This window comes from Fibrobacter sp. UWH1 (assembly GCF_002210365.1).
Taxonomy (GTDB): Bacteria; Fibrobacterota; Fibrobacteria; order Fibrobacterales; family Fibrobacteraceae; genus Fibrobacter.
Genome location: NZ_MWQG01000002.1, coordinates 57672 through 115342 on the forward strand (window position 1 = coordinate 57672; position 57671 = coordinate 115342).

The following is a 57671-nucleotide window of genomic DNA, read 5'->3' on the forward strand; positions in this document are numbered from 1 at the left end:
GCTGGCGTTCCTATCAAGGCTCCGGTTGCTGGTATCGCAATGGGCCTCATCTCCGAAAAGGGTTCCGTGAAGGAAGGCGGCAAGATCGAAATCTTGTCCGACATTACCGGCACTGAAGACCACCTCGGCGATATGGACTTCAAGGTGACTGGTACCGCTGAAGGTATCACTGCCTTCCAGATGGATATCAAGATCCGTGGTATCACTCCGGAACTGATGCGTCAGGCATTGGAACAGGCCAAGCAGGGCCGTCTCCACATCCTCGGCCGCATGGCTGAACTTGGCCTCGCCGCACCTCGTCCGAAGGTTTCCGAAAAGGCTCCTACCATGATCAAGATGAAGGTGCCCACCAACAAGATCCGTGACGTTATCGGCTCTGGTGGCTCCGTCATTAAGGGCATGCAGGCTCAGACTGGCTGCACCATCAACATCGACGACAACGGTAACGTTGACATCGCTGCTCCGACTGGTAAGGCTGCTGCAGTTTGCCGCCGCATGATCGAAGAACTCACTGCAGAACCGGAACCGGGCCGCAAGTACAAGGGCAAGGTTAAGACGATCCAGCCGTTCGGCGCATTCGTCGAAATCCTCCCGGGTCGCGATGGCCTCGTGCACATCTCCGAACTTGCTGACCACCGCGTCGACAAGGTTGAAGACGTCGTTCACGTCGGTGACGAAGTTGAAGTTCTCTGCCTCGGTGTTGACCCGAAGGGTAAGGTGAAGCTTTCCATGAAGGCTCTGCTCCCCCCGAAGGCTGAAGCCCCGGCCGCTGAAGCTGCTCCCGCAGCCGCTCCTGAAGCACCCGCTAGCGCTGCTGCAGAAGCGACCGCAACCGAAGCCTAATCGAAGTACTTCGACAGAGTTCCTAGAACTTTAAAAAGCCTGGCTGCGAAAGCAGTCGGGCTTTTTTTGGTTAGCGGTAATTGTTTGCTAAATCACATATTGCAAGTTTTTTGTATGCGTTTGGGGCCCCTTTGGGGGTCTTTGTTTGCGATTAGTTCTAAAGTTGATTATCTTTAAGAGAGACCGCCTGGCCAATTGTAGGGTTTTTGTGTATGATTATTACGTGTTTGTTGGTTTTGTGTATTATTGCCGCCTTGAATGTGGTGGCGATTTGGCATCTGAATCCAAAGTTTAGTGGCAATTATTCGTTCATTAGCTTTTTGGTATTGGTGTCCTGCATGGGGCACTTGATGCTTGGCTTGTCTACCAACGTGGATGAAGCCATTGTGGCCAACAAGTTCAACTATGCGGGTTCCGTATTTCTGCCCCTGTTCATGTTCTATGCCGTCGCCGATGTCTGCCGGGTTAAAATCCACAAGTTCGTGCGCACGATCCTGAATGCCTATACGATGTTAATATTCGGCCTGTCGTGTACGGTAGGTTTCAGCGATATTTATTACACCTCCATTGAGTATGTCCAGACATTCGAAGGGGTGGGTAACTATGTGGCGACTTATGGCTTTGGCCATGATTTGTTCAACCTGATGATTTTTGGGTTCCTGATCGCCAACGTAAGCATTCTTATCTATGCCTTTGCCAAGAAGAAGAACGTTTCCTTTAAGTGCCTTGTGGCCATGTCCCTTATCGATATTGTTACGATTTTGGCGTTCTTCTCTTCGCGCCTTTGGGAAATCGATACCTTGATCATGCCTGCGGTCTATGTGTTTGACCAGCTGGCGCTGATATACATTTGCTTCCGTGTAAAGAGTTATGACATCGGGCATAGCGTTCTATCTGTTCTTGAAAAAAACAATACGGATGGGTATATTCTGGTGTCTTCGTCATACCGTTTTTTGGGATGCAACGAGATTGCCTACGAGATCATTCCTGCCTTAAAAAATTGCCGCGTAGACCACTTGCTGCCTTCGGGTTCTGCTGCCATCGATTTCCTGAGATTGTGGGTGAGGGAAGTGCGGGACGGGGATTATCTGGATACCAAGGAATACCTGTCTAGCGTTCGTCATTATCGCTGTTATGTTCGCAAGGTCAACGTGTTCCGTGATCGTTATGTGAACCTGTTCAAGATTGTGGACGATACGGATTTGCACAACTATGTGCAGATGCTTGGCGACAGCAATACCCGATTGAAGACTGTGGTGAAGAGTAACGCCAACCAGTTGAAGTCTATCCAGGAACAGATGATTGTGGGCATGGCCAACATGGTTGAAAGCCGTGATAGCAATACGGGCGGTCATATCAAGCGTACCAGCAAGGTGGTGTCTATCCTTGTTGATGAACTGCGTAAGGATCGACAGCGCAAGTATGAAGATACCTTCTACGACGCTCTGGTCAGTGCCGCACCTATGCACGACTTGGGCAAGATTGCCATTAACGATGAAATTCTGAGAAAACCTGGAAAGTTCACTCCCGAGGAATTCGAGGAGATGAAAACTCACCCTGAAAAGGGTGCTGCCATTGTCGAGAATCTCCTTTCACAGATCGAGGTTCCTGCTTTCGTGAACATCGCCAGGAACGTGGCCTGTTTCCATCACGAACGTTATGACGGAAGGGGCTACCCCAGGGGCCTGAGTGGCGAGAATATCCCGTTTGAAGCCCGTGTGATGGCTGTGGCCGATGTATACGACGCCCTGGTCAGTAAGCGTTGCTATAAGGAAAAATTCTCTTTCGAGGATGCCTTTGATATTATCGCCAAGGGCATGGGTTCCCAGTTCGATCCGTCGCTGTGGAAGTGCTTCTATAACTGTCGTGAAAAGCTGGAAGAGTACTACAAATCTTCTACATAAGTAATTTGGAATGTGCCGATAATTGCTGATTTTCCTAAATGGCGCTTTAACAAGCGCATTTAGTGCTTCTCGGTTATGTCAAAAGCGAAAACGCTTTTGCCGCGACGCTCGACTTTTCCTAAATTGCTTATATATGACAAAGTTTTCTGAATTTCCGTATGTTGCTGACCGCTTTAACGCAGTCCGTAGAGAAACTGTACAGGTTCGTGTTGGTGATGCATTGATTGGGGGCGGTGCCCCCATTTTAGTTCAGTCCATGACTACCACCAAGCCCAAGGACGTTGAAAAGACCGTCCAGGAAACCTTGGATCTTGCCAAGGTTGGCTGTGGCCTGGTTCGTATTACCGCTCCCACTCTGGCCGATGCCCAGGGTCTGGAAGAAGTCATGAAGCGCATTCGTGCTGCTGGTTGCAAGGTGCCGGTTTCTGCCGACATCCACTTCCAGCCCAAGGCTGCTTTCGAAGCTCTCAAGTGGGTTGAAAAGGTCCGTATCAATCCGGGTAATTTCGTTGATACCGGCATCCTGACTTTGGAAAATCAGACTGACGCCATGTTCGAAGAAGGCAAGGAGAAGGTGGCTGAACAGTTCACTCCCTTCGTCCAGGAAGCAAAGCGTCTGGGCCGCGTGATCCGCATTGGCGTGAACCACGGTTCCCTTTCTGCCCGTATGATTTACCGCTATGGCGACACCGTGGAAGGCATGGTGGAATCCGTCATGGAATACCTGGCTGTTTGCGAAGCCGAACATTTTGACCAGGTGGTCCTGAGCCTGAAGTCCAGCAATCCTCGCGTGGCTATTTCTGCCTACCGTATGCTGGCTGCCCGTATCAAGCAGGAAAACTACAAGCCGTACCCCTTCCATGTGGGCGTTACCGAAGCTGGCGCCGGTGCCGATGGCCGCATGAAGTCTGCCGCAGGTATTGGAGCCCTCTTGATGGACGGTCTTGCCGATACCATCCGCGTCTCCCTGACAGAAGATCCTGTGGCCGAAGTCCCCGTTGCCCAGGAACTGATCAAGGCTTGCGCCTTGCCCGCAGTTCCGGTAAGCTACGATGTGCCTATTCTCGAAAAGGATCCGTACCACTACGCTCGTCGCGAAACCAAGCCCGTTGTTCTTAACGGTGTGGAAATCGGTGGCGCTCAGCCGGTCAAGGTCGGTGTTCGTTCCGATGCTGCCAGCCTGACTTCTGAAGGTCGCGGTCCTGAATTTGCCGTGGCCAGCCTGGCCGACAAGCCTGTTGTGGCTTTTGACGATCCCATGGATATTGCTGGCTTTGCCGCCAATCCTATTTCTGTTCCGGAAGGTTCCGTGTTCTGCTATACTGGCGATAACATGGTTTCTGGTGTTCGCGCCCTGGTTTCTGCAATGGAAGCCGCTGGCCGCAAGGATCCCATCTTGCTCTATGCCAACATCGGTAGCTCCGAGAAGGATATGCTCCGTGCTTCTGCCGACATCGGTAGCCTGGTCACTGATGGTATCGGTGACGCTGTTGTTATCGAAGGTTTCAAGAGCCCCAAGGAATCTGTGGAACTGGCTTTCGATATTTTGCAGGCTGCCTACTGCCGTCGCAGCAAGACCAACTTCATTAGCTGCCCCAGCTGTGGCCGTACTTTGTACAACATCCAGGAAGTGATGGGTAAGATAAAGGCCCGCTTTGGTCATCTGAAGGATCTGTCTATCGGCATTATGGGCTGTATCGTGAATGGCCCGGGTGAAATGGCAGACGCTGACTTTGGTTACGTGGGTGGCGGTCCTGGCCGTATCACCCTGTTCGAAGGAAAGACCGCAGTCAAGAAGAACATTCCCGAAGAAGATGCCATCGAAGAATTGGTAGCTCTCATCAAGGAACGTGGCCGCTGGGTAGAACCATAGGTATGGGCGGTGAGGTCGTCTTTCTTCGAAAGACTTTGAGGACGGGCCTACGGCCCTTGAGCAAAATAAAGGCGGCAAATCCGCGAAACTCAAGCCTCAGAGCGCGAAGCGCGACCTCGCACCTCAAAGCACCATAGGTGCGACCTCGAGAATTTTTAACATAAACTACAAGGAATAAATCATGGCAACTATTAAGACTATGAACAACATCTCCAAGAAGGGCCTCAGCCTGTTTGGAGCTTACTATCAGGTTTCTGATACCGTCGAAAATCCGGACGCAATTCTTGTCCGTTCTGCTCAGGTTGATACTGATCAGTTTGACGGCCTCCTGGCTGTGGCTCGTGCCGGTGCTGGTGTTAACAACATCACTATCGACAAGGCTTCCGCTAAGGGTGTCTGCGTGTTCAATACTCCGGGTGCAAATGCAAACGCTGTTGCTGAACTCGTGATGACCGTTCTCGGTATGGCTGTTCGTAATGTTGCACAGGCTGCAAACTGGGTCAAGGCTCTGGACATCAATGATCCGGATATGGCCAAGACTGTTGAAAGCGGCAAGAAGAAGTTCGCTGGTTCTGAACTGGCTGGCAAGACCCTCGGTGTTATCGGCCTCGGTAAGATCGGCGTTCTCGTTGCTAACTATGCTCGTTGGAAGAACATGCGCGTGATCGCATACGAACCGTATCCCAACGCACTGAACATGCACGAACTTTCCAACAAGGTTGAAATTGCCGATCTCGACACCGTGATCGCAAATTCTGACTTCCTCACCGTTCACGTTCCGTTCATCAAGGGCGTTACCGAAAACCTCCTGAACCGCAAGAACCTGGCTAACTTCAAGGGTACTCATATCCTGAACTTCGCCCGTAACGGTCTGGTTGAAATGGACCCCATCTACGAAATGCTGGACAACGGTACTCTCCAGGGTTACCTCAGCGACTTCCCGGATGCAAAGCAGATTCAGCACGACAAGATCCAGTGCTTCCCGCACCTGGGCGCTTCTACCGAAGAAGCTGAAGAAAACTGCGCAGTCATGGCTGTTGAAGAACTGAAGGACTACATCGAATTCGGTTGCGTCCGTAACTCCGTTAACTTCCCGGCTCTCATGGACAAGCCCCACATGGGCATCAAGACCCGCGTTGTGGTGATTAACGAAGACGTTCCCAACATGATCGCTGAAATCACCAAGGTTGTGGGTGCTGAAGGCATCAACATTGCCTCCTTCTCCAACAAGAGCAACGGCAAGATCGGTTACAACCTGATCGACATCGAAAGCTCCATTGATGATTCCATCAAGGACAAACTGGCTCAGCTGCCCAAGGTCATCAAGGTTCGCGTGATCCATTTCTAATAGGCAAAGAGGTCGGTCGGCTTCGCCTTCCTTTGAGGTATGAGGTCGACCTTGCAAAAAAGGCCAGGTGAAAACCTGGCTTTTTTTAGTTATGAGATATGAGTTGTGAGTTATGAGATATCTAGTTCAAAGGAGCCGAAGGCTCCGCCCTCGTACCTGTCGCCTGAAGCCTGTCGCCTCATACCTCTACTTAAACTGTATGGTTGCCTTTTTGTCGGTGACCTTTATAGAAACCTTTGCTCCCAGGTATAGCGGCCAGTTGGCGGTGTCGTGGCCAGAGCTGATGCCGTAAAGCTTGCATGGCGTCTGCGCGTTCGTCCAGAGTTCCCGAGTAGCGTCCTTCCTCTGCGCTTGAATACAGGTTGCTGGCCTCGATTACCGTTAAGCCCCAGCTCTTAAGTGTTGTACTCGTTTGTGATGTACTCGTTGGTAACGTATTCGTTATTTGTAATATTTAGATATGAGTTATGTGCTTTGAACTTTGAGTTAAAGTTAGGCGCCTTTCACTGTTCACTATTTATTGTTCACTAATCCAGTTAGAAGTCCCACGTCAAACGTCCAATATCTCATATCTAGTATCTAGATCCTGCTCCTTCGAACCTAGGAATTGTAAGGCAATAAATTGCTAATAATTCTATATCGACTACGGCCTTACATGCCTTCGCTCAGGATGATACCTCAAGCCTCGCGCCTCGAGTCTTTCCGCTCGCAGCACACAGCTCGCTGCTCATCGCTCTCCGCTACTTGTACATTTCTTCGATTTGTTCGCTGTACATTTCTTCGGCGGCTTTGCGACGGATCTTGAGGGTGGGAGTCAGCAAGCCTGATTCAACGGTGAGGCTGTCTCCAATGAGGGTCCACTTGCGGATTTGTTCCCAATGGTTCAGCTTCTTGTTGATGCGGGTGATGTGACGTTCCAGAGCCTCGTTGATGTGCTTGGATTCCAGAGCGCGGTTGATATCGAATTCGTCCTTGGTGCGGTTCAGGAAGCGGCGTGCGTTGATGGGGTTCAGGAAGATAAGCACAGAAGCGAACTTACGGTCGTTGGCGATGACAAGGGCTTGTTCCACCAGCGGGTGGCGGCTGATTTCAAGCTCGATGGGGTTGGGGCTTACATACTTGCCGGTGCTGGTCTTCAGCAGTTCCTTGATGCGACCGATCAAGAACAGGTAGCCGTCTTCGTCGAAGGATCCCTGGTCTCCTGTCTTGAGGTAACCGTCTTCGGTAAAGATTTCCTTGTTTACTTCGGGCATGTTGTGGTAGCCCTTGAAAACGCTGTCGCCCTTGGCCAGGACTTCGCTGTTCTCGCCGATCTTTACGTCCAGATAGGCAAGGGGGATGCCCACGCTACCGGGGCGGATGCACTTGGGAGTGTTCACCGTGAGCACGGGGGCGCATTCGGTAAGGCCGTAACCTTCGCAGATGTTGATGCCAACGTTCAGCAGGAATCGGCAGATGGACTTGTTCAGGGCGCCGCCACCGCAGACGATCAGGCGGAACTTGCCGCCGATGGCTTCGCGCATTTTCTTGTAGACCAGTTTGTCGTAAATGCGGCGGGCGATGCTGGGGCGCTTGGTGGGGTCCTCGATCTTTGCAATCTTTACGGCGCGGTTAATCAGCCAACGCTTGAAACCGTGGCACTTTTCGCCGGCGGCCGTCATGCTTTCGTAGACGCGTTCCAGAATGCGGGGGACCACCATCATGACGGTGGGCTTGACTTCCTTCATCAGGAGGGCGGTGTTCTTGGGGGTGTCGGCGAAGAATACCTTTGTGGCGTTCAGGATAAAGAAATAGGTGGTCATGCGTTCCAGCACATGGGCCACGGGCAGCACTACGAGACCTACATCGTTGTGGTTCAGGGCGACAACATCGCGCCTGATGGTCTGAATCTGCGCCAGCATGTTGCGGTGGCTCAGTTCGGCACCCTTGGGACGTCCGGTGGAACCGCTGGTGTAGATGATGCTGAACAGGTCGTCGGGGTTGATGGATTCCAGCTGACTTTGGATCCAGGCGGAGGATTCGGGCTTCTTGGCCAGTTCCTGGCCTTCGCGGATCAGGTCGTGCCAGTAGACGCCGTTGTCGGGGCAGTCGGATGCCGGATCGATGCAGATGACCACGCTAAAGCGGGGAAGGACGTCCTTGATGGCCTGGTCCAGTTCGTTTACGTTGTTCAGCAGCAGAATCTGGACGTCGGAGTCATCACACTGGAAGTTGAAATTGTCCGAGGAAATGTTGGGAAACAGGGGGACCACCTGGGCGTGATTCAGCTGGGATGCGATGTCCGTCATGATCCATTCCGGGCAGCTGTTGGCTACGATGCCGATACTCTGGTGTTCCTTGATTCCGCGGTTCTTGAACGCAAGGGCCAAGGAGCGGGTATCTCTGGCGAGTTGCTGCCTAGAGAAATAAATCCACTGTTCGTGTTTTCTGTGGTACCAGCCGGGGAAATCCTCTCTGTCGCAGGTAGCGAAGAACATGTGGGCGAGGGACTGGTGCAGCAGCGGTTCCATGGGAACTCCTTGGTTCAAATATGATTGATGCAAAAATAGATTTATGCAGACCTTGAAAAAGAAAGGGCTGGGTAGAAAGGTGCAAAATATGATGCTTTTGAATGATTTTGAGAACGTTCTTGTATTGAAAATCTTTATTTTTGTTTAAAAATCAGAATTTTTATATTGCTTTTCTAAAAAATAAACATTATATTTGAGAAAGAAAATGAGAACAATGGAATGGTGCCCGTTCTCAAGGTTTAAAAAAGGGATGTTTATGGATTGCAAATTTCTTTCTCTCTCTGCCGCAGTGCTGGGCCTTGCCGCTTCCGCCTCGGCGCTGACTGTCAATACCGCTGCCGGTTGGCTGGAATCCGCCTATGCGGAATGGCAGCCTGTTTCCGGTGCCTCCAGCTACAATGTCTATGTGGACGGAACCAAGATCGATGATCCGCTGATTCGTAGCTACGGTTCCTATATGCGTGCTGACGTGGTCGGCCTGAAGGCAGGCTCACACACCTTGAAGATTGCTCCCGTGGTGAATGGTGCCGAAGGGGCTGCCGAATCCAAGACGGTTTCTGTGAAGGCTCATGACCGCACCGGTTTTGCCTTTAGCAATGGCCGCGTTCCTGGGGCCTACAATACCGACGGTACTCTCAAGAGCGGTGCCGTGGTGGTGTATGTTTCCGAAAATTCCAAGAACAAGGTGACCGCCGACGTGGTGACCAATTCCAAGGGCACGAAGACCACTTGCAAGAGCTTCCAGGGCATTCTGAACTGCATGAAGAAGGGTTACGAAACTCGTCCTTTCGACTTCCGCTTTATCGGTAACGTGACGGACTCCGATTCCCTGGTGGCAGGCGACATGCTCATTGATTTGGGCTCTTCCGAAGATTCCTATGTGACCATTGAAGGTATTGGCGAAGATGCTACCGCAAACGGTTGGGGTATCCGCATCAAGAACGCCCAGAACGTAGAAGTCCGCAATATGGGCGTCATGAACGTGAACAGTTCCGAAGGCGACAACATCGGTCTTCAGCAGAACGACCAGTACATCTGGATCCACAACAACGATATGTTCTACGGCGATGCCGGTTCCGATGCGGACCAGGTGAAGGGCGATGGAGCCCTGGACTGCAAGAAGTCTACTTACGTCACCTTCAGCTACAACCACTTCTGGGATAACGGCAAGTCCAACTTGCTGGGCCTTTCCGAAGGAACTACCGACGGCTACTACATTACCTATCACCATAACTGGTACGACCATTCCGATAGCCGTCATCCTCGCGTGCGTTATTACAGCGCTCACGTCTACAACAACTACTACGATGGCAATGCCAAGTACGGTGCGGGCTCTACCTTGGGTTCCTCTGTGTTCATGGAAGGTAACTACTTCCGTAACTGCAAGTTCCCCATGCTCACTTCTATGCAGGGTTCCGACCTTTATGCCGGTACTACCACCAGCACCACCGATAACGCAACCTTCAGCAAGGAAGCGGGCGGAACCATCAAGGCCTACAATAACAAGTTTGCAGAAGGCGGTACCTTCATCGCTTACGGCGCAACCACCTACCGCCTGAAGGGCGTTGACGGAACTGCCGTTGGCTCCATCAATACCAAGACCGACTTCGACGCCTACGTGGTGAGCAAGCGCGACGAACAGGTTCCTGCCACTGTTGTTTCTAAGTCTGGTGGCAACAAGTACAACAACTTCGACGTGAATACCTCGGTCATGTACAAGTATACTGCCGATGAACCGGATGACGCCAAGGCTAACGTGATGACCTATGCAGGCCGTATCAATGGCGGTGATTTCAAGTGGACCTTTACCGCCGAAGACGATGCCCTCTATGCTGTGAACCAGGCTCTGAAAAATAAGCTGGTGGCCTATACCGGTAGCGTCAAGTCTATCCAGGGTGATGGCGCGGTTGTCGTGACTCCGGCCGTTCCCAACTCCTCTTCGGGAACCGCATCCAGCCCCTCTTCCAGTGCTTCTGTTGAACCTTCCTCCAGTGCGACTGTGGCCAGTTCCAGCAGTGTCTCTGGCGGCGTTGTTCCTAACAGCTCCTCTGCCACCGTCGAAGCGCCTGCAGACGATCCCGTTGATGAAAGTTCCGACTTGAAGTCTATTTCTGCAGACCTGGTGCATAACTTTACCGAAGAAGGAGCCAGCAGCGACTACTTCGAATTCCTCGGAAACCTTTCTGCCAGCAAGGGAACCGTGTCTTACAACGGTGCCGAATTGACCCGCTGCCTCAAGATTGAATCGGCTACATCTGTTGAATTCGTGCTGGCCAAGTCTGCTGAAGTGACTCTGGTTTTCAACGGTGATTTCGCCAAGGGGATCAAGATCGATGGTGAAAAGTATACTGCCACCGCAGGCGTTGTAAAAGTCAAGCTGGCTGCCGGTAAGCATTCCATTACCAAGGGCGATTCCGCTAACCTCTTCCTGATCTCTGTTAAGATTGATGCCTCCGCCGATGAGCCGGGCTCCTCCAGCAGCGACGATCCGGCTTCCTCCAGCGAACCTGCCGAAGACGGTCCCGCCTCTTCCGGTTCCAAGGACGAACCTTCTAAGGATGAACCTTCCGAAGGTGAAGAAACTGGATTCTCTGCCACGGTTGCCGCCAACGGAAACCCCTTGATGTATAACGTCTCGGAATGCCGTCTGGATGTGTTCGCTAGCGAAATCCGCCGACTGGATGTGGTCCGTATGGATGGCCGTAAGGTGCGCCTGAACGGAATGCCCGGCGGGGTCAGCTATGACCTGAGTCATCTGCAGCCTGGCATATACCTGGTGCGCCTGGTGGCCGACGGTAAGACGTTCCAACGCAAAATCGTCAAACAGTAAAATCGCGATGCCGTAAAATTTACGCTACGACAAGTAGCCTAGGGATCGGACGACGCGTAGGGTATGTGAATCCGGTCCCGGGAAAGCGTTCTGCACAGTATGGGGTGCGGGACGCTTTTGTCTTGGCGGCCTAGGATTGGACTGAGCATAAAAAAGAGGCTCCGCCTTTGTGCGGAACCTCTAAAATTTTTTGGGGAACTGCGGGTAGGTCCCGCAAACCTTTTGATTAACCGACGAGAGCCTTATGGATCTGGACTGCAGCGTCACGGCCAGTCTTCATGGCCATCACCACGGTGAGAGGTCCGTGCTTGGCGTCGCCACCGACGAATACTCCGTCAACAGAAGTTTCGCAAGAATCTTCGGCGCGGACGATGTAGGTACCGTTGCGGTTGGTGTCGAGACCCGGAGTGGTGTCCTTGATTTCGCTGGAAACTCTGCTGCCGATTGCCAGGACCACGGTCTCGCAGTCGATGGTTTCGCTCTGGCCTTCGATCTTCACCGGACGGGGACGGCCAGCTTCATCAGGTTCGCCCAGCTGGAACAGGTCCAACTTAGCCTGCTTGACGTGACCGTTTTCGTCGGCGATAAATTCGGCGGGGTTGTGCAGTTCCATAACCACCACGCCTTCGTTCAGGATTTCGCGGAGTTCTGCCTTACAGGCGGGCATTTCGTTAAGAGTACGACGGTAGACCACGCGGACGTCTTCGGCGCCCAGACGGAATGCCATGCGGGCTGCGTCCATAGCCACGTTGCCACCACCAACGACGATAACGCGCTTGCCGGATTCAATTTCAACGCCGCGGTTGCCCTTCTTCAGGTATTCTTCGGCGGTGTAGACGCCCTTCAGGTCTTCGCCGGGAACGCCGGTCTTGAGAGCCTGGGCAGCGCCGTTACCGATGAAGATGGCGTCAAAGTCCTTCTTCAGCTGTTCGATGGTGATATCCTTACCGATGGTAACGCCGGTCTTGATTTCGATGCCCATCTTGGGGAGAATGCTGTATTCGTAGTCAACGATGTCCTTGGGCAGACGGAACTGAGGAATGCCGTAACGGAGCACGCCACCCAGCAAGTCGTAGGCTTCAAAAATGGTGACATCGTGGCCCAGGGTACGGAGGTCTACTGCTGCAGAGAAACCTGCAGGACCGGAACCGATAACGGCAACCTTCTTGCCAGTGGAGGGGGCCATGGCAGGAACCTTCTTGCCTCCCATGTGTTCGCGTTCGTAGTCCATGCAGAAACGTTCGGTTTCGCCCATATGGATACCCTTGTTCATATCCTTCAGGGTACGACCCATGGCGCAGCTGGACTGGCACTGCTTTTCGTGGGGGCAGACGCGGCTGCAGATGGAGGGCAGCAGGGAAGTGGCGCGGATCATTTCCACAGCGCCTTCGATGTTACCACCGGCCAGCAACTTCAGGTACTGGGGGATAGGCATGCTGATGGGGCAGGCTGCGGTGCAGAACGGCTTCTTACAGTCCATGCAACGGCTAGCTTCGAGACGAGCCTGTGCCAGAGACATGGTTTTGGTGCTTTCGTCCATGGTTGTGCGGTATTCGCGATGGGGAAGTTCTGCACCACGCTGGGGCGGAATGGCCATCTTGTCTTTCAGAGTCACCGTGGGGAGCGCGTTGATGCGATCCAATTCTGCCTGAGCGGCTTTATCCATTGCGGAAGAGTCCTGCATAATCACCTTCGGGTTTGATGCCTGTTTTCAAATTTTTCGCGGGCAAATATAAAAAATATATGATGCCTATAAAGGTTTTGTCAGTATCGTTATTCCAGATTTCGCTGCAGAACCTCGATCTTGGCCTTGCTCCATTCTTCGAAGTCGTCGGCTGCGATGTGGTCCTTTGCCTCTTGCATCAGGTGCAGATAGAAATGCAGGTTGTGGATGCTGGCCAGGGTAAAGCCCAAAGATTCGCCGGCGTGGTGCAGGTGGCGCAGGTAGGCGCGGCTGAAGTTGCGGCAGCAGTAGCAGTCGCAGTTTGGGTCCACCGGCTTGTCGTATTCTTCGGCGTGGCGGGCTGCCTTGTAACGCAAGACGCCTTCGCTGGTGAACAGCATTCCGTTACGGGCGTTACGGGTTGGCATGACGCAGTCGCACATGTCTACGCCGCGGCTGATCAATTCCAGCAGGTTCCAGGGGGTTCCTACGCCCATCACGTAGCGGGCATGGTCCTTAGGCAGGTAGTCGGTGCAGAAATCAGCGATTTCATACATGGTTTCGGTGGGCTCGCCTACAGAGAGGCCGCCCATGGCAAATCCGTCGGGTTCCAGTTCCGCGATGCGCTCTATTGCCTGCTTACGCAGGTGTTTATGCATGCCGCCCTGCACAATTCCGAAGAACTTCTGCTCGTAACCGTGGATTTCCGGGTTGGCCTTGAGCCAATCCATGGCCTCTTTGGTCCATTTCAGCGTGAAATTCAGACTGTGCTGAGCTTCTTTTTCGGTGCTGGGGTAGGGCGTACACTCGTCGAAGGCCATAATGATGTCGGCGCCGATCTCGCGCTGGGCCTTCATGACGGTTTCCGGGCTGAAAAAGTGCTTGGAACCGTCCAGAATGCTTCTGAATTCCACCCCTTCGGGCTTAATCTTGCGTAAATCCTTCAGACTCCATACCTGAAATCCACCGCTGTCGGTCAAAACCGGGCGATCCCAGCTCATGAACTTGTGAATGCCGCCGGCAGCGGCGATTTTCGGCGTTGTGGGGCGCAGGTAGAGGTGGTAGGTGTTGGCCAGGATAATTTCGGCCTTCAGGTCCTTCAGCTGTTGGGGCGTTACCGACTTTACGGTAGCTTCGGTGCCCACGGGCATAAAAATCGGCGTATGGATGTCGCCGTGGTCCGTGTGGAGCACTCCCAGACGTGCCTTGGACTTCTTGGAAGTCTTTATGAGTTCAAAACGGTTCATGTCTTACGATTCTTTAACTTTTTTTGTAAAGATAGCTTTTTTTTCCCGATTTCCCATAGTATGGGCGAAGCCGCGTTTCCTATAGCGCTTGTAAATATTTTGCCGTTGTCAATTTGTCCATGACAAGGTGGATTCGAATGTCCATATTCCATTATTATAGAGTATTTTGCTATAAGAATAATTCCAATGGGTGGGATATTCGTGTATGGAGTAAGTTATGAAGATGAATAAGCTCGCGACAGCGGCCCTTCTCTCTCGCAAGTTTGTGGCTGCCGCCGTTTTTGGCCTGGCCGCATCCGCAATGGCGGAAAATCCTATTTCCAGTTATCATTATCTGGCAGACCCTTCTGCCGCTTCTGATGGTGATACCTTCTACATTCTGACCGATACGGACGATATGTGTGTCAGCACTGACCCGTTCCAGTACAATATTATCGGTCTGTATGCTTTCAGTTCCAAGGATATGGTGAACTGGACCGACCATGGCATGGTTTTCCAGTCAAAGCGTGAATTTGGTACTTATCCCGGCAATACCTGGGCTTCCGGCATTGCCGTCCGTAATGGCAGACCCTTTATTGTGTATCCCGATGGCGCAAGTGGCGTGGGTATGATTACCGCTCCTAGCATTGATGGTCCCTATACAGACCCCATTATGGATGCTTATGGCAAACCTCGAATTGCCGGTGGCTCCAATAGCTTCCTCGGCAACTGCGATGACATCGACCACTGCTTTGACCCGGGTATCTTCATTGAAGAAGATGGTACCGGCTATGTGATTTTTGGTGGTGGATCGGCCAGCTCTGTGAAGCGTCCCATCGGTAATAACTTCGATATTATCAAGTTCACCGAAAGTAACGGCAAGGTGACTTTGGACAGGAACTCTCTGACTCGAGTCCAGGCAGAAAAGTCCTTTGAAGCTCCTTACATCCATAAGCATGGTGACTGGTACTATATCAGCTTCAACAATAGCGGTCAGGAAATCGGTTACGGTATGTCCAAGAATCCCCTTGGTCCTTACTCCTACAAGGGTATCGTTATCGAAGCCGTGTGGAAGATTAACGACTGTGAAACTCATAGTTGCGATGGCGGTAACAACCACCAGGGTTTTGCTGAATTCAAGGGCAAGACTTATGCTGTTTATCATGATCGTCGCCTTGTTCGCGCTAAGGAACATCCTGCTTCCCTGGGTGTTGCCGATCCGGAACCGGGTAACCATCGTAGTGTAAGTATCGATGAAATTACCTACGCGGCTGATGGCTCCATGAACAAGCTTGTGTTCACCAAGGAAGGTCCCAAGCAGGTTGGCAAGTTTGACCCGTACCAGACCTACAAGGCTCTCACCAGTTCCAAGCAGCGCAATGTCCGTAGCCGTACCGACTGGACCAAGGGCCAGGCTGTTAAGCATGTGCTGACTCCCCTTGCCACCAAGGAATCCTGGATTCGCGTGACTGGCGTGGACTTCGGCAAGGGTGCCCAGAATCTTCGCATCAAGGCTGCTAACGTGGGTAACGACAACAAGGTTGAAATCCATACTGGTTCTGTCACCGGTACTTTGGCAGGTTCCTGCGATTTGGCAAAGACTAGCGGCTGGAATGACTATGCCGATAATGATTGCGAAATGAAGGGCCTTACCGGAGAAGTTGATCAGGTGTTCTTCGTATTCAAGGGTGCAAAGGACTCTACCATGGGTATTCTTGAATGGGAATTCCAGGGAACCAAGCGCGAACCGGAACCCCAGACCGCTCATAATGAGACCCAGACTCCCTGGACTGTTCCTGGAATTGTACAGGCCGAAGACTTCGATGATCCGGGCTACGGCGCAGGCAATGATTCCTACTATGAAGATGATGCGGATAACCACTCTTGTACCGACGCAGGCAAGGAAGCTGAATGCTCCAAGTATCGCGATGGCACTGGTGTTGACATCTACAAGAAGAGCGAAAAGAAGACTGTCGTTGGCTACATCAGAAAGGGCGAATGGCTGGAATACTCTGTGAATGCTGCTGAAGCTGGCGATTACACCATGTACATTGCCGCAGCTTCTAACGGCGGTGCAAGTTTCGGTGTGTCTGTCAATGGTACTGAAGCCGGCGAAGTTGAAGTTCCTGCAGCAAGTTCCTCTGGCGAAGAAGAAAACTTCAATGATTACAACAAGATTTCCACTAATGTGGCCTTGAAGGCCGGTGTGAATATCATTCGCATTACTGCAACCGCAGACTGGTTTGATCTTGATTACTTCAACCTGGTGAAGGGCAAGAATGCCGACGATGACAATCCTCTTGGCGAAACAACCGCTATGAAGAAAATCAACTTCGTTGCAGCTTCTGGCATGAACTACGATGTGTTCGATGTTCAGGGCAACAAGGTCGGCCTGGTTAACCTGGCTGGAAAGAGTGCCGCCAAGGCTCTTAACGCTGCCGGCTATGCCAAGGGCGTATACCTGCTGAAGCAGGTGGACGGTGCCAAGAAAATGATGGTGAATACCGTTAAATAATTGATGGAAAAATCAAACGGATGAGCCTCCCGAATCTCCTCGGGAGGCTTTTCTGTCTTGTGCGCGTTTTGTTGATGTTTGACTGATTATAAAACGCGCGTTTGGGATGTGTGCGGAAGTTTGGGGGCGCGGGACGGAACCGGACGTTTTGAATATGTACAGGATGTTTTGGGGGCGTGGGATGTTTTAGGAGTGCGTGAAATCAGCGTCGGTGTTCTAAAAACGCGGAATCAGCGTCGGTGTTGAAAAAAGCGGAATCTGTGTCGGCTAAATAAAAAAATAACCCGCTTTTTCAAGCGAGTTATTTACTGCGGTCGGACAGACTTGAACTGTCATGGGATCGCTCCCACTAGCACCTCAAGCTAGCGTGTCTACCAATTCCACCACGACCGCGAGGTCCTTTTAATGGAACGGCTCAAAGATAATAACAAATTGCGTTTTTGTAAATGTTTGAACGGAAATTTTTTTGAAAAAAATGAAGAAGTTTTTGGGGGTGAAAGCGGGCGTGAAAACGTCTGACTACAAAAAAATAACCCGCTTTTTCAAGCGAGTTATTTACTGCGGTCGGACAGACTTGAACTGTCATGGGATCGCTCCCACTAGCACCTCAAGCTAGCGTGTCTACCAATTCCACCACGACCGCGAGGTCCTTTAACGGAACGGCTCAAAGTTAGTTATTTCGTTTAATCTTGTAAAGGGTTTTAACCGCTTTTTCTCAAAAAAATTAAACTTCAGAAACTAGCTTGTCAAAAACCTGGCCGCGAACTTTATAGTTCTTGAACAGACCGAAGCTTGCGCAGGCGGGGCTCATGATAACGGTACCGCCTTCACCGATATTCAGGCTGTCTGCGAAAGCTTCTTCAAGAGTGGGGAAGATAGCCGTCTTGATACCTGCTTCATCTACACCAGCCTTCTTCAGATCGTCAAGCATGCGTTCTGCAGTGGCGCCTATGAGGGCCACGCGCTTCAGGTTGGGGCGTTCCTTCACCAGGATGTTGCTGAGTTCAGTAAAGTCTGCGTTCTTTTCGGAACCGCCCAGAATCAGCGCGAAGGGGCGCTTCATGCTGCCTGTGGCTGCGATGGTGGCGTCGGGGCGGGTGGCGTAGCTATCGTTGTAGAATTCAATGCCCTTCTTTTCGCCTTTAAATTCCATGCGGAAGGGGAGGGTTTCGTAAGACTTCAAGGCTTCGAAAGCGTCGGCTACCTTGATGCCCAGGGCGGTGCAGGCGAGGGTTGCTGCCGCCATATTTTCCAGCTGATAGATGCCGCGGACCTTGCAGTCGCTAAGGAACAGCTTGTCGCTGCCGATGGTCAGCGTAGAGCCTTCGATAACGGCGTTTCCGTCATTGCTTCCGTTTTCGCCGTCGCCGAAGCTAACAGCCAGCTTATTGCGGGCGGGGCTTTCGCTTGCGATCTTTGCGGTAGGTTCTGCATCCTTCAGGTAGACGCAAGTGCCGCTATTCTTCTGCCAGCGAACCAGATTTGCCTTGGCGTCGCGGTATTCCTCGACAGTCTTGTGCCAGTCCAGATGTTCCGTAGACACGCGCAGAACCACGCCTACGTCCGGCGACTTCGAAAGCGTCATCAGCTGGAAGCTGGAAAGTTCCAGAATGCTGATTCGGTCTGCGGAATCGTCTTCCAGCAGGTCCAGCGCCGGCACGCCGAAGTTACCGCCGATGATGTTTGCCTTGCCGCACTTGTCGAGAATGTGACTGATCATGCTGACGGTGCTGCCCTTGCCCAAGGTGCCGGTAACGCCCACCACCTTGCTGGACTTGGTCTGTTCCAGGAACAGCTGAATCTGACTAGTCATCATGCCACCGTTCATCTGGAACTTGAACAGTTCCTGACTCATGGGGTATACGCCTGCAGAACGCACTACGGTCACGCAATCCTTGAGGCCGTCCATGTAGCTTTCGCCGCTGCAAACCTTCACGTTTACGCCTGCAGGAACTTCCGGCAAGTTCACCGGATTCTTGTCCATCACGACAATGTCCTTGACGCCTTCACGGAACAGATAACGCAAGGTGCTCTGGCCTTCAACGCCAAAGCCGAGAATGCCTACAGGAGAAACCAAATTGTTGTTCATGTTAAACCTTTATCTTCAAATGTCATCCCGGCCAATGTTATCCTCGACCAGTCATTCTGGAGGACTGCAGGTCCGATAGAATCAAGGATCTAGACGGGATTTCCTTTTTAACGGGGTAAAATTTAGCAACCGTCAGTTCTTTTGTTCAGCGGATTGGCTGCGTTGTTCTGGCTAATTACTGCACTTGTAGGTGCTTTGGTCCTTGCAGAATTCTTCAACGTTAGTCATTGCTTTTTTTGAATATTTCTGGATGCAAGTCTTGTAGGCGTCTTCGTCGATGCAGTTGTTTTGTCGGTCGATATCGTAGTCTAGGCAGAAATCTCTGTCTTCTAGGCACTCACGCTCCGAATCTAATGAGCAACCGCAAATGAAGATAGCTGTCGCGAAAAAAAACTTGATCATGAATCGTCCTCCCTCGATAACCGTAGGGCTAAAATAAAAAAAATCCGCCCCCAAAGGACGGACTTCTTGCTGCGGTCGGACAGACTTGAACTGTCATGGGATCGTTTTTTTTTGCATTTAGTGATTTGCTAGCTCTTCGGCTTCTTCAAAGTCTTTGCAGAAAGGTTCTTCGGCGTCTTGGAATTTGCTTAGCCAAATATAGTTTGTTTTGGGGCTAGAAAAGATTGTGTTGATGCGGGCTGATTGTTCTGCTGGCTTTAACTCTAATTTTATTTCGTGAATTTTTGCGTTTAATCTATTGTTCTGGCTTAGTTAAGTGAAAGATAAATTTTGCGAATATGTTTTTTGCAAAACTTATTTGTACTTTTGTAACGTTGTTTGACATCTATTATGCTCTAGGAACGTCCCATGATTTATAGTCTCGTTTGTAAATCCATTTTGTTAATTACGCTGGCGGCCTCGCTTTCTTTCGCTGAGGGGTGTGTTTCTGAAAATGATTCTTCCGAAACGGACCCCATCTTTGCCAATTTCTGTTTTTACAAGGATACCAGCGTCTTTGTTGGTAAGGACAGTGGATTTGTGTTGACGGCCTACGAGATGATTGATGACATTTCTTTTACCATCGATGCTCGAAATAGAGTGACGAAAACGTATTTTGATGTAAGTCTGGTTGGTGTGAGTTCGGATAAGGCTAAGATAAACCCGTTTAGGGGAATGTCGGGGGGGACGTGTTTAGGGGCCCGCTGCAGACACTCTTTAGCTGTTTCGCCTTATGATTTGATTGATTTTTATTTTAGTGCAGCGGACTCTCTTTATGTTAAATCTCTCGCTGGATTGGTTCATCCGCTGAAATGGAAATACGAGCTGGATTTTGGAAGACAGAAACAGTCCGTTTCTGGAGAAAACTATATCTATGTATCAGGTTTTTGTAATCAAATGCAGTTGGAGAAAATTCGAAAACGAGGGATGCAGCCTTCTTTGAATAAGTGATTTTTTTGAAAAAAGAAAAAGGCTCAGTTTTTGAACTGAGTCTTTTTTACTGCGGTCGGACAGACTTGAACTGTCATGGGATCGCTCCCACTAGCACCTCAAGCTAGCGTGTCTACCAATTCCACCACGACCGCGAACCTTGCGCTGCAGCTCTATAGAAATCTATAGGCTTATGCGCAAAAGCTTTTTAGCCAGGTAAATTATTCTGCTGCGGGGGCTGCCGGTGCTTCTGCTGCCGGGGCGGCATCTACTGCAGCGGGTGCGCCGAAGTCAGCGGGAAGAGCCGGAATTGCCGGGGCCTGCTGAGCAGCGTTTTCGCGAGTTGCCTTCTGCATGGCGGATTCTTCGACAGCCTGATCCTGCTTGGCAGTGATGAGGCCGAGGGCGAAAACGACGATGAAGAAGATAACTGCAATGGCACGGGTCAACTTCTGGATGAAGGTCGCAGCACCTGCGGTAGAGAAGGCAGACTGAGAAGTCATGCCGCCGAGACCTGCGAGGCCGCCCATCTTGTCGTTCTGAACCAGAACGAGGAGCATGAGGAACAAGCAGAGGAACACGTGGAGGACGATAAGAATCCAGAAGAGAGTTGCCATAATAGTTATTTACCTTGGTTTTAAATTGTTGTGCTAAAAGCTTTAATTACTTAGCTTCTGCAGCAGCGATGATTTCCATGAAGGTGTTAGCCTTGAGGCCTGCACCACCAATGAGACCGCCGTCGATATCCTTCTGAGCCAGGAGGCCTGCAGCGTTGGCGCCCTTCATAGAGCCACCGTACTGGATGCGCATGCCTTCAGCAACTTCAGCACCGTAGACTTCGGCAACGACGGAACGAACGTATGCCTGGGTGTCCTGAGCCTGTTCGTCGGTAGCGGTAACGCCAGTACCGATTGCCCAAACCGGTTCGTATGCGAGAACGCACTTAGCAGCGTCTTCAGCGGAAACGTCCTTGAAAGCACCCTTAACCTGAGTGGAGAGAACAGCTTCCAGCTTGCCGCCGTTACGTTCGTCGAGAGTTTCGCCGATGCAGATGATGGGCTTCAGACCGGCTTCGAGAGTCTTCTTAACCTTCAGGTTAACAGTTTCTTCGGTTTCGTGGAAGTACTGACGCTGTTCGGAGTGACCGATGATGATGTATTCTGCGCCGATTTCCTTAACCATGTCAACGGAAACCTTACCGGTGTATGCGCCCTGGTCCTTCCAGTGGATGTCCTGGATAGCGAGCTTCACGTTGGTGCCCTTAACGACGTCTGCAACCTTAGCAGCGGCGAGGTAGGTCGGAGCGATGACCACTTCGGTCTTCTTCACGTCCTTGACGGCTTCAACGATGTCCTTAGCGAGCTGAACGGATTCGCTAACGGTCTTGTTCATCTTCCAGTTACCAGCAATGATATACTGACGCATAATTAACTCCTTGAGAGGTTTAAAATTTAACGCGGGTAAATTTAGTAAAAAAGGACTGCCTGTGGTAGACCGAATAAAAAAATAGCCTCAAGTTGTGGGCTTGAGGCTGAAAAATACCGATTAGTAGTTGCTAGAATGCTTGGAAACCGGTGCCGGAGAGCCACCATAACGGTCGCCTTCGATCTTGTCCAGGATCCATTCGCCTTCGTAACCCTTCAGACGGGCCTGGTCGGGGTGCTTCCAGATAAGGCGAGTAATCAGCTTACCTTCGCGGGTGTAGTATTCCCAAACGCTGCTGGAAGAAGTTTCCTTTTCGTGGTCGGGAGGGCCCCACAGGAGGTTGACCATGTCGTTGGTCATGCCTTCTTCGATATAGCCCTGCTTGAACACGTCCTTCAGGCGCTTGTCGATACCCATACTTTCCTTAATGGCAAAGTATTCACGTTCATATTCCTTGCGACCTTCGCCACGTTCGATAAGAATGGGGGAAGAGTAACGGCTGGCGCAGGCCCAGAACATCAGGGCGCTAACACCGAGCAGGCAAATATGAGAGAGCTTCATAATTTCTCCTCTAATTTTATCTATAAAGTCAGCTTTTTAATCGTCTGATTTTATCATTTCGTTTTGTTGACCACAAAATAAGAACTTTATTAGGCAAAAGATGAAAATATTTTTAATTTTACACTGAAATGAACGGTTTTGGAAAGAAATTTGGCGCTGTAGCCACTCTGTGTGCTCTGTTTGCGGTCGCAAACCCCGTTGATGCCTATGCTGATGGCTATAACGAGAGCTCTCAGACAGCCTTTCGATATGGTCCCAACCTGGCTTATGGCTTGAGTGGCAATATTCCCTTTGTTTTGGGGCAGTGGTTGCCTCAGCTGTTCGGGACGCTCCATTATACTTGGCTGGAACCTCTGGACATGTTGCCCTACGGCGAACGACTGGGACGTAATCCCAGCTACCTTCGCATGGATGGCGGGCTGGAATTGACTCCCTTCTATGGAGGTTACTCCGCAGGTCTTGGACTGCGCCCTTTCAAGATCAATCCGTCCTTTGAACTGAATTTCAATTATGAAAGCTACCTGTACTTCAAGTCTAACCTGGAAATGGTGACTTCTGATGTGACAGGCAGTGGAAGGATTGCGGAAACATGGAACGCCGATTACGTTCTCGATAACGTGGGCGGCGAAGATGCTGAATTTGACTATGCCCAGTTGTTTGACTTCTGTCTAACGATGAACTATGAATTCCGTGGTGGTTCCGATTTAGGATTCACCTTGCATTACATTCTTTCGGATGTAAGCACGGATTTCGATGGCAAGAGTTACGATTACAAGCGTAACATTCCTGTGTTCAGTCGTGACTTCCTGATTGTTGTAGAAACGTTCGGGCGTATTCCCCTGGACGAAAATTTTGCATTGCTGTTTGAAAATAACTTCTACAGAACAGGTTACCTGCGCAGCCACAATACCGTAGAAAAAGAGGCTTTGAGCTATGTCAAGTCTATGGCTGGCGTTCATTTTTCATGGAATGAGGGACTCCAGAACCTGACCTTGGAAGTGGGTGGCTGGAACCGCATCAGGAAATCCTTCTACGATGGATCACTCGCGCAACAGTTCTTGATTCAGCTTGAGTATCAGGGGTATTTTTCTTTCCCCTTTCATTGGAATTTTGCGGAATAGCTCAGGCTGCTGAGGCTGTGCTTTCTTGGCGACGTTCTTCTTGAGCGGGTCGGATTGCAGTGCCTGGATAGGATAGGCGGAACGGATCCAGATTTCTCCGTTGTATTGTTCGCTTTCTAGTTTGACCAGAGTGGGCAGTGTGGATCCCGAATAATTTCTCCACTGACGGATGGTGAATGTTCTGGTTTCCTTGCGGGCTCCTCGCATGGTTACACTCTGCGGAGTGGGGAGCGTGTCTGCAGTAAGACTCCACCAAGTCATAGACAGGGCGGTAGAAAAAACGTTCGACTTCTGTTCTGTGGGATTCTTGCACAGGAACTGCCCGTTGGCCAGCAATTCCATGTCGTCTAACTTTAGCGGAGTGTCGCCAATAGTTTCTTTTAGATGGTGGGTGCCCAGCTGGCGCTTTATCTTGGCGTCGGGAAATTCCATATAGCGGTAACTTCCTGCAGTAATGAAGTTGAACTGCGGACGGTTAGATGCATTGACGAAAAACGTGTCTAGACTTTCGGGGTGGTGACGCCATTCCACATCAATGCTTTCGCGGGAATTCTTTACGTTAATAAAATGGCCTTCGATGTTTACGACCATGGGCGCTTCTAGAATAAAGTGTGGGCAGGATGTCTGGGCTGACGCTGCTGTCAGTGCCATCGATATTGCCAAAGTCCACAAGCGCTTATTCATAAACCGTAAGATAGTTAAAATTCAAAAAAAAATTGGACGTTGCTTCCTCTAAAAAAGTAAACTCCGGCCCATCCCAATGGCTAAAGGATCGGTCGGAGTTTTGCTTTAGGAAGAAATTTTTGAAAGTCTACGAATTAGGCTTCGTCGGTGATTTCCAGAGTTTCGTCGTCTGCGGCCAGAGCGTCACCGTCGTTCAGCTTGAAGAGTTCTACATCCTTCATGCTTTCGCGGATCTTCTGTTCGATCTCGTTGCAGAGTTCTGCGTTGTCCTTCAGGAACAGGCGGGTGTTTTCGCGACCCTGGCCAATACGTTCGTTATTGTAGCTGAACCAGGAACCGCTCTTCTGGATGATATCCAGTTCGGTAGCCAGATCCAGGATGGAGGCTTCGCGAGAAATGCCGCAACCGTAGAGAATGTCGAATTCGCACTGGGTGAAGGGTGCTGCAACCTTGTTCTTTACAACCTTCACGCGGGTACGGTTACCGATGACATCTTCGCCGTCCTTGATGGCTGCGATGCGGCGGATGTCGATACGCTGGGTGGCGTAGAACTTAAGGGCGTTACCGCCGGTGGTGGTTTCGGGGTTGCCGAACATGACGCCAATCTTCATACGCAGCTGGTTGATGAACAGCATGCAGGTGTTAGACTTGGAGAGAATGCCGGTAAGCTTACGCAGGGCCTGGCTCATGAGGCGGGCCTGCAGACCCACGTGATTGTCGCCCATTTCGCCGTTGATTTCAGCCTGGGGCACGAGGGCAGCCACAGAGTCGATAACGATGATGTCGATGGCGCCGGAACGGACCAGGGTTTCTGCGATGTCGAGAGCCTGTTCACCGGTGTCGGGCTGGGAAACCAGGAGGGATTCGATATCGACACCCAGCTTGCGGGCATAAACAGCGTCGAAAGCATGTTCTGCGTCGATGAAGGCTGCCACACCGCCAAGCTTCTGAGCTTCAGCAATGGCGTGGAGGGTGAGGGTAGTCTTACCAGAGGATTCAGGTCCGTAGATTTCGATGATACGGCCACGGGGGAAACCGCCTACGCCCAGAGCCATGTCCAGCTGGATACAGCCGGTGGGGATAACGGGGATATCTTCGTTGGGCTGATCGCCCAGAGCCATGATAGAACCCTTTCCATAATTCTTTTCAATCTGTGCGATGGCAGCTTCTACTGCCTTTGCCTTATCTGCGGAAAGGTTGCCGAGAGTGTTGATACCGTTTGTGTTCGTCTTCTTAGCCATAATTGACTCCGTTTTGTTTTTTCGTTAAAAAATATAACAACTAGTGTTCACTTGTGCAAGTGCTTTTTTGAACTATTTTTTCTAGAAGTACCTGCAATGTTCTATACACGCTTTTTTCGCGGACTTGATTGCGGTTTCCCGAAAAAATTTCGCAAAAAGCTTCATTTTGCAAACTATTGGCGACACCAATCCACACTGTACCAACAGGTTTGCCTGGTTCAGCGCCGCCCGGGCCTGCGATTCCCGATGTGGAAACCGCCCATTCGCAACCAAACTTCCTGCGGGCTCCTTCAGCCATGGCCTTGACGGTTTCTGCAGAAACGGCACCAACGGTGTTGAGGATTTCTGCGGGAACGTCCAGGAGGTTTTCCTTGACTTCGTTCTGGTAGGCGACAATGCCTCCTGCCAGGATTGCGGAACTGCCCGGAATGTCGACCAGGGTGCTTGCGATAAGCCCGCCGGTGCAGGATTCTGCGGTGGCCATCATCTGGCCTTTTGCTTGCAGAGCTTCCTTGACGGCGATTGCCAACTGCTCGAGATTCATTTCGTTTGCGTTGTTCACTTTGTTGTTCCTTTTACGTGTTCAAATATACAAAACGGTTGTGTCATAAAATGTCAATTACGACGTTCCCCCCAAAAAATACAAAATAACGTTTTGCGCGACTTTGACGTTCATAGGCGTTGGCGTAAATAAAACCTTGTATAGACTTTTATATATTTGCGCTCAATGTTAATGAGTTGGTTCAAGCCTATCCGGAGTCGCTCCCTGCGGGCCGGAGTCCTGGCCCTGCTGCTGTTGGTGGCCGGGGTCTTTGCCGCTGAATCTCCTCAAGACAGTGTCAATCCCATGCAAAAGGGCGTTACCGGAATTAGGGCCATCGATACCCTCAAGGTAAATGAATGGGATATTCCTACCGAGCGGAATTCTCTTCCCTTGACCATGCTCTTAAGTATCCTGCCGGGTGGTGGTCATTATTACACGGAACATTACGTTCGTGGTGGATTCATTACCGCAATCGAACTTGCTCTTTTTTACGAAGTTGTCTACAATAAGGACTTCCAGTATCGACGAGTCCTGGAACAGGCGGAACCTTTTAGAGATTCCGTCTCCTTCTATACCCGAAAGATCATGGGTTTGCAGTCTAGGGACAGCCTTGAATATTATCAAAAAAAACGTACGGACAACATCAATCGTCTGAGAGCCTACAGCGACAAGAAAATGGAACAGGAAGACCTGCGCAAGGCTGAAACGGCCTGGCTCTATGGTCTGCAGTTGTATAGTATGTTCGACGCCTTTGGTATCTGGTATAAGAACAATTATCGAAGCAATGAATTGAGGAGTATGAAGTCTGCCGCCTTGTGGGCCATTATCCCCGGTTTTGGACAAATGTATAATGGGGAGTTTGGCAAGGCCGGCTTACTATATATGGGACTGATGGGAGCAAGCGTCAGCGTCTGGACTTCGCAGAACATGGTAGAATATTACCTCGACCGCAAGCATATGCAGGCTGGAGAAAGCACGACTAGTGAAGACTACGAACGTGTGGTAGAGCGTGTGACCTATTACCGCAAGAACCGTAACCAGTATATCTGGGCTTCGGCGCTCCTGTATCTGTATTCGATTGGCGATGCGGTGGTGGACGCCCTGTTGAGCGACTTTGACAACCCGCTGCACCTGGCTCTGTTGCCGAATTTCAACGGCGGCGCCCAGGCTCTGTTTACCTTTGATTTTTAAACGGAAAAAAGCTGGCGTTTGCCAGCTTTTGCTTTAACCGATTTTCAGCGGAACCATCTGGATTCCGTCATGAATCTTTGTGTAGGTTCCTCGATAGTGGCCTTCGGCGTTACGCTTGAATTCAAAGCGGGTGACCATGGCGTAACTGAATGCACCTTCTACGAACTGGTCGTCGGGGAGTCCGCAGGCGAAGTGCTGCAATGCGGCGATTACACCTGCGTGGCTGATCCACAGAAATTCTCCATCGTCGTCGAGGCTGTCTAGCAGGCGGCCGGCGCGCTTGTCGATGTCATAGAAACATTCGCCGTTGTTGAACCTGTAACCTCGGAGGTCGTTGGCCCATCCCAGCATTTGTTCGCGAGGAACCTGATCCATCTTCTGACCTTCCCAGTCACCGAAGTTGATCTCGATGATTTCGTCTCGCTTCTCGACTTCGAGGCCGGTCACCTTGGCGGCCTTTTCGGCTAGGCGGGTGCAGCGGAGCAACGGGCTCGAAAACAAACGGGTGGGCTTGGCTCCAGCGGCCACCAGGGCCTTCAGGGCGCCCTCGCTTTCTTCTTCGAAAGTAGGGGAAACGTCAAAGTCCAGTCTGCCGTAACAGACATCTTTGGGATTGTAAGGCTTGGTATGGCGGATGGTCCAGAGAATCATGAGAGTGAACAGTGAATAGTTAAGAGTGAATAGTTAAGAGTGAATAGTGGTGAGTTAAAACCAGGCGCCTTCGGCGCGATTATTTGGCTCAAAGGAGCCGCAGGCTCCGCCCTCATACCTCGTTCCTCTTTCTCAAAAATAAAAAAACTGCCGTTTTCCAGCAGTTTTAAAAAATCCTAGGCTACCTGAGCACATAAAAATCCGCAAGTCCGTTGCTGCTTTCGCCCTGGCGAGTTGCCCGCAAATAGTCATTGCGCAGGGCCTAGGAGCCTCAAATATAGAACAATTTTGACATTTTTCAAGAGATTAGGCCGTTTCTATGGATTATTTGACATAAGAAACCGCTTTTAGGTTTCGTTTTGTTAACGTTGTAAATTTTATTTTATTATTTTATGGGATAGGGTATAGGGTTGAATTTGCGGAGGTTTATTATGTTTTTGTATGATTTTAGAAAGATTTGGCTAGTTTTGCTAGTTCTGGGTTGCTGTAGCGCATCTTTTGCAGAGGGACTCCCTCTGGAAGTGCTCCCTTTTAAGTTTACAAAAATTGCCGGGGATTCTGCGTCTCAGACCAATGCATGGAATGACCTCATGAAGTATAAACTTTGGGGTACCGGTCTGTACGAAGGTGATGGCATTGTCGGTAACGGAAAAAATGCCGGCGATGGTATTGTCTTTGATGGTGGAAAAATCCATATTACGGATTCTTCTGGCTATGTTGGTAGTGCCACTGGCGACTTCGTCATGGTAAATGATGTGCATTCTATTGGCGGCCCCCTGGTTTTTGGAGGCTCCTTTAAGGGTGGTACCGGACTGGATTCCATCTTGATCGGACCTTCTCATTTTGGGGGTACTTTTGAGGCTTCCTTTAATGGCCGAAATAACGAATTCTTTGCAGGCATGTATTGTGTAGAAAACGGCTTTGTCGTAAACAATAATTGTGACGGCGAATATTATTGCGCAACGCAGGGCCTTCGTGATACAAAGGCTACTATTGGGTGTGATGGAGCTATCCCCATTGATGAGTATCTTGATGTTCCTGTTGTTGATTACTCTTTCTTTGACGGTATGGATGCTGATCATTATCTGAAAATCGATACGGTCATTCATGCTTCTTCCACGACTCCCAACGCCTATATTGATGTGCCCCCCGGTGATATTGACGATATGTATAATATCCGTGTTGCGGGTATCAGACTGGAAAATGACAAGCCCTTGTATGTTCGCATGCAGAAGAGCGGTCGTTTGACTCGCGTCTTTTTGGATGGTGGACTTGAAATCACCAACCATAGTAATATTCGCGTAATCCAGGCTTCCGATGATAGTGAATGGGATAGGGAATCTAGAACGTGGACCACATCTGATGAAAATTTGGTTAGCAATAAGGATTATGCCGGCAACCTTTTGTTTTACACTCCCGAAGAGATTAACTGGACTGCTGGCGAAAAGCATCTTCAGGGTACATTCATTTCTGGCAAGACCATTACCATTGCGCAGCAGGCCCGTTTCGCTGGCCAGCTGATTGCCAAGGCTATTTATGTACAGTTTGACTTCAAGGCCGAAGACTTCCGCTATGTGCGCTTCAACCCGTCTGTAATTGACCCGACCTTGTTTGCTACGGTTGAATTCCCCGAAAGCGAAAGAGATACGGTTATTCCCTTGAAGCTGAACAAGAAGACACAGGTGAAGGTGACATTTGATTATTGCTTCAGTGTGTCTTCTGAAACTCCGGTTGATGGAAAGATCAGTGGCGCTCTGGCAGATGCTTCTGACTTTGTGGGGCTTACTCCTATTTGCGGAGATTCTTTGGCTTCCGCAGAAATTGACGTTGATTCTGACACTCTCGATTTGAAAAATCAGATCAAGATTCACGCAAAGCTGGATCAGTTTGTCGAAGCGTATGGCACGAACAATAAAGAAAAATTCCAGTTGAAGATTTCGAATCTTGTTGGTGCCGTTTTAAAGAATGCTTCTGGTGAATACGTTCGCGAAGGTGCCTTTGATATGTACATCATCGATCAGGATGTTGTCCCTGTGACTAGGGACACGGTTATTGACGCCGTTGAAGATTCCGTATTCACCTTTGCGGCTGATATGTTCCCCTATGAATCGCCCCTTGATCGAGAAATGGGTGGTGTCGTTATCGAAGCTGTCCCTGCAAAGGGCTCGTTGACCTATTTTGGAAAAACGTTGACTAAGAGTGATGTGGGTAAGAAGATCCCGGCTGATTCCCTTGGTCAGTTGAAGTATGTGCCCGTGGCTGATAAATATGGTGATTCGCTGTCGAATTATGAATACACGACTCTGAAATTTGCAGTCTATGATTCTCAGAATTCCGTAAGCTCCAGTGATAAAAAGGAAGGCTCCAAGACTCTAACCGTTGTTGTCACCCCGGTGAACGATGCTCCGATTACTGGCCCTGCCACTTTCACTATTTCTGGCCATGTGATTAATGGTGGCGATAAGGCAATCCTTGACGGATCCATTTCTGTGAAGGATGTTGATGACGATACATTTACCTACGCCTTTGATCCTGATGATCCGAACTTCGCCGTTGTGGATTCCCTCTTTGTTATCGATGAAAATACTGGCAAGATCCATGTGAAGGATGGCATTGAGCTGAATGAAAACGTCTCTAAGTCCAAGTACGAAATCAACGTGATTGTAAGCGACAAGAGTGCCTCTACCGGTAAGGACGAAGATATTCTTACTGCAAGTTCCAAGGTGACCATCGAAATCGACTTCAATAACAATCCGCCGACTATCGTGACGGATACGGTCCACGTGGTTGAAAATTCCAAGTCCGGAACTTCTGCAGATTCTTCGCTGAAGTCTATCGATAAGGATGCTGGCGATACCGTAAAGACTTATACCTTGGTTGGAACTTCTAATTGGTTTGAAGTTTCTAAGTCTGGCGTAATCACCGTAAAGGAAGGTGCCAAGATTGATTACGAAAAGTCTAAGAATGAGACTCTTACCATTCAGGTTTGCGATGAATACAATGGCTGCTCCGAAAAGAACGTGGTGGTTGCCATCGTGGACGTGCCCAATTCCAAGGTGAAGATTGTTGAAGGTAAAAATGAACAGGGCGAGTGGCCGAACCCCACGACCATTTATACCAACGTTCCGAACATCGAGTTGAGCTGCACCTTCGATAACAGTCCTTCAGCCGAGAAATGCAAGGAAGCTAACTTGAAGGATGGTTGCCAATACGTTACAGTTGAGTATGACAATCCGGATCTGGATGGTGCAGCCCGCGATTCCGTCAAGGTATGCTATAGCTCTGCCGCTCCGATCGTGACTGTTGGCGCCGGAGACAACGAAGTTGTGGCCGACAACATTTATACCATCGTTGAAAGTTTGGATGAAGATGATGCCAACACTTATGTGAATGCAACTAAGAACAAGATTCATGTAACGGTATCTGATCCTGTTTCCAATGTGAAGAAAGACTACTACATAGAGATTGACCTGGATACTACGGGAATTCCCAGTTCCACTCTTTCTACTATGGGAACGGTGGAAAAGGCCAATATCCTTCTTGACGAAACGAAGGTGACCGAACGTACTCCTGTGAATGGCGATGTGGTGGTTCTCTCTTACAAGGAATCTTTTGCGGGTCGCGATTCTGTAACGGTTTCTTACGAGGTGGACAAGAACGGCGACATTATTAAGGTGCCGGTCATGAATTCGAAGGGCAAGTACGACTCTGTTGAAGTTTATACGGTTTCTTACGAAACAGTCGTGAACGGCAGAACCGTAACCATTTCCTATAAGGCTGACGCAGCTACCGGTGCGGTTTTGCTGGTGGACGCCAATGGTAACCTGATGACGGAAAGTGCCGCTTCGAAGAAGGACATTGATGCAGTCCCGTATACTGTATCTTATGACTATGTGGATGCCAACGGCAACTCCGTCAATATTGCCTACGGTGTCAATCGTAAGGGCGAACTGGTTCGTAGCGATGTTGGCGATATCGGCTATTCCGTTTCTTACACCTATGTCAACGTTTATGGCAATGGGGCTACCCAGTCCGTGTTCATTGTGCTAGACCGCGTTGGTCCCAAGGTTGAAATTACCTATCCTCAGACAGGTGATATCGTCCGCGCAAACTTTGTAGAAGTAACCTGGAAGGTGAACGGCGTGGTGCAGGATACCCTGGTTCTCCAGAGTCTGGAAAAGGGTACCAATCCGATTATCCGTTTCTATAAGGATAAGGCCGGCAACATGGGTGCTGATACCGTCTGGGTTGTGATGAAGGACGCCAAGGATGTCGAGATTTCTGTTGAACAGCCTGTGGCTGTCGTGACCAAGGAAAAGGTCGAAGAATACTATACCTCTAATCCTCCCAAACCTGGTGAAACCTTTGCTGTTAGTCTTCGCAATCCCTCTACCGGCAAGGAAGCGGAAACCCTGATCGGTGGCAGCTTCAAGAACGAAAAGGGCAGCGGCAAGGTTCCCTACGAAGGCGTTGAAGAAGGAACTCACCTTGGTCCTACATTGGTCATGGACGTGAAGGTTCCTGTGGTTAGTGGCGTTGGTGGCCTGGCTACCTTGGATGACTTGATCGGTTCTGATGGCCTTGTGGCCATTGAAGGTGTGAGTGCCGCAAACAGTGTAAAGCTGACGGTTAGTGATTACGTTAATCAGTACTGCGAAGACGGATTTGATTACGTCAATGCTTCCAACGCTAACCTGTACGACATCAAGATGGATGTGAAGATCTGGGTGTACACGACCTTGGGCAACTTTGTGGATTACTATCGATTCACTCAGGAATTGAACGATCCTTCCTTTGTCAACGAGGCTGGCTTGCTTCAGATGTTCTTTGAACTGAAACCGGACAAGGATGGCTATGTGCGTGCTGAATCCGGCAAGCTGTTTGCTACGGGTGCCTATGTCTACAAGGTTGATGTTGGCATGAAGTCTGTTCTGAAGTGTACCTTGCCGCCGGTGAACGATCTTACTGCCAAGAAGAAGGGCGATATCATCAAGACTAGCGACGATATGCTGAAGTCCTTCGGCTACAAGCGTCCTGGCAACAAGAAGTAATATTTGATATGGCTATGTTCTTTCAAAGTGTAGATGTAATATAACTATCTAAAAACTTTATCTTAGATACTTGGTCTAACCTAATTTTTGTTGGGTTAGACCATTTTTTTTATTTAAAAGTATGCGGAAAAAAAATAAACGCCGCTTTGGAGCGGCGTTTATTAGCAGTAAAGCCCTAATAATTAAAGGGTGTCCTGGAACTTATGGAACTTTTCGAGGAGCTCTGCGTAAGTCTTGGTGGCTTCCAGCTGGGGGAACTGTGCGACGATGGAGTCCGGGGCGCAGAAGAAGCAACCCTTGTCTGCCTGCTTCAGCATGCCGGTGTCGTTAAAGGAGTCGCCGCTGGCGAATACCTTGAAGTTCAGGTCTTGCAGGGACTTGACCACCTTGGTCTTCTGGTCGTTCAGGCGCAGGTGGTAACCCTTGATCATGTCATTTTCTACAACAAGGTTGTGGCAGAAAATGCTGGGCATGCCCAGGTTCTTCATGATGGGGTAGGCGAATTCCTGGAAGGTGTCGCTGAGGATGATCACCTGGGCTTCGTCGCGGAGTGTGTCCATGAAATCGCGGGCGCCTTCCAGCAGGCCCAGGTTGGCGATTACATTCTGGATGTCGCTGAGCTTGATGCCTTCGCGTTCCAAAATCTTGATACGGCCCTTCATCAGAACGTCGTAGTCGGGAATGTCGCGGGTGGTCAGGCGCAGGTCGGCGATGCCGGTCTTTTCTGCAACGGCAATCCAGATTTCCGGAGCGAGAACGCCTTCAAGGTCCAGGGTGACGACACATTGTTTGGTAAACATATTAATCCTTCGGATTGACGTTAATTCTTTTTACGGCTGGCGATGATTTCGCGCAGGTCGTTCAGGGTGATCTTATACTTGTTGCGGCAGAAGTCGCAGGTGACGTCCAGGTCTTCGCCGTCTTTTTCCAGATCTTCCAGGTCATTGAGGGGGAGGGTCGCTACGGTACCCACCATGCGTTCCTGGCTGCAGGGGCAGTAGGCCTTGGGTTCAATTTCCTTGACGATGTCGATTTCGTAGGGGCCGCGGAGCTGGTCCAGCAGTTCATCCAGGTCAAAGCCTTCGGCCTTGGTCATGTCCTTGAAGGTGGGCAGGTTCTGGATGATCACTTCAATCAGGTTGATGTCCTTGTCTTCAAGATCCGGAAAGGCTTCGATGTAGAAACCGGCGGCGTAGTCCAGTTTGCTGGGGTCTTCTTTATTGAAATTGGCTTCGATACCCACAGCGGAACGTACCTGTTCGGACTGCAAGAGGTAGCTGGCCAGATTCTGACCCATAGAAACGGAGGGGGCCTCGATAATGCTTTCGTGAACGCGCTTGCCCTGTTCGTTCAGCTTGACCACCTTGACGGTCTGGGGAACGAGTGCGGGTTCGTTGCCGCCGATGGCCTGCAGTTCGCTCTGCGGAATCATGGCGCGGATCAAACCCTGGGGAGTGGAGTCTGACTGGATGCAGGTGATTTCGCCACCAAAGCTGGTGGTGAAACTTACGGTGCCGGGGAACTTGAGGCCTGCGCTCAAAAAGAGGCTGGCGATGGAGTTCTCGGCCATGAGCTTGAGGGCGTAACCCTTGGCGTCATGCTGCTTGCCGATGGTGTTCATGGTCTTGGTCAGGTCAACCACAATCAGGCGGAAGGGAGTCTTCTTGCCTGTGGCGCGGATAATGCGATCTTGAAAATTCATAGGCCCAAATTTAGTAAAAAAGCCCCAAGGTTTCACCTTGGAGCTGTCGCAAACTGAGCCGTTTCAAAGGCCTGCGCTTCGGTGGAGCGCGCCCCGAAGTTTTAGCGGGCTACCACCTGCTTGCGGATCTTTTCGGAGGTTTCGCGGTTGGCTGCCTGGGCCAGGCATTCAAAGGCGAATTCTTCGGCGGTACCGGCGCCGCGGCTGGTAATGATGTTGCCATCGACGACTACGCGGTCGGTAAGGAACTGCTTGCAGTCCAGTTCCACTTCGCAGCCCGGGAAGCAAGTACACTTGCGGGTCTTGAGGAGACCTGCCTTGGAAAGAACCAGCGGGGCGGCGCAGATGGCGAAAATCCACTTGCCTTTGGAATCAAAGTCGCGCAGGACGTCGGCAACGGCTGCGGAAGCCTTCAGATTCTGAACGCCGGGGCCGCCACCGGGGAGGCAGACTGCATCGAAGTCGGCGAGGCTAGCTGCGGCTCCTGCCATCACGTCTTTCAAGAGAACGTTTGCCTTGATGGCCAGACCATGGGCGCCTACAACTTCCAGGCTATCGCTGATGGAAGCCAAAGTCACATTCAGACCGCCACGCTGCCAGTAGTCAAAAGGAGTAACGAATTCGGTTTCTTCAAAACCGTTAGCCATCAAGAAAAGAACGTTCATAAATACCTCGTTGTTTGCGGGTTCCATCTAGAGGGGGCCGAAGACCATGCGTTTCTTAGGTTTGTAGGAGTGGAATCCAATTTTTTCACAATATAACAAGAAATGAATCTAATCGGAGTGAAAGTGGTGTCTTTTCGGCAAAATGGGTTACTAAATATGTTTGAAGATGTGTTTTAGTAACCTCTTTTTTGAATAAATTAAACAAAAAGTGCTGGTGAAAGGAGCTTTTCCTGTGTGAGGCTCTTATTGTGGGTTACTAAAATTGATGTGTAAAGGACTTTAGTAACCTTTTAAAGAGAAAATGTTGTAGATAAACTAAATATTGGGTTACCAAAACGTTGAAATTGGTTTGTTTAGTAACCCCTTTTGTAAAAATACGCTCAAAGATGGGGGGCGGTTGTGTTTTCCGGTGACACGCGGAGGGGCGCTCAGGATGACACGCGAGTTACCCCACGCTGTGTTCCAGCTTCAATGTCAGAAGCTGGCGGGCTTCGGTGGCGAATTCGCCGGGGAGTTCCTTGAACACGTCCTTACAGAAACCGCCTACCATGGCCTGAATGGCGTCTTCGCGCTTGATGCCGCGGCTCTCGAAATAGAACAGTTGGTCTTCGCTGATGCGGCTGGTGGTGGCTTCGTGTTCTGTTTGTGCAGTGGGGTTTGCCACCGTGATATACGGGAACGTATGGGCGGCGCTCTTGTCACCAACCAGCATGCTGTCGCACTGGGTGTAGTTGCGGGCGCCTGCGGCTCCCTTACGGATAGAAACCTCGCCGCGGTAGGCGTTGCTGGAGCAGTCGGCGCTGATACCCTTAGAAATAATGGTGCTCCTGGTGTTCTTACCGATGTGGATCATCTTGGTGCCGGTATCGGCCTGCATGTGTCCGTTGGTAAGGGCAACGCTGTAGAATTCGCCTACGGAGTTGTCGCCAACCAGAACGCAGCTGGGGTACTTCCAGGTGATGGCGGAGCCGGTTTCCACTTGAGTCCAGCTGATGCGGCTGTTCTTGCCTGCGCACTTGCCGCGCTTGGTTACGAAGTTATAGACGCCACCAGCACCAGTTTCGCGATCGCCGGCGTACCAGTTCTGCACGGTGCTGTACTTAATCTTGGCGTTTTCGTTGGCTACCAGTTCTACGATAGCGGAATGGAGCTGCTTGCTAGAGAATTCAGGAGCGGTGCAGCCTTCCAGGTAGCTGACTTCGGCATTGTCGTCGGCGATAATCAGGGTGCGTTCGAACTGGCCTGCTTCCTTGTTGTTGATGCGGAAGTAGGTGGACAGGTCCATGGGGCACTTGACGCCTGCGGGAATGTAGACGAAACTTCCGTCGCCAAAGACGGCGCTGTTCAGGGCGGCAAAGTAGTTGTCGCCTGCAGGAACCACGCTACCCAGGTACTGTTCAATCAGTTCCGGATATTCCTTGATGGCGTCGGAAATACTGCAGAAGATAATGCCCATTTCCATGAGCTTCTTCTTGTGGCTTGTATAAATACTGACGGAGTCGAACACGGCGTCCACGGCTACGTTGGCCAGGCGCTTCTGTTCGTCCAGGGGAATTCCCAGCTTTTCGAAGGTGGCCAGAAGTTCCGGGTCCACGTCTTCGATTTTTTCGTGGGATTTCTTGTTCTTGGGAGCGGAATAATAGACGATGTCCTGCAAATCTACAGGTTCAAAATTCAGTTCGCCCCACTTGGGCTGCTCCATGGTCAAGAGCTTTTCGTAGGCCTTCAGGCGGAAGTCCAGCATGAACTGAGGTTCGCCACGGAGAGCGCTGGCACGGCGGATGATATCTTCGTTAAGACCCTTTTCAAAAGCCTCGTTCTCGATATCAGTCACAAAACCATACTTGTAATTTTCGCTCATGATCAACCTACGTTCTTTATAAAATTAGCGGCTCAAATATACAAAAATTAAAAAAGTGGAAAATCTTGAAAAAGATCATCTTACTATATTGGAACATTATGATGAAGAAATTTTTATTGCCCATTTCTATAGCCGCCATGCTCTTTAGTGCATGTGGTAGTGATAGTTCCAATGATTCTGGTGTGGCCGTCAATCCGCCTGCCGATGATCCGCAGACTCCTCCCATAGAAACCCCGGTTAATCCGGCCAGCTCTGCCACGGTTGGTGATGATCCCAACCCGCAGCCCATCGAATCTTCTGCTTCGCTGGAAATTTCTTCTGCATCCGAGATGCCTCTGGACACTTCCTTTGTGCCCGAGGGCGATACCTCTTCTATCAGCGGCATTACCGGTAACGATATGCCCTTCGAAATCCTGACTGAAGAAATCGAAAAGGACCGTCAGTATGTCGCTGCTTCGGCCATTACCGATTACGAAACGGTTCAGTCTGTTTATGAAAGCCTGGAAGAGGGCGACAAGGTTGCCTTTGTCATTCGTCATGGCCGTCGCGAAAGTGGTGTCGGTGTTGAATCCAAGCTGACCGAGGCCGGTATCGAACAGTCTCAGCGCCTGGGCGGTTTTTTGGCCAGTTCCGAAGCTTTCTCTTACGGTCATACCGATTTCGTGCGTACTCGCAGTACCGCAATCAACATTGCCTACGGTCGTGGTGAAGATACGACCAGCTTCCAGTCTGTCATTACCAATCGCCTGGTGGCCAGCACCTACATCAAGGACATGGAACTTTTTGAACAGTACAAGAAGGATTCTACCGCCAGTATTAATGAAGGTGAAGTATACTCCCAGTGGGCCTTCGATGGTTTGCTGACCTCAGCCTTCTATGACCTGGAAGCCCGTGCCGTTCAGACGATTGTGCAGGGAATCATTCCCAACATGTCTGAAACCAACCGTGTGAATATCTTTATTAGCCACGATATGTTCCTGATGCCCTTGATGATTTACGTCTCTGACCGTAAGATTGATCGTTTGCGCTACCACGTTTCCAAAAAGGGTGTGTACTACCTAGATGGCGTGGCCGTAGTTATCAAGGCTAACGGAGAACGTCGCTACCACGTTGTGAACGGCATTGAATTTGGAACCTAAGAAATCTGCGGGTTATTGAAAATGAATCAAAGAGAAAATTTTAAATCTCGTCTTGGCTTTATTTTGATTGCGGCGGGTTGCGCCATTGGTATCGGTAATGTTTGGCGTTTCCCCTTCATTACGGGCCAGTATGGTGGTGCCGCATTCATCCTGATCTACTTGTTCTTCCTGGTGATCTTGGGCTTGCCCGCCCTCATTGCCGAATTTGCTGTCGGTCGTGCCAGTAAGCGCGGTATCGGCCGATCTTTCGAAGAACTGGAACCTGCCGGTTCCAAGTGGCATATTGCCAAGTATCCCATGATCGTCGGTGACTACCTGCTGATGATGTTCTACACCACGGTGAGCGGCTGGATGATGTACTACTTCTACCACATGGCGGTGGAAGGGGATATTCATGGCCTGTCTCCTGAACAGGTGGGTGAACGATTCGGCACCATGTTGGGGAATCCCAGCGTGCAGGTGGGCTGGATGGCTATTGCTACCATTCTCGGTCTGGGAATCGTTTCTCTGGGCTTGCAGAAGGGCGTGGAACGTGTAACCAAGAGCATGATGTCTATGCTTTTCTTGATCATGATTATTCTTGCCATCCGCGCTGTGACCTTGCCCGGTGCTGAAGAAGGCCTCAAGTTCTACTTGCTCCCGGACTTTGCCCGTCTGCAGCAGGGCGTTACCGAAGTAATCTTTGCCGCCATGGGACAGGCTTTCTTTACCTTGAGTATCGGTATCGGTTCCATGTCCATCTTCGGAAGCTATATCGGCAAGAAGCATACCCTAGCCAAGGAAGCGGTGAATATCTGCGTCCTGGATACGGTGGTGGCCTTGCTTGCCGGTTTGATCATTATTCCCAGCTGCTTCGCTTTCAATGTGGAACCGGGTGCTGGTCCTGGCCTTGTGTTCGTGACTCTGCCCAACATCTTTAGCCAGATGCCTGCGGGTCGCTGGTGCGGTGTGGCCTTCTTCCTGTTCATGAGCTTTGCCGCCCTGAGTACCTTGGTGGCCGTGTTCGAAAACATCATCTCTTTCTGGATGGACCTGAAGGGTTACGACCGCAAGAAGGTGGTGAAGTGGAACATTCTGGCGATTATCGTTCTTTCCTTGCCTTGTGCTTTGGGCTTTAACGTGCTTTCTGGCTTTCAGCCCTTTGGTGCTGGCAGCGGCGTTCTCGACCTGGAAGACTTTATCGTTTCTAACACCTTGCTGCCTCTCGGTAGCTTGTTCTTCGTGGTGTTCTGCAACTTCCGTTACGGCTGGGGCCAGAAGAATTTCTACGATGAAGTCAATACCGGTAGCGGTATGAAACTTCCCGTAAACGGGATTGTCCGTTTTTACATCAAGTGGATTCTGCCCTTGATCGTGCTGGTCATTTTCATTATGGGTTACATCCAGAAGTTCGCTCCGGATTTCTACAACCAGATTCTTGGTAAGTAGTTTTGCAGGCTGTTAAAGTCTAACTGATAAATGATCGACAAATAAGTCCGGCGGGTAAAACCGTCGGTCTTTTTTTTGTATATAAAATTGTCAGAAATTGACGCGAATGTAAACCTATATTTGTACACGTAAAAAAGAAAAAAGGATTAACTATGCACAATATTCTGAACATCCAGCGCAACAACACTCTCTTCGGTCTTCTTCTGGCAGCAGCTCCCGCTGTTTTCTGTGCAATGCTGGTGGGGGCCGGCAGTGTCGTGGCTGCAGCCGCTGTTACCGTAGCTTACCTGAGCGTTCTTGTGGGCGAACGGATCGATTAAGGTTTGCTATTTCTGCTTGATGACTTCAACAGTCAACTTGTTAAAGCCCAGCTTTCCGCCTTCGCGGATTTCTAGGGCGGCACGGAAGGTGGTGACGTCCTTCTTGAACGGTTCTAGCACCGGCGAGAACTTGTTCTTCAGCAGATTTTCCACTTCTTCGTCAGAGAATTTGCGCTGGTAGAACACTTGCGGAATGCCGTAACCGCATTGCATGCACTGGTAGCCGCCATCTACCTTGCGTAGGAAACCTCCGCAACCGGGGCAGGGGTATTCGCGACGGAGGAACTCAAATTCTACGCGGCCTACGGGGCTCATTTTCAGGAAGGCGTCAAAGTTTTCGCCCTTCTTGTTCTTGAATCCGCTGATCAGTTCCGTTTTTTCGCCGTTGAGCAAGGCCTTGATGTCGGCGGCCCGAAGTTTTTTGCCTGCGATGGTCTTGAACAGGGTGAACTTGCAATCACAGGGGTTGCCTTGTTCATCGCGGTCGGAACCTTTACCTGTGCAGAAGATGGCGTTCTTGTTTTCTTCTAGGGTGTGTTTGCAGATGGGGCACTTAAACTTGGTTTCGGTACCGTGGAAGTGTCCGTCATTTTCGAAGGCGAAGGTGGCCTTGTGATCGCTATCCCAGACCACCTTGGCGCTAAAGGCCTGGCCCTTCTTAGTGATAAAGTCGGTGATGACGTCGGTGGTGCCGTTGTTGAACAGCTCCGCCATTTCTTCGTCGCTCATGACGTGGCCGGCGATAGTCTTATAGAAAACGAAATCGCAAGGCTCTTCGCAAATGAGACGGTTGCCTAAACTTTTTAGTTTCTTTTGGCACTTGGGGCAGGTATAGTCTGTGGGGGCTGCGTCCTGGGGTTCGTCGCTAAATTCAAATCCGATGTTGCCGTCTTCGCCAAGAACCAGGTTGGCGCTGAAGGTGGTTCCCTTCTTGCTCTTGAAGCCGCTGAGCAAGTCAGATTTGCCGGTGGCCAGAAGCTTGCCCATTTCGGCGTGGCTAAGGGTGCGGCCTGCAATGGTGTGGCCTGCCTTGAAACCGCATTCGCCATTCTTGCAGACGTATCCCCAGGGGGCGATTTCCATGGGCTGGCTGCACTTGGGGCAGGGGAGAGCTTCTGTTACGGTTTCTCGTTCAAACTGGCTGCCGTATTTTTCGTGAAGCTGAACAAAAAGTTCCTTCACATATTCCACGATGCCGTCGCGGAATTCCTTGGGATCCAGGTTGCCCTTTTCTACTTGGGAAAGCTTGTATTCCCATTCGCCGGTCATTTCGGGGGACTTGACTTTTTCGTCCATGAGGGCGATGACTTCGCGGCCGCGGGCGGTACTGACCAGATTGTTTTTCTGGGCTTCGATGAATCCGCGCTTTTTCAAGGTCTCGATGATGCCTGCCTGAGTGGCTGGAGTTCCAAGACCGCGGTCCTTCATGGCTTCGGCCAGTTCTTCGTTGTCGATCTGCTTGCCTGCAGTCTTCATGGCGGCAAGGAGGGTGGCTTCGGTATAATACTTGGGCTTGGACTTCTTTTTCTTCTGAAGTTCCAGGGCGTCGAAGGGGGCCTTGTCGCCGATTTTCCAGTCGGGAAAGGATTCTACGATATTGGTGATGTCGTCAGAATTGCCGCTGTCGTCGCCGGATTTTCCGTCGGCTGCGGCGGAGTCGGCGCCTGCGTCGCCCTTCTTCTTGGATTTGGCCTTCTTCTCTTCTTTGACTAGGGCACGGAAACCTAAGTCCTCGTTCTGCTTCAGCTTAAGGCGGAAGGTTTCTGCGTCACTGCCCGCAGGGGCGGTCAGTGTCACTTCCATTTCATTCCAAACATAGGGTTTCAGCCATGCCTGGACAAAACGTTCCTTGGCCAGATTGTAGATGTTCTCTTCCATTTCGGGGAGGCCACCCTTGATTTCGTCGGGCTGTTCCCCGGTAGGAATAATGGCGAAGTGGTCTGTGACCTTGCTGGAGTTGATGAAAACGAAGTTCTCCGATTCCGGACGCATGATCCCTTGCTGCTGGGGCGTTGCCAGGCGTTGTGCCAGGGCGTAAGCTTCCTGCTTCATGGTGTCGGGCAGGTAGGCGGAGTCGGTACGGGGATAGGTAAGCAACTTCTTTTCGTAAAGATTCTGGGCGCAATCCAGCACTTGCTGGGCGCTGTACTTAAAACGCTTGTTGCCTTCTTTCTGCAGTTCCGTCAGGTCGAAAGGTTTTTGGGGGAACTGCTTTTTCTGCTGGACGTCAATGCCTGCGATGACCGCATCTTCGGGCGGGGCGCATTTGTCCACTACGGCCTGGGCCGGTTCCTCTTTTTCAAAGACCGCCACTTTCAGGGCAGGGCCTTCTGCGCTGTCCTTGCCAGAATCCTTGGCGTCGCGGTCGGGGCGCAGCAACTGTGCCTGGAATCCTTTCCAGGTTCCCACTACGCTGTAGTAATACAGTTCCTTGAACTGTTCCACCAGGGCGTCTCGTTCTACAATCAAGTTTAAAGTGGGTGTCTGCACGCGGCCCACAGAAATCATCTTGCCGCGGCCAGCCGTAAGCGTATAGGCTCGAGTGGCGTTAAGGCCTACCATCCAGTCGGCGCGCTGACGCAGGCGAGCGGCATAACTCAAGTTTAATCGCTGGGTGGCATCTTCCAGATTTTTCCAGGCCTTGTCCAGATCCTTGGCCACATAGCTGTTCACCCAAAGACGCTTGATTTGCTTTTGCTTAAAGGCGGGGGTAAAATCAAGGACCAGGTCAAAAATCAGATTGCCTTCGCGGCCGGCATCGGCGCCGTTCACGAGGACATCCGCCTTACTCATCATTTCTCGCACAACAGTTAGCTGTTTTCTTGTGCTTTCAATCTCCATAAGGCGGAACTTTTCGGGGAGCAAAGGCAAGTTGCCCAACTTCCAGCCCCCTTCGAAACCGGGGTAGGCATCAAGGGGGGCCAGGGTAATCAAGTGACCCACACACCAGGTAATGCAATGGTTCTGCCCAATCAGGCAACCATCTCCCTGTGTGAATTTTTCGCCCTCCAGGCGTTCCAGCATAGGTTTGTAATGTTGGTTTGCAACGGAAGGTTTTTCGGCCACTAATAGAATCATGGGGGCAAAGATAATAAAGTTCGAACTTTTTTATTACAGGATGGGGTCCAAGTTCTGCAAAGCCTTGGCGGCGGCTCCCTGGGCGAATTTCTGTTCCAAATCCGTGAACTTATCGTTCCAGAATTTTGTTTTTTCGCAGGAGAGGCGCGCTCCCCGTTCGTAAATCCACAGGTAACAATCCTCGTCGACGACTTCGTAATCGGATCCGCCGTTGAACACGTTGGCTACACCGTAAACTTCGTGGTCCTTGCTCAGGATGACCTTGCAACCTAGAAGCATGGAGAGATTTTGACAAGCCTGTTCCAGGGCGGCATTGTCCAGGTCCTCGCTCTTCATCGAGAATCGGGAAACGTTCCGCTCGTCGATTTTCAAACCCAGGGATTCGAAGTCCTGTTCGACCCAACTCATCTTGTTGATAAACTTGCGAAGCGAAGAAATGTCCTGAACCTGGTCCGGTTCCGGAAAAATTCGCCCTCTGACAGTATACTCGTGTTCCATAAAAAGAAAAGTAGAAAAAACGCAGCGCGATTATAAAACTAGTATCTCCCCGCTTTGTCGCCTTTTACAAAGAAATCCACCTACGTTTCCAAAGCCCGAATACGAGCAGAATGGTCTGCGATATCCGCCTGCTGTTTTATCCATGGGGGCGAGGAACGCATTTCCCGTAGTGCGAAATAAATTCGCGGGCGATTGTCGGGCGATATACAAAAAAGTCGGTGTTTCCGACGGAAAGAATATATGAAATTCAAGAGTCATGTCTGACATCTATGTTTAAGGAAGATATGACCGTTAACAGTGCGTTCTTGTCGGTGAGCATACCGTGGAACTGGAAAAGCCGGCCATGTCTGGTATCTATGTCCTTCGTGTCTCGGCAGGAAATTCAAGTTGGAACATGCTGATTAAATTCTAGCAGTCTGGTCTTGTTGAACAGCTACTAAAAAATAAGGAGTTTCCCTTGCCGTGGTGGAAACTTCTTTGTATATTCATCAGCATGAAAATGATCCTAGACCTACAACTTCTACTTTGCACCGCTCTGTGTAATACCGAGGCGAGGTTTTAGGGTATTGAATCAATAAGACTTTTTTTATTGAAATTGAACACTAAAAAGGCTTGCTTCCTCGGGAAAGCGGGCCTTTGTTTTTTGGTCAGAGGGATAAAAAAAGCTATCTTTGAGATTGAAAATTAAATGACTTTGCGTTCCCGGTGAAAATCGAGGGAAGCGGCAAGGAGATGAAAAATGAAGTGCATGATGGATTGTGCCGATCAGGCAAGAAAACCGTTTTTTTACGACGTCACTCTGCGTGACGGTAACCAGGCTCTGCCCAAGCCCTGGAATAACGCCCAGAAGAAGGACGTTTACCTCCAGTTGTTGAAGCTGGGTGTGCAGGGGGCCGAAGTGGGTTTCCCGGCTTCTAGCGAAATGGATTTTGAATCTTGTAAGGAACTGGCCCAGCTCACCGCAAAGATGGCTGAAGAAGGTGATGAAGTCGCCCAGAAGATCGTGGTGGCTGGTCTTGCCCGTTGCGTCCCCAGCGACATTCAGCGCTGCTGGGAAGCGGTCCAGTATGCTCCCAATCCTCGTATCCACACCTTCCTGGCAACTAGCCCCCTCTCCATGGAACATGTGCTGCACATGACTCCGGAACAGGTGAAGGCCAAGGCCGTGGAATGCGTGAAGTTGGCAAAGTCTCTGGTGGGTGACCGCGGTACCGTGGAATTCAGCTGCGAACATTTCGGTGACTGCCTGGAAAACATGGACTTTGTCATTGAAGTTTTGAAGGCCGTGGTGGAAGCGGGGGCAACTACCTTGAACTTGCCCAACACCGTGGAACGTTATCGCCCCATGCTGTACATCTCCCAGATCAAGCAGGTGTACGATGCTCTGCCCAAGAACGTGACTATTTCTGTTCACTGCCATAACGACCTGGGCATGGCAACTGCCGCTACCCTGGAAAGTTTCTTCGTGGGTGCAACCCAGATGGAAGTGGCCTTGAACGGTCTGGGTGAACGTTGCGGCAATACCAACTTCTACGAAGTGGCTGTGGGCCTGCACAACTCCGGTGTAGACACTGGCCTGCATCTGGAAAGAATTTACGAAACCGCCATCCTGATTTCTCAGTGGTCCGGTATCAACATCTACAATCGTGCTCCGTTGATCGGTGCCGAAGCTATCGTCCATCGTAGCGGTATCCACCAGGATGGCGCCAGCAAGACCAAGGACATGAAGAAGGGTGCATACCGCCCCATCGACTACTCCATCATCGGCCGTAACCAGAACGATTCCCTCAGCTTCACCAGCCAGAGTGGTCGTACCGCCGTGTACGAAATCATCACCAAGTTCGGTTACAAGATGAGTCTGGCCGAAGCCGCCGAACTGCAGCCCATCTTGAAGGCTTGCAGCGAAAAGGAAGGCGAGCTGAGCGCCGAACGGGTTCTGGATGTTTTCCGCGAACAGCGCGTTAACGTGAACGGCCGTTTGGTGTTCAACAACATCGAAGTTGTTCCCGATGAAAACCGTTTCGTGTTCCACTTCAAGAAGGACAAGGAGCCCATAATCAAGTCCATCACTGCCGAAGGTCCCATTGAAGCTGGCCTTATGCTCATGCGTGAAATCGGCATGCCGGTGGAACTGGTGAAGTATCGCCAGGTGGTGGTTCCTGAAAAGGATTCCATGTGGGCTGGTCGCGGTCTCAGCCGTATTGTGCTGAAGGCCAATGGCAAGGAAGTGGAAGGCCGCGGTGTTTCTAGCGATACTCTGAAGGCTAACATGCGCGCCCTGTTCGGCGGTGTGAACCTGCTGTACAGGTAGGCTGTAAGTGTCATTCCGAGCGTAGCCACGAAGTGGCGAAGTCGAGGAATCTAGAGTAGAGGAATTATGGATTTAACTGGTAGACTGACACGTCCGTTCAAGAAACGCTACGCCATGTACGCCGACAAGGTCGGTGGTTTTGTGGTGCCGATAAAGGATGCCGTGGCAGGTCTGCTGGGCCACTTTCCCGATGTAAAGGCTTTTGCCGGTTCCGAGGATCTGGCTGATTCCGATGAGGCTTCTGCCGGTGCCGAGGGTGCCGCAAATGGTGCCGCTCCGGCAGGGAAGGTGGGCCTGCTGGATCGCATTAAGAACTTCAAGAAATCCCTGAAGGAAATGAGCGACTTCCAGAAGCTGATCCTTTTGACCATCGCCGTTGTTCTGCCTGCCGGAATTTTGGTGGCCACGATTCTAGTGGGCCTGATCAAGAAGCACAAGAAATAGTTTTGACGTCGTATGCAGCGCTGGAAACATACCATTGCCTACGAAATTTATCCCAGCAGTTTCCAGGACTCCAACGGAGATGGAATCGGGGACCTGAACGGCATTACCAGCCGGCTGGATTATCTGAAGTCTTTGAACGTGGGGGCGATCTGGCTTACGCCGGTGTATGCGTCTCCCATGGTGGATAACGGCTACGACGTTTCCAATTTTTACGAAATCAATCCCCTGTATGGAACCATGGCCGACATGGACAACTTGATTGCCCAGGCCCATAAGCGTGGCATCAAGATTGTGATGGACCTGGTGTTCAACCACATGTCCGATCAGTGTGAATGGTTCAAGGAATCCAAGTCCAGCCGCCACAATCCCAAGAGCGATTGGTTCATCTGGAAAGATGGCGTTGCTGGCGAACCGGGAACGCGACCGGCTCCTCCCAACAACTGGCGCGGTATCTTTGGCGGCTCCGTGTGGGAATGGAATGAAGAACGTCAGCAGTACTACATGCACACCTTCGCCACCCAGCAGCCCGACCTGAACTGGGAAAATCCCGACGTGCGCCAGGCCCTTTTCGACATTGCCAACTTCTGGATTAAAAAGGGCGTGGGCGGTTTTAGAATTGACGCCATTCCCTACATCAAGAAACCGAACGGCTTTGAAAGCGGAACCCCTGATGCAAGCGATGGCCTGGTCAGCGTTCACACCATGACCGTAAATACCCCGGGTGTCCTGGATTTCTTGCAGGAGTTCAAGAAGAACGTGACTCAGGGCAAGGACGTGTTCACCGTGGCCGAGGCAAACGGCGTGGGACCCGACGACTTGAAATATTGGGTAGGGGAGAACGGCGCCTTCGATATGCTCTTCGAGTTTGGCCACCTGCACGATGTTGAAATCTGGTGCAAGCCGTCGCCCTACGGCATCATGGATTTTAAGAAGGCTCTGCTGGCAAGCCAGGAGGCCACTGCGAAGAACGGCTGGTATCCTGCCTTTTTCGAAAATCACGACAAGCCCCGCTGCGTGAACAATTACTTTAGCGAACGGGTGGCTGCCGATCCCAAGCTGCGCGTGTTGGCGGCTAAGGCCATGGCTACGCTGCTCTTGACCTTGCGAGGGACTCCCTTCCTTTACGAGGGTCAGGAAATCGGCATGACCAACGTGCAGTGGAACGACCTGGAAAAGTACGACGAAATCAATACCAAGGCCCAGTACAAGATGGCCCTGCAGGAAGGCTTTTCCCACGAGCAGGCCATGGCCTTCGTAAACCGTTTTAGTCGCGACAATTCCCGCACGCCCATGCAGTGGAACGCCGACGCCAACGCCGGATTCACCACGGGCAAACCCTGGCTCTCCGTGAACGACAACTATGTCGAAATCAACGTGGCGGCCCAGGAATCGGACCCAAACTCCGTGCTGAATTTTTACCGTCGACTGATCGCCTTGCGCTCTTCCAATACCGATCTGGACGGGGGCCCCTTTACGGCGCTGCTCCCCGAACACGAACAAATGATGGCCTATAGGCGAGGTGACGGCACTGTGGTGCTGGTTAACCTTGGCGAGACGGAAGTTGAATATGATGGACGCCTGGTAGAGAACCGCAAACTATTAATAGGCAATTACGAAGGTCCGTTTGAATCGTCGGGCGTAACAAGAGTTTTAAGACCGCTAGAAGCTGTAATCTATGGGATGTAATAAATGAACCGTTTGAATGTTAGACTTTCTGAAAGGCTTCCCAATGATTTGACTCCCAGCCCCTTTTTCGAAGAGTTGGAAAAAGCGAAAAAGGAAAGCGCTCCGTTTATCGACATGACCGTCAGTTCGCCGGTTCGCGTGGGACTGCCTGTGGAATTGGACTCCGCGGTAGACGAAGCCCGCAAACAGTTCGGCCATTGGTCTCCCGATGCCTCGGGCTGGCGTGAGGCCCGAGACGCCGTTGCCGCTTACTATCGTGAAAGAGGTGGTCGCTTTACTGCAAACCAGGTCATCATTACCGCAAGTACCAGCGAAGCTTACTCTGTACTCTTTAAGACATTCTGCAATCCAGGCGATGCCATCTTGACGCCGATGCCCGGCTATCCGCTGCTGGATACGCTGGCCCAGTTGGAACATCTGGAATGCGCTCCCTATTTTTTGAAACTGATCCGCGAGAAGAAAACTGGGCTAAAGACCGTTCGCTCTTTACGTCAGGAACTTTCCGCGCATCATGCTGAGCGAAGCCCGCAGACTCCCGCCGAGTGTCATGCAGAACAGAACGTCGCTCCTTCGCATCATGCTGAGCAAAGCCCGCGGGGCGGAGTCGATGCATCTTGCCTTCCTGAATCTTCCGCTCCCCAGTTCCGCTTCGTGCTGGATACAGACAGCCTGCTGGCCGCTCCCGAAAACGCCCGCATCCTTCTGCTGGTTTCGCCCCATAATCCCACAGGCCATATTGTGGGCCTCGCCGAGTGGAATGAAATTGTTCGCTTCTGCGAAGAGAACAACTTGATTCTCGTGGTAGATGAAGTCTTCGGCGATTATGGCTTCAGCGACGAAGTCAAACGCAGTTGGCTGTATTTGCGCGGCGGAAACCGCAATGGTCTTGGTGACGGAAACATTAACGCCGACTTCTTTGACTGCGGTGGAAACGACATTGTCTTTGCTCCTGTAAACGGACCCAAGTGTCCCATTTTCTGGCTCAATGGTTTGAGCAAGGCTGTTGGCGCTCCGCAATTAAAATTCGGCTGGATGGCCTTCTATGCCCCCCGTGAAAATTTCGAAGAAATCCGTGCCGCCCTTGAATTCGTTGAAGACGCTTACTTGAGCGCTTCTTCTTGCGCCCAGTCTCTGGCGGCACCGCTGTTGGCTCGCTCCGCCGATTACGAAGCACAAGTTCGTGAGCGTCTGCAAAACAATTGGGAAACCCTTCGTGCCGCATTCCCCGGCAAGTATTGTCCCAAGGTTCTTGGGGGCTGGTATGCCGTGTTGCATCTGGGCGACGATGACGAGGAATTGACTCTTCGCCTACTTCGCGAAAAACGTGTGCTGGTACAGCCGGGATTCTTCTTCGATTTCGAAGATGACGGCTGGGTTGTAATTAGCTTGTTGCAAGAGCCTGCGTTGTTCGCCGAAGCGGTCGAACGCATGGTTGAGCTTTAAGAGAATCGTTCGTAAAGAGCGTCGCGTTCCACCGGTTCCAAACCTTCGTTCAAAATCAGCTGACGCATACGTTCCGGACTCATGCCCACGGGAACCTTGGCTCCTGCGGCGTGGGTAATCTTTTCTTCGATGATAGTTCCATCCAAATCGCTGGCACCGGAGTGCAATGCCTTCATGGCGGTCTCGATTCCCATCTGGATCCAGTAAGCCTTGATGTGGGGGAAGTTATCCAGGAACAGTCGTGCCACCGCCACCGTACGCAGAATATCTTCCTGACTGGTCATGTTGGGAACGATGCTGTGAAGGGCGTTGTGTTCCGGATGGTACACCAGAGGAATAAATGCGAAAAAGCCGGGGGCTTCATCTTGCAGGTCGCGGAGCATCTTCATGTGAGCGATGCGATGTTCCGGAGTTTCGATATGGCCGAACAGCATGGTGGCGTTGGTAGGAATGCCAATCTTGTGTGCCGCACGGTGTACATCCAACCATTCTTCGCCAGTTTCCTTACCCGGGCAAATCTGGTCGCGAACACTCTGCACCAAAATTTCGGCACCGCCGCCGGGCAGTGCATCAAGACCTGCGCCCTTCAACGTTTCCATGATCTGCAGGGGAGTCTGCCCAGACAGTTTGGCGAAGTGGGCGATTTCTACTGCGGTAAAAGCCTTCAGGTTGACCTTGGGAAATTCTACGCGAAGCTTGCGCAACATTTCGATGTAATAATCGAATGGGTGATCCGGATGGAGGCCGCCAACAATGTGCAGCTCTCTTGCACCGCCTTCAATGGCGAAAGCCGCCTTGTCGCGAATGGTGTCGTAATCCCAGTCGTAGGCGGTAACGCTATCTTTCTTGATCTTGCTGAAGGCACAGAACTTACAATGCAGAACGCATACGTTGGTGTAGTTGATCTGGCGGTTGTTCACCCAATAAACTGATTTGCCGTGGCGACGTTCCTTCTCTACATTTGCCCTGGCGCAAAGTTCTTCCAGGGGGGCGTTCAAAAATAAATCAAGAGCTTCGGATTCTGTTAGACGCGACATATAAGATTCTTCGGTAGATATTTCAGTACCATTTTTTCAAGCTGGTCGGCATGGATCGGCTTTGACAGGTAGTCTACAAAACCCTCACTCAGGTATTGTTCCCGTGCGCCTTCCAGTGCGTTGGCTGTCAACATGACAACAGGCGTATTAGGATTCATGTTGTCTAGAGACCGCATCAGACGGAAGGTTTCGACACCGTCCATCTTGGGCATCATGTGATCCAGGAAAATCAGGTCGTACTGTTTTTCGCGAACCATCTTCAAACATTCTTCGCCGCTGACGGCCGTATCGATTTGCATCTGGGTCTTCTTGAGAAGTCCCGAGAAAACCTTCAGGTTCATAGATACGTCGTCGACGACCAGGATGTGGGCGTTGGGGGCGTGGAACTCTTCGTGGTAAGTAGGTTCCTCTTCCTGAACAGAAACATTTATGTCGCCTACCGGCGTTGCAGAAACAATCTTTTGGGGAAGGCTAACCTTGAATGTGGATCCGCGTCCTGCAATGCTTTCGACTTGAATGGTTCCGTTCATCAGTTCGACCAACTGCTTGGTGATGGCCAGACCCAGACCGGTTCCTTCGATATTGCGGTGAAGCCTTTCATCAATTCGGCTAAAAGAATCAAACAGGTACTTCAGATTGTTTTCGGAAATGCCTACGCCAGTATCCTGGACTTCGATAATCAAGTTGATCCAGTCTTTTTCGCCAATGGTCGTATAAACGCGAAGCGTAACGGAACCGCTCTTGGTGTATTTGATGGCGTTGGTCAGCAGGTTGCTGCAAATCTGGCGGATACGGGGTTCGTCGCCTAGCAGGACCGAGGGCGCAGCCTGTTCAACATCTGTTCGCAGTTCCAGTCCCTTGCTTTCTGCTCGGTTAGCAATCAGGTTGAAGGAATCCTTAACCAAAATTCCCAGGTTGTATTCTGTGGGAATGATGTTCAGTTTACCCGATTCGATCTTTGAAAAATCAAGAATGTCGTTAATAAGGGAAAGCAAGGCCTTGCTAGATGTCTTGATATTCTTTGCGTATTCCAGGGAATCAGGTTCCTGGGATTCTCTCAGGATCAGTTCGTCGTTTCCCAGAATGGCGTTAATGGGGGTGCGAATCTCGTGGCTCATGTTTGCGAGAAAATCGCTCTTTGCCTTGCTGGCCGCTTCTGCCTTTTCCTTGTATTGGATGTTCTGGCGGAGCAGGTGGTTCATGTATTTCTTGTTCAAGTTGATATTTCGCTTGAGCAAGATGGCTATGGCGACTTCAGCTGTGTAAATGAAGGGGAGGCGGACGCGTACAGATTCCTGGTACTGGTAGCAGTATTCAAAGACTGGAGTGAAAAAGGCTATGGCTAGGATGGCTCCGATGAACAGAGGGAAGCCTACCGCTAACTTTGTGTGGAAACAGTAAAGGGCGATGACAGGGACTAGCACCACCCACATGACACCGAAACCTTCGTGACCGCCATTGATGATGTAGGTGATAATCAGGACGGTCAGCATCAGCATCGTGACGGGGGTTGCAACTTTTAGGGAGTCGAAACGGATGATGGTGAAGTAGCTGAAGAACATGATGAACGCGATACCACCATTGATGGCGGCGATCAGGGGCTCTTTTTGCATGATGTTCACCGCGATGAACATGGTGCAGATTATGGCGAAAACCAATGTCACAATCCTCATTGCGGGAATGTACAGGATTTTATCGTCGTTAATCAGTCTTGAAAAATTGTCGTCTTTTTCCTTCATCGGTGGGCAATTTAGAAAAATATGGATGTTTTTTAGAATACTATCAATTGGGTGTGAGGTTAATAACGTTGTTTTGGAAACAATGCTAACTAGGAGAAATGCAAAAAAGAAAAGAGATCTAAACTAGATCTCTTTTCTTTAGTAGCGGGGGCAGGACTTGAACGCTGCGACCTCCGGGTTATGAGCCCGACGAGCTACCAACTGCTCTACCCCGCGTCGATGTTGAGACCATATATAGAAAAAGCCTTGAACATTGTCAAGGCTTCTTGTGCATTTTTTTTGTCCGTCGGACGTACCGACTAGATCTGTATACTGATTAGACGAACTTCTTAAGGATATGCTTGCTAGAAACGAAGTAGTCTACGCCACTGAGTACAGTCACTGTGGTAATGACGCCCATGACAATCTGCGGGAAGTTTTCCCAGATGCTATCAAAGCCGGGAATCATCATGCGCACGGGGTCAATAGCGCCTAGGAGAATGGCTACAATGCCTGCGCCCTGGAGGGCTGTCTTCCATTTACCGCTGCGACGGGCCGGCATAATCAGACCTTCGCTTGCCGCCAGAGTGCGTAAGGTTTCAACGCTGGATTCGCGGAAGTAAATAATCGCGACCATCCAGACGGGTGCGTAACCTGTTGCGATAAAGCACATGAAAATGGTCATGTTGGAAATCTTATCGCTGAAGGGGTCCAGATATTTTCCGAGGGTGCTGACTTCACCCATTTTGCGGGCGAGATGTCCATCCAGAAAATCGGTCAGCATAAAGCCAAGAACCATCACTAAGGACAAAGTCTTAAAGACCAGGCTGTTGTTGCTGTAGTTCAGGTCGTTGTCGTAGAAGAATACCCACAGGAAGAAAGGCGTCAGAACAATGCGGCTCATGGTGAGCTGGCTAGCAATAGAAAGAGGCTTGCGGTGTGCGGGGTCGCGGTAGTACCAGTAAGCGTAAGCTGCTGTTGCTGCAAGAACCAGCAGGATGCTGGTGACCATGGCAATCTGCTGATAGTCTTCCAGGTTCAGCAGGTAGACACCCATAGTTACTGTAATAGAAATGTTTGAAAGCTTGCTCCAGCGGCGCTTACGGGGAAGTGTCTTTCCTTCGCGAAGAACTCCAAGAGAAAACAGAGTGTGCGCAATGGTTCTTGCCAGTAGAACTACGCAACCTACTGCCAGCAGCTTTTCCGCCTGGTCATTCTGCATCAAGTCGCGAATGAAAATGCTGGTCAGAACGGTAAAGGAGAGCATCCCGTCGATAAAGTTCAGCCACAACCTGTAATAGGGCTTTTCGATTTCCTGGGATCTGAGCTGGTAAAGATTGACCCAACCCATGATCAAGGCGATGCCGACAAATGCACAGGCCGTCTTGGCCATGCCAAGCCAGATGAAGGCGATGACCGCTAAAAAGACAACAGCGCGCATAGCGCTCCAGATACGAGTGCGTAGTCTTACTTCAGATTTTTTCTCTTCAGTTAAGATAGTTTCTTCAGTCATTTTTTTGTTCTCTACAAATTCCGTATAAAATCTACAAGTTTTCGTCCAACAATTGTTTTGCGTGTTCGCGAACTGTATCGGAATCACCCCCTAACATGCGGGATATCTCGGCGATACGCCCATCTCGGTCTAGTTCGACCACAGAAGTGAAGGTTCTGCCGTCAATTTCCTTCTTGCTGACGGCCAGCTGGTTCTCTGCGCGGCTGGCGACCTGGTGCAAGTGGGTGATGGTCAAAATCTGGTGGTGCTTGCCCAACTTGCGGAGTGCGTCTCCGATGCTGTTTCCCACTTCGCCGCTGATACCGGAGTCCACCTCGTCAAAAATCAGCAGGGGCACGCGGTCCAGTTCCGCCATAACGCTCTTGATGGCCAGAAGCATACGGGAAAGTTCACCGCCAGAAACGGCCTTCTGCAGGCTCTTGAATCCTTCGCCGGGGTTGGGGGCCAGCAGGAATTCAATGCGGTCGGCGCCGTTGGGCGTGAGGGCCTGTTCCTCGATGGAGGTCTTGAATTCAGCCTTGGGCATGCCCAAACTATGGAGAATTTCGCTGACGGCGCTGTCGTAACGTTCGGCGGCGTTCTTGCGGGCTTCGGTCAAAAGGCTTGCGATGCGGTTCAGTTCCGCCTGTTCCTTGTTTGCCTGGCGTTCCAGTTCCTCAAGGTCGGCGTCCAGATTTTCAAGACTATCCAGTTCGGTGCGACGCTGCTCGGTCAGTTCTATAAGGCCTGCCACGTCGGTGCGGTACTTGCGCTTCAATTTCTGGATCTGGGCGATGCGGGCATTGGCGCGATCGATGTCTGCCGCACTTACCGCTGCAGACGGCGACAGTCTCATCAAGTCCTTGCAGATACTTTCAAAGGGGTCCGCCACTTCAACCAGGGCGTTCAAATCTTCGTCGTAGTCGGGAACCTTGGCGGCCAGGGTGCGCATCTTGGCCTGCAGCAACTGCACCTGGTCTAACAGTCCGTTTTCACCGCCGAGAATTCCCTGGACTTCATCCAGGTAACGGCGTTCCGCTTCCACCTTGGAGGCGCTGTTTACCTTTTCTTCAAGAGCTTCTTCTTCGCCTTCTTTCAGGTTGGCCTTAGAAAGTTCCTCGAACTGGAACTTTAAAAAGTCCTTCTGGGCCGCAAGATTCTTGGCCTTTTCTTCGGTTTCTACAATCTTGGACTTGATACCGTTCCATGCAGACCAGTGGCCTGCATATTCTGTCAGCAGGTTTCCGTTGCCGGCGTAGTCGTCCAGCATCTTGGCGTGGGTGCGGGTGTCGCGGAGCAGCAGCTGTTCGCTCTGGCCGTGCATCTGGATCAGTTCTTCGCCCAGCTTCTGCAGGTCAGACAAGTTGACCACGGAACCGTTTACGCGGGCTCGGCCCTTGCCGTTTTCCAGGACTTCGCGGCGGATGATCAGTTCGTCATTTCCGTCGTCCAGTTCCAGTTCCTTGAGAACGTTCCTTACGTCATCTTCGCCAGAAATGTCGAAGGTGGCTTCCACAACGGCCTTGTCGGCGCCAGTACGAACAAAGCTCCCTTGAGCCTTGTCTCCGCAAACCACGCGAAGTGATTTCAGGAGAACGGACTTACCAGCACCGGTTTCGCCGGTGATTGCAGTGAATCCCTGACGGAAGGGAACTTCCGCTTCCGAGATCAGGGTGAAACCATTAATAGAAAGCTGCTTTAACATACCGCAAACAAACTAGAAAAAATAGCATGTCAAAAGATGACAAGGACCGGTTGCTTTTTTACTTCTCGAACTCGATGATGGAGCGGTAAATGGGGCGGCCTTCCTTGCGGTACTTCTTTTCGAAGCCGGTCATGATACCTTCGGTAGGCTCAGCTTCGTTGCGGACCAGCACCTTGCAGCCGGGGAAGTTGTCGAACACTTCAAGAGCCACTTCGTTGTATTCCTTGTGGTCGGTGCCCCAGTAGAAAATACGCTTGCCGGGCTTCATCACGCGGGCCACCTGTTCCAGGAAGTCGGGGCGGAGCAGGCGGTTCTTGTGGTGGCGTTCCTTGGGCCACGGATCCGGGAAGTACATGTGGAAGGCGTCTACGGTATTGTCCTTGACGCAATCGCGGAGGAAATAGAATACGTCGCCGCGGAGCATGCTGGCGTTGTTCAGAACGCCTGCCTTGTCCATCTTGCGCTGGGCGAATGCGGCCCAGGTGTAATCCCATTCGCTACCCATAATGAAATAGTCTGGGTGCTTGGCGGCATAGTCCGAAATAAAGCTGCCCTTGCCGGAACCGATTTCCACTTCGATGTGGTCGTTGTGGGTGGGGAACATGTCCTTCCAGTCAAAGTCCAGCTTGTGGGGGAGTCCGTCGGGGGTTGCAATGGGCTTGCGGTCACCGTTGGTGCGGAATACATAGTGCCAAAGGGCCTTGGCGTTTTCGTCTTCCTTCAGGTCGCGGAAAAATTCCGGAATGACCACTTCCTTTTCTGCGGCTGCGGCGGCGCCCTCAACCACTTCTTCAACTTCGTTTTTTGCTTCTTCGTTCATAATTTCTTTTTCCATTTTTATTCGGTTTGCACGCCTTATAGCAGAACCACAATTTTATCCTTGAATTCTTCGGGAATAGCCTTGGCTATTACATCGCGGATGTACTTGTCGGAGTACTTCATGGAGAAATGGCTCAGGATGATCTTTTCGCACTTGACACTGTCGCCCATTTCCTTGAGGGCGTGTACAATGTGGTTGATGTGGCTGTGTCCTTTCTTTACACTCATGGCCTCATCTTCTGGCGAAAGGAATGTGCATTCCGTAATCAAAATCTTGGACTGGAAAACGCGGTAGTTGTCCAGCAGGCTTTCTCCCAGGCAGTCTCCCATGAAGCTGACTAGGGGCTCGTAAACTTCGCGGGTGATTTCCACCTTGTTTTCGCGGAGGGCGATCAGCTCGGCAGGGGTTTTCTGCAGGAATTCTTCCTTCAACTTTTTTTTGTAATGGTATACGGTGCCGCCCATAGCCGGTATGGAATGCTTTACTTCAAAGGCTTCCAGGGCCAGGTCCTTACGGTACTCCAGGAACTGCAATTCGTTTGGGGCCACGGGGACAATGGTGGGCAGACGGAACTTGTTTTCGGCGACCCCTTCGAACAGGGCTTCGGCACGGATCCAGTCCTTGGCCCGTTCCGCGATGTTTTCGGGAATGTAATAGACGCTATCCCGTTCTACACCCATCATCTTGCGCAGGCTGTGATGACGCATCAGGCAGCGAGCATGGTCGCCATGGGCGTGAGTCAGAAATACATGATTGATGGAGGTGGCCGACAGGGGGCATTCGCCCAAGTCAACGCAGAAATCCAGTTCGGGCATCTGCAAGTAGGTGGCCAGCCCCGAAATAGAGAAACCCGACACAGAAGTGGTCGGCGTTTCTACATGAACTTGCTTCAGGGCATTATGGATGTATTTATTTTCTGCAGCCATTAAAAACCAGTCAATTTTTTATGGCGCAAATTTAGAAAAACCAATTTATTTGGTCTTTGCATTCTCTTCGATCAGACGATCAAAGTCGGCACAGCTCAGAGCTTCGATATGGTTACCCATGGCGACGCTACGAGTACGGGCGTTACCCTTCTTTTCGGGAATGCGGAAGCAGAAATTATAGATGTTACCCTGGTCGGTGGGGATGCCCATCTTGAAGACGCGGATACGTTCTGCACCCTTGTTGTAAATTTCGTGATAATCGTAAGTGTTCTTGATCTTCTGCAGGCGCTTTTCCTGGCTGAATTCCATTTCGTCGACGATAGGGCCGTCCAGATAGAGGGGGAGGGAGTTCTGGAAACGGAGCTCCAGCATGTTGCCGCTCTTGACGATGGAAGTTTCCTGAGGCTTGATCAGGTAGCGCTGCTGAGGAATGTTCTTATAGGCGCGGCTCTTGACCGTTCTTACACCGCACATTTCGCGCATATCGGGTTGTTCCACAAAGTCGATGTCTCGGCAGATGGGGGGCAGGTTTGTGGGAACTTCAAGATTCTCTCCGCTGGAAGAACCGGCGCAGCCAGTCAAAAGGGAGATTGCAGACGAAAATACGATGCCAGATAAGAACAGAACTTTAGATTTCATGGCTTTAAATATACGTTTATTATTTGGATTTGCGTTTTTTTTATTAAGATAATTAAAAAAGATTTAACGTTTTTATAAGCACGTTTTGTAAACTTAATTTAACAGAGTCGCTTTTTTT

At 50.8% G+C, this 57671-nt stretch carries 42 protein-coding genes, 4 tRNA genes and 1 other RNA gene (1 of these 47 only partly in view); 17 read left to right on the forward strand and 30 right to left on the reverse strand.

All coding sequences use genetic code 11. The features are described from left to right. From pnp to B7992_RS01405, 4 genes are all read left to right on the forward strand, one after another. Nucleotides 1–843, forward strand: the end of a protein-coding gene (gene pnp, locus B7992_RS01390) for a polyribonucleotide nucleotidyltransferase (RefSeq protein ID WP_369680972.1). Its footprint begins 1389 nt before the window's first position; only the last 843 of its 2232 coding nucleotides appear in the window; the start codon falls outside the window, past its left edge; its stop codon occupies nt 841–843. A gap of 212 nt (nt 844–1055) precedes the next feature. Next, a complete protein-coding gene (locus tag B7992_RS01395; protein ID WP_088665435.1) occupies nt 1056–2747 on the forward strand; it encodes an HD domain-containing phosphohydrolase in 1692 nt (563 codons plus the stop codon). Nucleotides 2748–2880: 133 nt separating this feature from the next. Then, nucleotides 2881–4620, forward strand: a complete 1740-nt coding sequence (gene ispG, locus B7992_RS01400) for a (E)-4-hydroxy-3-methylbut-2-enyl-diphosphate synthase (RefSeq protein ID WP_073284716.1) — start codon at nt 2881–2883, stop codon at nt 4618–4620. Nucleotides 4621–4801: 181 nt separating this feature from the next. Beyond that, a complete protein-coding gene (locus tag B7992_RS01405) occupies nt 4802–5968 on the forward strand; it encodes a phosphoglycerate dehydrogenase (RefSeq protein ID WP_073156644.1) in 1167 nt (388 codons plus the stop codon). Nucleotides 5969–6708: 740 nt separating this feature from the next. On the opposite strand, the gene B7992_RS01410 is transcribed toward B7992_RS01405, so the two are convergent. Next, nucleotides 6709–8478 (reverse strand): long-chain fatty acid--CoA ligase, encoded by a 1770-nt coding sequence (locus tag B7992_RS01410; RefSeq protein WP_073233764.1) that lies wholly within the window; start codon nt 8476–8478, stop codon nt 6709–6711. A 256-nt stretch (nt 8479–8734) separates the two neighbouring features. Between B7992_RS01410 and B7992_RS01415 the strand changes: the two genes are divergently transcribed. After that, nucleotides 8735–11308, forward strand: a complete 2574-nt coding sequence (locus B7992_RS01415; protein WP_141100332.1) for a T9SS type A sorting domain-containing protein — start codon at nt 8735–8737, stop codon at nt 11306–11308. 226 nt (nt 11309–11534) lie between these two features. Here B7992_RS01415 and B7992_RS01420 read toward each other — a convergent pair whose 3' ends face one another. Next, nucleotides 11535–12974 (reverse strand): NAD(P)-dependent oxidoreductase, encoded by a 1440-nt coding sequence (locus tag B7992_RS01420; protein WP_254917575.1) that lies wholly within the window; start codon nt 12972–12974, stop codon nt 11535–11537. 107 nt (nt 12975–13081) lie between these two features. After that, nucleotides 13082–14218, reverse strand: coding sequence for a tRNA guanosine(34) transglycosylase Tgt (tgt, locus tag B7992_RS01425; RefSeq protein ID WP_088665438.1), 1137 nt, complete (start codon nt 14216–14218; stop codon nt 13082–13084). Between the two features lie 217 nt (nt 14219–14435). On the opposite strand from tgt, the gene B7992_RS01430 reads away from it, so the two are divergent. Then, entirely contained in the window at nt 14436–16712 is a 2277-nt protein-coding gene (locus B7992_RS01430; protein WP_088665439.1) for a family 43 glycosylhydrolase, read from the forward strand. 309 nt (nt 16713–17021) lie between these two features. Here B7992_RS01430 and B7992_RS01435 read toward each other — a convergent pair. The 4 genes from B7992_RS01435 to B7992_RS01450 form a co-directional block, all read right to left on the reverse strand. Next, nucleotides 17022–17105 (reverse strand) — tRNA-Leu (locus B7992_RS01435). A 166-nt stretch (nt 17106–17271) separates the two neighbouring features. Further along, nucleotides 17272–17355 (reverse strand) — tRNA-Leu (locus B7992_RS01440). An 81-nt stretch (nt 17356–17436) separates the two neighbouring features. After that, complete coding sequence (gene murD / locus B7992_RS01445; protein WP_088665440.1) at nt 17437–18801, reverse strand: UDP-N-acetylmuramoyl-L-alanine--D-glutamate ligase; 1365 nt, start codon at nt 18799–18801, stop codon at nt 17437–17439. Nucleotides 18802–18972: 171 nt separating this feature from the next. Beyond that, nucleotides 18973–19203: a hypothetical protein gene (locus B7992_RS01450; RefSeq protein WP_073233760.1), complete on the reverse strand. Its 231-nt coding sequence runs from the start codon at nt 19201–19203 to the stop codon at nt 18973–18975. Between the two features lie 408 nt (nt 19204–19611). On the opposite strand from B7992_RS01450, the gene B7992_RS01455 reads away from it, so the two are divergent. After that, nucleotides 19612–20193 carry a hypothetical protein gene (locus B7992_RS01455; protein ID WP_088665442.1) on the forward strand — a complete coding sequence of 194 codons (582 nt, stop codon included), beginning with the start codon at nt 19612–19614 and terminating at the stop codon, nt 20191–20193. A 50-nt stretch (nt 20194–20243) separates the two neighbouring features. Here the strand turns inward: B7992_RS01455 and B7992_RS01460 are convergent. From B7992_RS01460 to B7992_RS01475, 4 genes are all read right to left on the reverse strand, one after another. Next, a tRNA-Leu gene (locus B7992_RS01460) sits at nt 20244–20327 on the reverse strand. A 66-nt stretch (nt 20328–20393) separates the two neighbouring features. Then, a complete protein-coding gene (secG, locus tag B7992_RS01465; RefSeq protein WP_088665443.1) occupies nt 20394–20789 on the reverse strand; it encodes a preprotein translocase subunit SecG in 396 nt (131 codons plus the stop codon). A gap of 46 nt (nt 20790–20835) precedes the next feature. After that, nucleotides 20836–21597, reverse strand: coding sequence for a triose-phosphate isomerase (gene tpiA, locus B7992_RS01470; RefSeq protein ID WP_088665444.1), 762 nt, complete (start codon nt 21595–21597; stop codon nt 20836–20838). A 120-nt stretch (nt 21598–21717) separates the two neighbouring features. Beyond that, the gene (locus B7992_RS01475; RefSeq protein WP_073156667.1) at nt 21718–22158 is read right to left on the reverse strand and encodes a hypothetical protein; all 441 of its coding nucleotides are present in this window, start codon (nt 22156–22158) and stop codon (nt 21718–21720) included. Between the two features lie 128 nt (nt 22159–22286). Between B7992_RS01475 and B7992_RS01480 the strand changes: the two genes are divergently transcribed. Further along, nucleotides 22287–23279 carry a hypothetical protein gene (locus B7992_RS01480; protein ID WP_088665445.1) on the forward strand — a complete coding sequence of 331 codons (993 nt, stop codon included), beginning with the start codon at nt 22287–22289 and terminating at the stop codon, nt 23277–23279. Here the strand turns inward: B7992_RS01480 and B7992_RS01485 are convergent. From B7992_RS01485 to B7992_RS01495, 3 genes are all read right to left on the reverse strand, one after another. Further along, entirely contained in the window at nt 23199–23963 is a 765-nt protein-coding gene (locus tag B7992_RS01485) for a hypothetical protein (protein WP_139258174.1), read from the reverse strand. The genes B7992_RS01480 and B7992_RS01485 overlap by 81 nt on opposite strands. Nucleotides 23964–24097: 134 nt before the next feature. Next, a complete protein-coding gene (gene recA, locus B7992_RS01490; protein WP_073156676.1) occupies nt 24098–25204 on the reverse strand; it encodes a recombinase RecA in 1107 nt (368 codons plus the stop codon). 40 nt (nt 25205–25244) lie between these two features. Then, nucleotides 25245–25766 carry a CinA family protein gene (locus B7992_RS01495; protein WP_217897568.1) on the reverse strand — a complete coding sequence of 174 codons (522 nt, stop codon included), beginning with the start codon at nt 25764–25766 and terminating at the stop codon, nt 25245–25247. A 171-nt stretch (nt 25767–25937) separates the two neighbouring features. On the opposite strand from B7992_RS01495, the gene B7992_RS01500 reads away from it, so the two are divergent. Further along, nucleotides 25938–26939: a DUF5683 domain-containing protein gene (locus B7992_RS01500; protein ID WP_139258176.1), complete on the forward strand. Its 1002-nt coding sequence runs from the start codon at nt 25938–25940 to the stop codon at nt 26937–26939. 33 nt (nt 26940–26972) lie between these two features. On the opposite strand, the gene B7992_RS01505 is transcribed toward B7992_RS01500, so the two are convergent. Beyond that, nucleotides 26973–27590, reverse strand: coding sequence for a histidine phosphatase family protein (locus B7992_RS01505; RefSeq protein ID WP_073156681.1), 618 nt, complete (start codon nt 27588–27590; stop codon nt 26973–26975). Between the two features lie 171 nt (nt 27591–27761). Then, an RNA gene (gene ffs, locus B7992_RS01510) (signal recognition particle sRNA small type) lies at nt 27762–27858 on the reverse strand. A gap of 163 nt (nt 27859–28021) precedes the next feature. On the opposite strand from ffs, the gene B7992_RS01515 reads away from it, so the two are divergent. Further along, the gene (locus tag B7992_RS01515; protein ID WP_088665446.1) at nt 28022–32641 is read left to right on the forward strand and encodes a cadherin repeat domain-containing protein; all 4620 of its coding nucleotides are present in this window, start codon (nt 28022–28024) and stop codon (nt 32639–32641) included. A 182-nt stretch (nt 32642–32823) separates the two neighbouring features. Here the strand turns inward: B7992_RS01515 and thrH are convergent, their stop codons facing one another. The 4 genes from thrH to sufB form a co-directional block, all read right to left on the reverse strand. Further along, on the reverse strand, nt 32824–33441 hold the full coding sequence (gene thrH, locus B7992_RS01520; RefSeq protein WP_073159879.1) for a bifunctional phosphoserine phosphatase/homoserine phosphotransferase ThrH: 618 nt from the start codon (nt 33439–33441) through the stop codon (nt 32824–32826). A 20-nt stretch (nt 33442–33461) separates the two neighbouring features. Next, nucleotides 33462–34343, reverse strand: coding sequence for an Hsp33 family molecular chaperone HslO (locus B7992_RS01525; protein WP_073159882.1), 882 nt, complete (start codon nt 34341–34343; stop codon nt 33462–33464). Nucleotides 34344–34444: 101 nt separating this feature from the next. Further along, nucleotides 34445–35008 carry a DJ-1 family glyoxalase III gene (locus B7992_RS01530; protein WP_073160043.1) on the reverse strand — a complete coding sequence of 188 codons (564 nt, stop codon included), beginning with the start codon at nt 35006–35008 and terminating at the stop codon, nt 34445–34447. A 445-nt stretch (nt 35009–35453) separates the two neighbouring features. After that, nucleotides 35454–36869 carry a Fe-S cluster assembly protein SufB gene (sufB, locus tag B7992_RS01535; RefSeq protein WP_088658709.1) on the reverse strand — a complete coding sequence of 472 codons (1416 nt, stop codon included), beginning with the start codon at nt 36867–36869 and terminating at the stop codon, nt 35454–35456. A gap of 98 nt (nt 36870–36967) precedes the next feature. Here sufB and B7992_RS01540 point away from each other — a divergent pair, with 98 nt between their 5' ends. The 3 genes from B7992_RS01540 (at nt 36968) to B7992_RS16500 (ending at nt 39756) form a co-directional block, all read left to right on the forward strand. After that, the gene (locus tag B7992_RS01540) at nt 36968–38008 is read left to right on the forward strand and encodes a histidine phosphatase family protein (protein ID WP_141100333.1); all 1041 of its coding nucleotides are present in this window, start codon (nt 36968–36970) and stop codon (nt 38006–38008) included. Between the two features lie 21 nt (nt 38009–38029). Further along, a complete protein-coding gene (locus tag B7992_RS01545; RefSeq protein ID WP_088665448.1) occupies nt 38030–39436 on the forward strand; it encodes a sodium-dependent transporter in 1407 nt (468 codons plus the stop codon). Between the two features lie 152 nt (nt 39437–39588). Beyond that, the gene (locus B7992_RS16500; RefSeq protein WP_158535448.1) at nt 39589–39756 is read left to right on the forward strand and encodes a hypothetical protein; all 168 of its coding nucleotides are present in this window, start codon (nt 39589–39591) and stop codon (nt 39754–39756) included. Between the two features lie 6 nt (nt 39757–39762). On the opposite strand, the gene B7992_RS01550 is transcribed toward B7992_RS16500, so the two are convergent. Both B7992_RS01550 and B7992_RS01555 read right to left on the reverse strand, forming a co-directional pair. Continuing rightward, nucleotides 39763–42822 (reverse strand): type IA DNA topoisomerase, encoded by a 3060-nt coding sequence (locus B7992_RS01550; RefSeq protein ID WP_254917576.1) that lies wholly within the window; start codon nt 42820–42822, stop codon nt 39763–39765. Between the two features lie 45 nt (nt 42823–42867). After that, nucleotides 42868–43332, reverse strand: coding sequence for a hypothetical protein (locus tag B7992_RS01555; RefSeq protein WP_088665450.1), 465 nt, complete (start codon nt 43330–43332; stop codon nt 42868–42870). A 739-nt stretch (nt 43333–44071) separates the two neighbouring features. Between B7992_RS01555 and leuA2 the strand changes: the two genes are divergently transcribed. The 4 genes from leuA2 (at nt 44072) to B7992_RS01575 (ending at nt 49216) form a co-directional block, all read left to right on the forward strand. After that, entirely contained in the window at nt 44072–45643 is a 1572-nt protein-coding gene (gene leuA2 / locus B7992_RS01560; protein ID WP_249269331.1) for a 2-isopropylmalate synthase LeuA2, read from the forward strand. A 66-nt stretch (nt 45644–45709) separates the two neighbouring features. Next, on the forward strand, nt 45710–46087 hold the full coding sequence (locus B7992_RS01565; RefSeq protein ID WP_073159892.1) for a hypothetical protein: 378 nt from the start codon (nt 45710–45712) through the stop codon (nt 46085–46087). A 12-nt stretch (nt 46088–46099) separates the two neighbouring features. Beyond that, nucleotides 46100–47773 carry an alpha-glucosidase gene (locus tag B7992_RS01570; RefSeq protein ID WP_073284738.1) on the forward strand — a complete coding sequence of 558 codons (1674 nt, stop codon included), beginning with the start codon at nt 46100–46102 and terminating at the stop codon, nt 47771–47773. Nucleotides 47774–47776: 3 nt separating this feature from the next. After that, nucleotides 47777–49216 (forward strand): pyridoxal phosphate-dependent aminotransferase, encoded by a 1440-nt coding sequence (locus tag B7992_RS01575; RefSeq protein WP_073284741.1) that lies wholly within the window; start codon nt 47777–47779, stop codon nt 49214–49216. On the opposite strand, the gene mqnE is transcribed toward B7992_RS01575, so the two are convergent. The 8 genes from mqnE to B7992_RS01615 all read right to left on the reverse strand — a co-directional run bounded on the left by mqnE (nt 49213) and on the right by B7992_RS01615 (nt 57553). Continuing rightward, complete coding sequence (gene mqnE, locus B7992_RS01580; RefSeq protein WP_073159896.1) at nt 49213–50253, reverse strand: aminofutalosine synthase MqnE; 1041 nt, start codon at nt 50251–50253, stop codon at nt 49213–49215. The genes B7992_RS01575 and mqnE overlap by 4 nt on opposite strands. Further along, nucleotides 50241–51992: an ATP-binding protein gene (locus B7992_RS01585; RefSeq protein ID WP_073159898.1), complete on the reverse strand. Its 1752-nt coding sequence runs from the start codon at nt 51990–51992 to the stop codon at nt 50241–50243. Before B7992_RS01585 ends, mqnE begins: the two co-directional genes overlap by 13 nt. 142 nt (nt 51993–52134) lie before the next feature. Beyond that, a tRNA-Met gene (locus tag B7992_RS01590) sits at nt 52135–52208 on the reverse strand. Nucleotides 52209–52308: 100 nt separating this feature from the next. After that, entirely contained in the window at nt 52309–53484 is a 1176-nt protein-coding gene (pgsA, locus tag B7992_RS01595; RefSeq protein WP_073159900.1) for a CDP-diacylglycerol--glycerol-3-phosphate 3-phosphatidyltransferase, read from the reverse strand. 31 nt (nt 53485–53515) lie between these two features. Further along, nucleotides 53516–55168 (reverse strand): DNA repair protein RecN, encoded by a 1653-nt coding sequence (recN, locus tag B7992_RS01600; RefSeq protein WP_073284747.1) that lies wholly within the window; start codon nt 55166–55168, stop codon nt 53516–53518. A 58-nt stretch (nt 55169–55226) separates the two neighbouring features. Further along, nucleotides 55227–56003: a tRNA (guanosine(46)-N7)-methyltransferase TrmB gene (gene trmB / locus B7992_RS01605; RefSeq protein WP_249506174.1), complete on the reverse strand. Its 777-nt coding sequence runs from the start codon at nt 56001–56003 to the stop codon at nt 55227–55229. Nucleotides 56004–56023: 20 nt separating this feature from the next. Further along, nucleotides 56024–56914, reverse strand: a complete 891-nt coding sequence (locus tag B7992_RS01610) for an MBL fold metallo-hydrolase (protein WP_073159904.1) — start codon at nt 56912–56914, stop codon at nt 56024–56026. Nucleotides 56915–56959: 45 nt separating this feature from the next. Continuing rightward, nucleotides 56960–57553, reverse strand: coding sequence for a hypothetical protein (locus tag B7992_RS01615; RefSeq protein WP_073159906.1), 594 nt, complete (start codon nt 57551–57553; stop codon nt 56960–56962). Nucleotides 57554–57671 lie beyond the last annotated feature (118 nt).

Coding starts and splice junctions, on each gene's coding strand:
- B7992_RS01395 (WP_088665435.1), top strand. CDS start 1,056: ATGATTATTACGTGTTTGTTGGTTTTGTGTATTATTGCCGCCTTGAAT.
- ispG (WP_073284716.1), top strand. CDS start 2,881: ATGACAAAGTTTTCTGAATTTCCGTATGTTGCTGACCGCTTTAACGCA.
- B7992_RS01405 (WP_073156644.1), top strand. CDS start 4,802: ATGGCAACTATTAAGACTATGAACAACATCTCCAAGAAGGGCCTCAGC.
- B7992_RS01410 (WP_073233764.1), bottom strand. CDS start 8,478: ATGGAACCGCTGCTGCACCAGTCCCTCGCCCACATGTTCTTCGCTACC.
- B7992_RS01415 (WP_141100332.1), top strand. CDS start 8,735: ATGGATTGCAAATTTCTTTCTCTCTCTGCCGCAGTGCTGGGCCTTGCC.
- B7992_RS01420 (WP_254917575.1), bottom strand. CDS start 12,974: ATGGATAAAGCCGCTCAGGCAGAATTGGATCGCATCAACGCGCTCCCC.
- tgt (WP_088665438.1), bottom strand. CDS start 14,218: ATGAACCGTTTTGAACTCATAAAGACTTCCAAGAAGTCCAAGGCACGT.
- B7992_RS01430 (WP_088665439.1), top strand. CDS start 14,436: ATGAAGATGAATAAGCTCGCGACAGCGGCCCTTCTCTCTCGCAAGTTT.
- murD (WP_088665440.1), bottom strand. CDS start 18,801: ATGAACAACAATTTGGTTTCTCCTGTAGGCATTCTCGGCTTTGGCGTT.
- B7992_RS01450 (WP_073233760.1), bottom strand. CDS start 19,203: ATGATCAAGTTTTTTTTCGCGACAGCTATCTTCATTTGCGGTTGCTCA.
- B7992_RS01455 (WP_088665442.1), top strand. CDS start 19,612: ATGATTTATAGTCTCGTTTGTAAATCCATTTTGTTAATTACGCTGGCG.
- secG (WP_088665443.1), bottom strand. CDS start 20,789: ATGGCAACTCTCTTCTGGATTCTTATCGTCCTCCACGTGTTCCTCTGC.
- tpiA (WP_088665444.1), bottom strand. CDS start 21,597: ATGCGTCAGTATATCATTGCTGGTAACTGGAAGATGAACAAGACCGTT.
- B7992_RS01475 (WP_073156667.1), bottom strand. CDS start 22,158: ATGAAGCTCTCTCATATTTGCCTGCTCGGTGTTAGCGCCCTGATGTTC.
- B7992_RS01480 (WP_088665445.1), top strand. CDS start 22,287: ATGAACGGTTTTGGAAAGAAATTTGGCGCTGTAGCCACTCTGTGTGCT.
- B7992_RS01485 (WP_139258174.1), bottom strand. CDS start 23,963: ATGAATAAGCGCTTGTGGACTTTGGCAATATCGATGGCACTGACAGCA.
- recA (WP_073156676.1), bottom strand. CDS start 25,204: ATGGCTAAGAAGACGAACACAAACGGTATCAACACTCTCGGCAACCTT.
- B7992_RS01500 (WP_139258176.1), top strand. CDS start 25,938: ATGAGTTGGTTCAAGCCTATCCGGAGTCGCTCCCTGCGGGCCGGAGTC.
- B7992_RS01505 (WP_073156681.1), bottom strand. CDS start 27,590: ATGATTCTCTGGACCATCCGCCATACCAAGCCTTACAATCCCAAAGAT.
- B7992_RS01515 (WP_088665446.1), top strand. CDS start 28,022: ATGTTTTTGTATGATTTTAGAAAGATTTGGCTAGTTTTGCTAGTTCTG.
- thrH (WP_073159879.1), bottom strand. CDS start 33,441: ATGTTTACCAAACAATGTGTCGTCACCCTGGACCTTGAAGGCGTTCTC.
- B7992_RS01525 (WP_073159882.1), bottom strand. CDS start 34,343: ATGAATTTTCAAGATCGCATTATCCGCGCCACAGGCAAGAAGACTCCC.
- B7992_RS01530 (WP_073160043.1), bottom strand. CDS start 35,008: ATGAACGTTCTTTTCTTGATGGCTAACGGTTTTGAAGAAACCGAATTC.
- sufB (WP_088658709.1), bottom strand. CDS start 36,869: ATGAGCGAAAATTACAAGTATGGTTTTGTGACTGATATCGAGAACGAG.
- B7992_RS01540 (WP_141100333.1), top strand. CDS start 36,968: ATGATGAAGAAATTTTTATTGCCCATTTCTATAGCCGCCATGCTCTTT.
- B7992_RS01545 (WP_088665448.1), top strand. CDS start 38,030: ATGAATCAAAGAGAAAATTTTAAATCTCGTCTTGGCTTTATTTTGATT.
- B7992_RS16500 (WP_158535448.1), top strand. CDS start 39,589: ATGCACAATATTCTGAACATCCAGCGCAACAACACTCTCTTCGGTCTT.
- B7992_RS01555 (WP_088665450.1), bottom strand. CDS start 43,332: ATGGAACACGAGTATACTGTCAGAGGGCGAATTTTTCCGGAACCGGAC.
- leuA2 (WP_249269331.1), top strand. CDS start 44,072: ATGAAGTGCATGATGGATTGTGCCGATCAGGCAAGAAAACCGTTTTTT.
- B7992_RS01565 (WP_073159892.1), top strand. CDS start 45,710: ATGGATTTAACTGGTAGACTGACACGTCCGTTCAAGAAACGCTACGCC.
- B7992_RS01570 (WP_073284738.1), top strand. CDS start 46,100: ATGCAGCGCTGGAAACATACCATTGCCTACGAAATTTATCCCAGCAGT.
- B7992_RS01575 (WP_073284741.1), top strand. CDS start 47,777: ATGAACCGTTTGAATGTTAGACTTTCTGAAAGGCTTCCCAATGATTTG.
- mqnE (WP_073159896.1), bottom strand. CDS start 50,253: ATGTCGCGTCTAACAGAATCCGAAGCTCTTGATTTATTTTTGAACGCC.
- B7992_RS01585 (WP_073159898.1), bottom strand. CDS start 51,992: ATGAAGGAAAAAGACGACAATTTTTCAAGACTGATTAACGACGATAAA.
- pgsA (WP_073159900.1), bottom strand. CDS start 53,484: ATGACTGAAGAAACTATCTTAACTGAAGAGAAAAAATCTGAAGTAAGA.
- recN (WP_073284747.1), bottom strand. CDS start 55,168: ATGTTAAAGCAGCTTTCTATTAATGGTTTCACCCTGATCTCGGAAGCG.
- trmB (WP_249506174.1), bottom strand. CDS start 56,003: ATGGAAAAAGAAATTATGAACGAAGAAGCAAAAAACGAAGTTGAAGAA.
- B7992_RS01610 (WP_073159904.1), bottom strand. CDS start 56,914: ATGGCTGCAGAAAATAAATACATCCATAATGCCCTGAAGCAAGTTCAT.
- B7992_RS01615 (WP_073159906.1), bottom strand. CDS start 57,553: ATGAAATCTAAAGTTCTGTTCTTATCTGGCATCGTATTTTCGTCTGCA.